The organism is Mycobacterium sp. (genome assembly GCF_035623875.1).
GTDB lineage: Bacteria > Actinomycetota > Actinomycetes > Mycobacteriales > Mycobacteriaceae > Mycobacterium.
Genome location: NZ_DASPSP010000018.1, coordinates 1 through 57,131 on the forward strand (window position 1 = coordinate 1; position 57,131 = coordinate 57,131).

Genomic DNA, 57,131 nt, shown 5'->3' on the forward strand with positions numbered 1-57,131 from the left:
CCGATCGCCCGCGTACATCCAGAAGCCCCGCCATTCTTGGTGATTCACGGCAGCAACGACACGGTGATACCGGTGGCGCAGGCGCGCAGCTTCGTTGAGCGGCTGAGGTCGGTTTCGCGTTCGGTGGTCAGCTATATGGAGCTGCCCGGCGCCGGGCACGGCTTTGATATGACCGATGGCGCGCGCACCGGTCCGATGGCGACTGCAGTCGGGCTGTTCCTCAACCAGGTCCATCGCAACCGGATGATCGCGGCCAAAGAAGTTATTTAACCGCCAGCCGACTGTATCGTCCACCCGTGAGGTAACGGCTGGGATGTGGTGCTGCTCTACAGCGAGACACCGAATGTGCATATGCATCCGCTCAAGGTCGCCGTGATCGAGTTGGATCTCGAGCATCGCGACTTCGGTATCGACGCGTTTCGCCGGGTCATTCACAGCCGGTTGTACAGGCTGGAACCGTTCTGCTTGCAGCTCATTGACATCCCGCTCAAGCTGCACCACTCGATGTGGCGGGAAAACTGCGACGTCGACTTGACCTAGCTCGGGCACGGTTGCGCCGACATCGCGAAACCGCTTGTGACGGAGAGACCTTCGCGACGTACAACCGCGGCGATGCGAAGATACTTGTCTGGTCTCAGGGGTGCGATGATTCCCGCGCGAACCATGGTGGCCAGCAGGCCGAGCGGTGCCATCGCCGCTACGCTACTAGCCGATTATCGGGAGGCGACGGCCTTTGGCCAACTTGTCGAGTGCCTTCTGCATGACGCGGCGGACGTGGGCGTCGACCGCGTCGATGTTGGGCTCGTGGCCGAACTCGGCCGTCACGTCGATCGGTTCCAGCACCTGCATCACAATCTTGGCCGGCAGCGGCACGTTAACCGGCAGCACCGCGGAAAGCCCGAACGGGAAGCCCACCGAGATCGGCAGGATCTTCGCCCGCATCAGCTTGTCCAGGCGCAGCGCCCGGGCCAATCCCATGCCGCGGGAGAGGTAGAGCTGGGTCTCCTGACCACCTATCGCGACGGCCGGCACGATCGGCACCCCCGCGTTCAAGGCCGCCCGCACATAGCCGGTCCGGCCGTCGAAGTCGATCTTGTTCTCCGACAGCGTGGGACGGTACACGTCGTAGTCGCCACCCGGGAAAACCACCACCACACCGCCGGATCGCAGTGCCTCGTCGGCGTTTTCATGATTGGCGCGAATGAACCCGGTGCGAATGAGGAACTCGCCCTGCGGGCCGTTGAACAGCATGTCGTGGCTCAGCGTGTAGACCGGCCGGTCATAGCCGAACTTCTCGTAGAAGCCGGTGGCGAACACCGGAACGTCCATCGGGAACAACCCGCCGGAGTGGTTGGACACCACCAACGCGCCGCCCTGCGGGAAGAAATCCAGCCCACGCACCTCCGCGCGGTGGTAACCCTTGACCAGCGGACGGAGCCACCCGATCACGCGCTCGGTCAGCCCGGGATCCCACTTGGAAGTCTCGGTAGGTGAAGTCTCGGTAGGTTCGGTATCGATTGCCATCAGCGCACTCCCCTGGGATCTCAGCGCGGATTTGGCTGTGATGTTAGCTGAGGGTCTCCGACCCTCCTCTCCTTGCCGACTGCTTAGGGCGGCTCGATACCATCACTTCGACATCTGCCAAGAATTTTAGGGAGGAGCGCGACAGCGCTGTGAACACCGTGGGCACTGCAACTGAAGAAGCCGGCAACGGCGAACCCGAAGTCCTCGTCGAGCAGCGCGACCGGATCCTGATCATCACCATCAACAGGCCGAAGGCCAAGAACGCGATCAACGCCGCGGTGGCCAGAGGGCTGGCCGATGCGGTGGATCGGCTTGATGACGACCCGGGCCTTTCGGTGGGAATCCTGACCGGCGCGGGCGGCTCGTTCTGCGCGGGCATGGATCTCAAAGCGTTCGCCCGCGGCGAGGCTCCCATCGTCGAGGGCCGCGGTATGGGTTTCACCGAGCGTCCGCCGACCAAGCCGCTGATCGCCGCGGTCGAAGGCTATGCGTTGGCCGGTGGCACCGAACTGGCGCTGGCCACCGATCTGATCGTGGCAGCCAACGACTCGGCGTTCGGCATTCCCGAGGTCAAACGTGGGTTGGTGGCCGGCGGTGGGGGATTGCTGCGGCTGCCCGCACGCATCCCGGCTGCCATCGCCATGGAGCTGGCGCTGACCGGGGAGAACTTGAGCGCTGAGCGGGCGCATGCGCTGGGGATGGTCAATGTGCTGGCTGAGCCCGGGGGCGCGTTGGAGGCGGCGATCGCGTTGGCCGAGAAGATCACCGCCAACGGGCCGCTCGCGGTGGCCGCCACCAAACAGATCATCGTCGAGTCCCGCGGCTGGAGCCCCGAGACCATGTTCGCCGAACAGAACAAGATCCTGGCGCCGGTGTTCTCGTCCAACGACGCCAAGGAAGGCGCGATCGCGTTCGCCGAAAAGCGTCCCGCCCGCTGGACCGGGACCTGACCGCGATCACGGGCAATAGCTGCATGATCTAAACTCGAGCCGAGCTGGCATTAACATTTCCGGCGGCTTTTGTAACGGGTGAAACCACAGAGAGTTCGAGGATGAGCATTTCGTTACTTCTCGAGATGGCTGTGTCGAGCAATCCCGATCGCACGGCCGTCGTCTCGGGGGACACCCGGTTGACGACTCAGCAACTCAGCGATCTCGCCGACGGTGGCGCCGGCCTCATCGCGCGATCGAACGCCAACCATGTCGTCTACATCGGCACCGGCGGCGCGATGCTTCCGCTGCTGATCTTCGCGTCGGCGCGGGCGGGGCGTGCGTTCACGCCGGTCAACTACCGCCTCTCCGCGGAGGGCATCCAGGCCCTTGTCCGTCGGCTGCCCGAACCGCTGGTGGTCGTCGACAGCCGGTACCGCGACATGCTGGGCTCGGAAAATACTGGGGCCGGTCAGCAGGTCATCGATTCGGATGAATTCTTGGCGGCCGCCCGTGACGCGGAACCGGCAGCGGAGTTCGCCGACCCGGACGCGGTGGCGATTGTGCTGTTCACGTCCGGCACCACGTCGCAGCCCAAGGCCGTCGAACTCACGCACAACAACCTGACCAGTTACATCACCGGATCAGTCGAGTTCGATTCCGCCGAGCCGACCGACGCAGCGCTGATCTGCGTGCCGCCGTATCACATCGCGGGAGTCAGTGCGGCGCTGTCGAACCTGTACGCCGGCCGCAAGATGGTCTATCTCCCCATTTTCGACGCGCAGGAATGGGTGCGGCTGATCAACGCCGAGCACGTCACCACCGCGACCGTGGTGCCCACCATGCTCGACCGCATCGTGACCGTGCTGGAGGGCGGCGATCATGAATTGCCGTCGCTGCGCAACCTCGCCTATGGCGGCTCGAAAGTCGGGTTGCCGCTGGTGCGCCGGGCCCTTGAGCTGCTGCCGGAGGTGGGGTTCGTCAATGCCTACGGATTGACCGAGACCAGTTCGACGATCGCTGTGCTGACCCCGGACGATCACCGGCAGGCACAGGCCGGGTCGGATACCGCGGTAGTCAAGCGGTTGGGTTCGGTCGGTCAACCGGTACCCGGCATCGAGGTCCAGATCCGTGACGAGAACGGCACGGTGCTCGGGCCGGGGGAGACCGGTGAGTTGTTCGTTCGCGGCGACCAGGTCTCCGGCCGCTACACCGGGATCGGCTCGGTGCTCGACGCCGAAGGGTGGTTTCCGACCAGGGACCTCGCGACCTTCGACGAGGATGGCTACCTGTTCATCGGCGGGCGCAGCGACGACACGATCATCCGGGGTGGTGAGAACATCGCGCCCGCCGAGCTGGAGGACGTGCTGATCGAACACGGCCATGTGCGTGACGTGGCCGTGGTCGGTGTCGAGGATCCGCAGTGGGGCCAGGCGATCGTGGCGGTGGTGGTGCCGGCCGCCGGCATCGACCCCGACCCTGAGGAGCTGCGCGAGCATGTCCGCAAGAGCTTGCGGGGTTCGCGTACCCCCGACCGGGTAGTCTTCCGCGACGAGCTGCCCACGAACGCGACCGGCAAAGTGCTCCGCCGCGAAATTGCCGAAGAGCTCCGCTCCGCTCCGGCCGAGCAGTAAGGAACGAAAGATCATGATTAAGAACGGAACCCGTCTGGCCAGTCAGGTGTGTGACACCCAGGTCATCGTCGTCCGGAGCGCAGAAAGCCTCGACGATCTGCGCTGCGGCGGCGCACCGATGGTGGGCTTGGATGCCGAGCGTTCCGGTAAACTGGATCCGGCGTTCGCCGACGGTAACGTGATGGGCAAGCGCTACGTGGACGAGACCGGCGCAGAGGTACTGGTCACCAAGGCGGGTGCTGGAACCCTGGCGGTCGGCGAGACCGCGCTGAGCCTCAAGGAAGCCAAACCGCTGCCCGCCAGCGACTAGCCCGCTAGCTCTCGCGGCGCTCCGGCAATCCATTGCGACGGACGAATTCCCTTGCTTTGACCAGGAATTCGAGCTGTTCGTAAACTTTTCGCAGCGGATCGCTGCTGCGTAGCGAGCGGCAAAGTAAGACGGCACCTTCCAGCGCGGCGATCGACATCACCGCGAGCGAATCGGCATCCGACTCGAGGAAGCCGTCGGCGACGAACGCCCGCGTCAGCGCCGTGCGCCAGTGCGCGAAGATCCGTCCGGCCTCGGCGGCCAACCGGACTTCGTCTTCGGCCGAGCCGATCGCCGCGGCCACCACGGGGCAGCCGGCGTTAAAGTCGCTGTCGGCCAGCACGCGTTCCCAGAACTCGACGAACTGCCGCAGCAGCACCTTCGCCCCCCGCCCGGCGGCCTCGTCGATGTCGGCGGTGATCGCATCCCCGGCATACCGAAGCGCCTCGGCGAGGATCTGATTGCGCCCGTCGGGAAAGTGGTAGTACACCGAGCCGCGGGGCGCACCGCTGCGGGTGAGCACCTCGTCGATGGTCACGCCCGCGGCGCCGCGTTCACGCATCACCTCGGCGGCGCTGATCAGCATGTTGGTGCGGGTGTCGCCGCGCTTGCTGCGCGCGCGCCTCGGTCGCGTTGCCAGCGACATGGTCGTGCTTCCCTTGTTTCGTTCGGCCGTCACGCAGCGTGCGACTGGCGCAGGTGCGGAATTCGCCAGTGGATGACCCGTTGGCCCAGCCCTGCGGATCTAAACGACTTGTGGCGTAGGTCAGGAATTTCCCGGCTAAAGCGGAAGCCGGCGATGTTGAGCTCGACATTCAACATAGTTCTCTCCTGGGCTATCTGATGCCCTCATGCGCCGGATCAACCAGCTCACAATTATGCAAAGGATCATATAACAGGCGTCCGACAGCTAGCAAGCGTCGGCCGCTGACGACTAAAAGTCCAGCTAGACCGGCACCATGCCAATCAGAGATCCGATCGGCTATATGTCCTATTGCATATCCTGGTGGTCTGCGGTTGACTCGGCGGATGACTACCGCACTACCGGCCCTGGAAACCGTGACTCTGGAGCGGGACGCACACGTCTTGCTGATCGGCCTGAACCGACCGCATAAGCGGAACGCCTTCACTCAGGCGATGCTCACCGACCTGGCCCGCGCCTACGGGTTGCTCGAGTCGGACCCATCAGTGCGGGTGGGTGTGCTGTTCGCGCACGGCGATCACTTCACCGGCGGACTGGACCTTGTCGACGTCGGCCCCAATATCGCGTCCGGCGATCTGCCGCTGCCGGACGACGGACGCGACCCGTGGCGTCTGGACGGTTCCTGGACCACGCCGCTTATCGCGGTGGCGCACGGCTGGTGTATGACGCTGGGTATCGAGCTGCTGCTGGCGGCCGACGTCCGCATCGCGGCGACGGGCACCCGGTTCGCCCAACTCGAGGTGCAGCGCGGCATCTATCCATTCGGGGGCGCGACCCTTCGACTGCCGCGCGAGGCCGGATGGGGCAATGCCATGCGGTGGCTGCTCACCGGCGACGAGTTCGACGCTGCCGAGGCGTACCGGATCGGTCTGGTTCAACAGGTGGCCGATGACGCCGCGGCCGCATTGACGATAGCCCGCGAGATCGCCCACACCATCGCCGAGCGCGCGGCGCCGCTGGGCGTGCGCGCGACGCTGGCGTCCGCGCACCTGGCCCGCGATCAGGGCGACGCGGCCGCCATCGAGCGGCTACGACCCGACGTGGCCGCCCTGTTCGCCAGCGCCGATGCCGCCGAGGGCGTGCAATCGTTCATTGAGCGTCGCCAAGCCCGATTCCAGGGCCGCTAACCGCGTTAGGCTCGGCCCAGCGGATCGGGAAGGCGTCAGCCATGGGCCACTACAAGAGCAACGTGCGCGACCTGGAGTTCAACCTCTTTGAGACGCTCGGCTTGGAACAGGTGCTGGCCGACGACGCGTTCGGCGACCTGGACGGTGAATCGGTGCGCGAGATGCTTTCCGAGGCCGCCCGGTTGGCTGAGGGCCCGGTGGCCGAGTCGTTCGCCGACGGCGACCGCCACCCGCCGACGTTCGACCCCGACACCCATGTTGTGAGCCTGCCGGAACCGTTCAAGAAGTCGCTGGGTGCGTGGCGCGACGGCGAGTGGTTCCGGGTCGGGCTCAACGAAGACGTCGGCGGTGTGCCAGCGCCGTCGATGGTGCAATGGGCAATCAACGAGTTGGTGCTCGGTGCCAACCCGCCGGTGTTCATGTTCATGGCCGGCCCGTTTATGGCGAACATCCTCTACGGCATCGGCAATGAGCAGCAACGGCATTGGGCATCGCTGGCGATCGACCGCAACTGGGGGGCCACCATGGTACTCACCGAACCCGACGCCGGTTCTGACGTCGGCGCCGGGCGCACCAAAGCGATCGACCAGGGCGATGGCACGTGGCACATCGACGGCGTCAAGCGGTTCATCACCAACGGCGACACCGACGACCTGTTCGAGAACATCCTGCACATGGTGCTGGCCCGACCCGAGGGCGCCGCGCCGGGTACCAAGGGACTCAGCCTATTTCTGGTGCCCAAATTCCTGCTCGACCCGAAAACCGGCGAACCGGGCGAGCGCAACGGGGTCTTCGTCACCGGGCTGGAACACAAGATGGGCCTGAAGGTTTCGGCCACCTGCGAACTGACGTTCGGCCAGCACGGCGTTCCGGCGAAAGGCTGGCTGGTCGGGGACACCCATAACGGGATCGCGCAAATGTTCAAAATCATCGAATATGCGCGAATGATGGTGGGTACCAAGGCTATTGGGACGTTGTCGACCGGTTACCTGAATGCGTTGGAGTACGCCAAGACTCGGGTCCAGGGAGCCGACCTGACCCAGATGACGGACAAGACCGCGCCGCGGGTCACCATCATTCACCACCCCGACGTACGGCGGGCGTTGATGACGCAGAAATCCTACGCCGAAGGCCTACGCGCGCTGTATCTCTACACCGCCGCCCACCAGGACGCGGCGGCGGCCGCCGTCGTGTCCGGCGCCGACGCTGAGTTGGCGGAGCGGGTCAACGATCTGCTGCTGCCGATCGTGAAGGGTGTGGGCTCTGAACGGGCCTATCAAACCTTGACCGAATCGCTCCAAACGTTCGGTGGGTCCGGTTTCCTGCAGGATTACCCCATCGAGCAGTACATCCGCGACGCCAAGATCGACAGCCTCTACGAGGGCACCACCGCGATCCAGGCGCAGGACTTCTTCTTCCGCAAGATCGTCCGCGACCACGGGGTGGCGCTGCAACATCTGGTCACGCAAATCGAAGCATTCATCGAAAGCGACGATGCCCGGCCCGAACTCACCGACGCCCGCTCGCGTCTTACCACCGCATTCGACGATCTGCAAGCCTGGGTCAACACCATGACCGGGTATCTGGTCGATTCGCAGGAGAGCGCGCGCGAGCTCTACCGAGTGGGCTTGGAGTCGGTGCCCTTCCTGCTCGCGGTCGGCGATCTGCTGATCGGATGGCTGCTGCTTCGGCAGGCCGAGATCGCGTTGGCAGCACTCGACCGCGACCCGACAGTCGCCGATCGGGCGTTCTACAGCGGAAAGGCCGCTGCGGCAAAGTTTTTCGTTAAGAACGTGCTACCGCGGCTGACTGCTGATCGCGGTATCGCAGCAAATGTGGATCTAGCGGTCATGGATTTGCGCGAAGAAGCGTTCTGATCGGTTGGTAGCTGAGGCGCTACCTTTTCGACGTTGGCATCCCGGCGTCCGGGTCGATTTCGACTGCGGCGGCGATTTGCCGCCAGAGGACCTCGACGATGCGGTCGGGCCGCGGGCGCGGTGTGCGGCCCAGCGCGGTAACCATAACCCGCTGCATCGCGCCGAACATCGCCGCGCCGGCCAGTTCGGGATCAATGGATGACGGTAGTTCGCCACGCTTCTGGCCGCGACGAATGTTGGCGGCAGCGTGTTTAACGACGCTGTCGATGTGCCGGTTCTCGGTCAACGCGACCTCGGGCTCGCGAGATAGATGGGTGTAGACGATGACAGCGACCGGATCGGTGTAGTGGAAGTGCACGCCCTTCTCGAGGCGGATGCGCTCGTGCTGCACCCAGGTGCCCAGATCGTCGAGATTGAGGTCAAGAACCTCGACGCGCAGACGGTCGAAGAAATCGTCCAGCAGTGCGCTAACGAGTCCTGCTCGTGACCCGAAGTAGCGGTTGACCAGGCTCGGCACGACGCCTGCCGCCTCTGCGACCCAAGCGATCTCGATGTGACCGTCGTTGGCGATTGCGATGTCGCGGGCACAAGCGAGTAGTCGTTCGCGTGTCGCACGTCCCTTTTGAGTCCTCGGTTCAGCGGTCGTGATCACGCGGAAAGCTTATCAAAAAACAAATTGACGTCACTTCAGTTTTGCCATACTCTTCCTGCTAAAGTGCAGACATCGAACCCCGTCAGGAGGCTTGATTATGACTGCGGTTGAACGAGCGCACTCGGGGAGGCCCGCCGTGAGTCCCTTGACAAGGCCGCTGGTTGCCGACGACTTGGAGATTGTGCGCCGCCTACTCGCTCATATCGATGCGGGGACGACCGATGAAGGCGAGGCGTGGCGCGAACCGGTGGAAAACTACCTCGACCCAGGACGATTCGCGGATGAACTGCGGGTGCTGCGCTCGTTTCCCAGCGTGTTCATTCCGTCGGCAGCCATCCCGAACCCAGGGGACCATGTCGAACGCGTCTGCTTCGGTACGCCGCTGTTCGCGGTCCGTGGCAGCGATGGGCGGGCACGGGTATTCCGTAACGCCTGCCGTCATCGCGGGATGGCTCTGGTCGAGGGCACCGGATGCTCTCACGCGCTAGTGTGCCGGTACCACGGCTGGACTTATCGTCTCGATGGCACGCTCGCCCATGTTCCGCACGCGGACGCCTTCCCGGATTTGAACATCTCGATGCGCGGCCTGGTCGAAGTCACCAGCAGTGAGGTCGATGGTCTCATCGTCATCGGTGCGCTGGACTCCGATGCGGCGCAGCCCTCGTTGCGGGCATTTGCTGACGACGCGATGGCGGCGCTGACCGAAGGCAGTCCGTGGCGCGACAAACTCGTGCCGGCCCAGCGCCTCGTCGTCACGGAGTCCGCGGTGCGAAACATAAATTGGAAGGTGCTCATCGAGCAATTCGGGGAGGGCTATCACATTCGCTCAACGCACCGTGAGACGTTCTTCCCGCTACAGTACGACGATCTCAACGTGGTGGAAACATTCGGCCCGAATAGTCGAATCACATTCCCATACCGCAACATTGAAAGACTCCGTCACCGCCCAGAGTCGACGTGGACCACCAAGCAGCGCATGACGTTCGTCTATCAGCTGTTCCCGAACGCGATGATCGCGACGTTTCCGGATCAGGTGACGGTGGTCGTGGTCGACCCGATCGATATCGACCACTCGATGATGACCACCTATACCGTCGTCACGCCCGAGTTTGCCGAAGTGGCTCTGATCGCGGCAGCGGAACAAGACGGCGCCGGCACTGTCCCCACCCTGCTCGAGCGGGGTGTGTTGGAGGACAACGAAATGTCGATGGGTGTGCAGCGCGGCTTGCGCTCCGGGGCGAATGCGTTTGTGGAGTTCGGACGACACGAAAGCGCGATCGGACACTTCCACGCCAACCTGGACCAACGTCTGGCGCTATTGGCCGAACGGCGCCCAGCGTCACGCTAGCGTGACGGTCGCCGGTCCTCAGCTCTCGATGGTGTAGCCCATCGGCATCAACACGCTCTTCTGTTGGGTGAAGTGCTCGACGCCCTCCGGCCCGTTCTCCCGGCCGATGCCGGAGTTCTTGTAGCCGCCAAACGGACAACACGGATCGAAGGCGTACCAGTTGATCGCGTATGTCCCGGTGCGGATCTTCTCCGAGATCTCGATACCTCGTGGCACATTGGTGGTCCACACGCTGCCGGCCAGGCCGTACACCGAATCGTTGGCGATCTTGATCGCATCTTCCTCGGTGTCGTAGGGGATGATGCTGAGCACCGGCCCGAAGATCTCCTCCTGGGCGATTGTCATCTTGTTGTCGACATCAGCGAACACGGTGGGCTGCACGAAGAAGCCGTTGTCCAGCCCTTCGGGACGGCCGCCGCCGCACACCAGCCGCGCGCCCTCCTCGACGCCCTTGGCGATGTAGCCCTCGACGCGGGCGCGCTGTTTCTCCGAAATCAGCGACCCGATCTGGGCGGCCGGGTCTGACGGCGTCCCGACTGGCAGCGCCTGCACGAAAGCGCTTACCGCGTCCACGATTTCGTCGTAGCGCGAGCGGGGTGCCAGTATTCGGGTCTGGGCCACGCAGGCCTGTCCGGTGTTCATGATTCCGGAGAACACCAGCATGGGGATCGAGCCGGCCAGGTCGACGTCGTCGAGGAGGATGGCCGCCGATTTGCCGCCGAGTTCCAGGGTGCACGGCTTGAGTATCTCCGCCGCGCGGCGGCCGATCTCCTTGCCGACGCCCGAGCTGCCGGTGAAGGAGAAGACGTCGATGTCTCGATTGGACGTCAGCGCCTGGCCGGTCTCGACCCCGCCGGGTACTACCGACAGCACACCCTCTGGCAGGCCGGCCTCAGCGAACACCTCCGCCAAAGCATTTGTGCTCAACGGGGTTTCGGCGGCTGGCTTGAGCACCACCGTGCAGCCGGCCAGTAGCGCCGGACCCAGCTTGTTGATCGCGAGGAATAGCGGCACGTTCCACGCCACGATCGCGCTGACCACGCCGAGCGGCTCGCGACGGACGATGGTCTGCCCGTAGCCGCCGTTGCGGATCTCCTGCCACTTGACCTGGTCGACGGCGGGGCCGGCGAAAAAGTTCATCGCCCCGATCCCGCTCATCCACTGCATCGTCTCGACAGAGGTCGGTGGCTGGCCGGTCTCGAGGCCGAGCAGCTTGGTGAAGCCATCCTTGCGCTCCTCCATCAGCTTGAGCGCGTTGGCGAGGACGGCCGCGCGGTCTTTCGGCGGCGTCGTGGGCCAGGGGCCGCTGTCGAATGCCGCGCGGGCCGCAGCGACTGCCGCGTCGACGTCGGCCGCGGCCGCCAGCGGTACCTTGCCGACGTACTCGCCGGTGGCCGGGCAGTGCACCTCGATGACTTCGGAGGTCGACGGCTCCGTCCACTTGCCGCCAATGAAAAGCTTGTCGTACTCCGTTTTAGCGCTGTCGCTCATATCGGCCACCCTACCCAAGCCGAAGCAAAACGAGAACATGTTTCAGTATTGTGGCTGAAGGACCAGCACGAGATTGCTCACCAGGAACTCCCGTAGCACCGGCACCGACGTCAGCCACCATGCCCATCGAGGGTGGTAGCGGGGGAAAGCGGCGACCAAGGCGCCAGTGCTGGCCGCCCAATTCAGGCCGTCGGCCGCCGATATCGCGAACAACGACGATCCGTAATCGTTTTTCGGACGATGACCGTGTTTGCGGGTGTAGCGCGCCGCGGCGCGCGCCCCGCCGAGATAGTGCGTCAGGCCCATCTCGTGGCCGCCGAACGGGCCGAGCCAGACCGTGTAGGACAGCACCGCGAGACCGCCTGGCTTGGTGACCCGCAGCATCTCGGCGCCGAGCCGCCAGGGCCGCGCTACGTGCTCGGCGACATTGGACGACAGGCAGATGTCCACCGAGTCATCGGCGAACGGCACCGCCATGCCCGAGGCGCGGACGAATGTGCCAGTTGCGGCTGCCAAAGACGGCCCGGCCGTGTGCATTTCGTTTGGATCGGGTTCCACGCCGATGTACCGAAGCCCGGCGTCGGTAAAGGCCGTCGCGAAGTATCCCGGCCCGCCACCGACGTCGAGCAGCGTGCGACCAGCCGGAGACTCGCCGTGGGCGGACCGCCAGAAGTCGCACACCATAACAGCGGTGTCGACCGCCAGCGCGTGGTAGAACCGGGCCGGATCAGGCTGCTCGTAGCGGAACTCTGACAGCAGTCGCACCGACCGGCGCAGGGTCGCTCGCTGGGCAAACACGTCGGTCACGGCCACCGGCCAACCCTACGGCCGAGCTGACTTCACGTTTGCGCCCGCCGGGCTGATTGCCGGACTCCTCAGCCCGCCGCTTTCGCGGCGCGCATCGTCGCCCGGCTAGGCTGACCCGTGATGTCTCGTCTGCGCTCGGTATTGCTGCTGTGCTGGCGCGATATCGGCCACCCGCAGGGCGGTGGCAGCGAAACCTATCTGCAGCGCATCGGCGCCCAGCTGGCCGCGTCCGGCGTCGCGGTCACGTTGCGCACCGCCCGTTACCCCGGCGCGGCACGTCGGGAAGTCATCGACGGTGTGCGGATCAACCGTGCGGGCGGGCGGTACTCGGTATACGTCTGGGCGCTGTTGGCGATGGCGGCGTCCAGGCTCGGGCTGGGGCCGCTGGGGCGGGTCCGACCCGATGTGGTAATCGACACCCAGAACGGCTTGCCGTTTCTGGCGCGGCTGATCTATGGCCGGCGGGTCGCGGTGCTGGTGCACCACTGCCATCGCGAGCAGTGGCCGGTGGCCGGCTGGTTTTTCGGTCGGCTCGGCTGGTTTGTGGAGTCGCGGTTGTCGCCGAGGGCGCACCGCCGCAACCAGTACGTGACGGTGTCGTTGCCGTCGGCCCGCGACTTGGTCGGCCTGGGTGTTGCCAGTGAGCGAATCGCGTTGGTGCGCAACGGTCTCGACGAGGCACCCGAGGCGTCTCTGCGTGGACCACGGGCGGGTAACCCGCGCGCGTTGGTGTTGTCTCGGTTAGTGCCGCACAAGCAGATCGAGGACGCGTTGGCTGCGGTGGCGCTGCTGCGGCCATCGATACCGGGGCTGCATCTCGACATCGTCGGCGGCGGGTGGTGGTGGCGGCGCTTGGTCGACCACGCCGCACGCTTGGGGATCAGCGACGCGGTGACGTTTCACGGCCATGTCGATGACGTCACCAAACACCATGTCATGCAACGGTCTTGGGTGCACGTGTTGCCGTCGCGCAAAGAAGGCTGGGGTCTGGCGGTCATCGAGGCGGCCCAACACGCGGTGCCCACAATCGGCTACCGATCCTCCGGCGGGTTGGCCGACTCGATCATCGACGGGGTGACCGGGGTGCTGGTCGACAGCTGCGCCGAGTTGGTGAATCGGCTGCAGCAATTGCTGACTGATCCGGTGCTGCGTGATCAACTCGGCGTCAAGGCGCAGGCGCGCAGCGCCGAATTCTCTTGGCGGCAAAGCGCTGACGCGATGCGTACGGTGTTGGAGTCGGTGATGGCCGGCGACCGTGTCAGCGGAGTAGTCTAACTTCGACCTTGTCTCAGTGCGCCCCGTTGTCGTGCTGCTCATCGCCGCCCTCGTCATCCCAGTGCGCCGATTCTGGAAGCGGTGTGTTGGGCATAGCCCCTCGGGCAGATGCCTCGTAGCCGGGTTGCGCTTTGTGCTCATTCCGGCGTGGATCCAATCTGTTCGCTCGGATTACGGCTTCGGCGGCATCAGGTATCTCTGTAGGGTCGCGGGCCCCGACGAACATGCTGCCGCCAGCCGGCTACCGCCGTCCCGATGGCCCCGCCGATGAGCATCTCCAACCACGCCAAGTGCGCGATCGCCGCGAGCAGTCGACGGTCGGCGGGCACGCCTGCTGCCTTGCCGCCGACTCGATACAGCATTAGATCACGCCCGCGATAGGTCACCGGTAGTCGCTCGAAAGTCCTTGCAGCCAAGCCCATATCGCCGGGGGTGCCCGTCTCGATCACCAGCCATCCCACGCCCGCCCGACGAAGTGCGACCGGATCGGCGCCCGCCAACAGCAGCCGCTGCACCCCGCGCGCCCGGTTTCCCTCACCGGGAACCGTCACACCCGAAATGATCAAGTCGCCGGTCATCAGCACGTCGGCGCGCACCCAGCGCGGCAGCGGATCCAGCACCGGCGCCGGCCCGGACCAGGCGAAGCGCCGCATGGTATCGGCCGGCAACACCGCGACCGCGTCGGGATCACGGTTGATCAAAGCCGCGACGGTTGCCCAGTCGGTCGGGTAATGCACCGGCTTAACCTTTCCCCCGACGCCCCACACTAAATCCGGAAGGGAGAGCAGCAGCGCGGCGCAGCACACGAGCGCGGGAACCACCGGCCCCAAACAACTTAGCCAGCGCCGCACCGTCAGGACTGTGCCTGCTCCCGCGAGTGCGTATCCGGGCAACGCCAGTGCCACCCACTTCTGCCCGTCGCGAAAGACGCCCAGGCCGGGCGCGGCTTCGACCATCGTGTGCAGCGTGGCCAGCCCCGGCCCGGTGGCCAGTGCGGCGGGTATCAGCACGGACACCGCTGCCAACACCACCAACGGCATCGCCGCCCGGCGGCGCACCACCGTCGGCAGCCCGGTGGCCACCACAACAAGCAGCACCGTTGCCGACACGACAGCGAAAAGTGTTGCCCGCGAGGCCGGTACGGCGTCGTCGTTCCAGATCCCGCCTAGGCTGGCCAAGCTGCCCAGCGTGCCCAGACCGGGCTCGGCACGGGCGGCGAACGCGGCAACGTCCGGGGTCTGCGTCCAGACGCCGTCCCCCGATGACAAGCCCAGTGCCGCGGCCGTCAACCACGGCAGTGCCGCCACCAGGGCCGCGCCCGACACGACGGCGGCACACATCCAGCGCGGCCTGGGCCCCCCCGGGCCCCCGACAGGCGCAGCGACGCAAACCAGTCCGACTACAGCCGCAAGGATCAACCCGGTCGGGGTCAGCCCGGCCAGCGCGATCCAGAACGCCAACCCGAAAAGCCGCGGCCAGACGGGCCGGTCCCGCGATCGTAGTGCCAACACATTCGTCGCCACCCAGGGCAGGCAACCGTAGCCGAGCAGCAGGCTCCAGTGCCCCTGGAGCAGCCGTTCACCGACATATGGATTCCAGATCGCCAGCGTGATCGCGACAAACTGGCCGCCGGCACCGGCTTCTGGCAACACCTGTATGGCCAACCGGGCGGCGCCCCAGCCCGCCAGCCACAGTCCCGCGACGAGCAACGTCTTGACCACGATGCCGCCATCGACGCAGTGCGACGCCAACGCGACGGCGAAATCCTGCGGCGTGGCCCGCGGGGCCGCGACCAGCCCGAGCGCGCTGTCGGATAGATACGACCGCGGCGTGGACACTGCATCGCGCAACAGCAAATACCCGGGGCTGATCAGCGGCGCAACCACCAGCAGCGCCAACGCCAGCGCATACCCCGGACGAGACCACTGCAGAACCCAGTGGGGTACCGGCCTCACGCCGGGTTAGGACCTGTCAGGCGGACCGGAAGTCGGTGGGCTTCCCGAGCTCGCCGGGCCCGCGCCGGGTGGCCCGGAGTCTCGATGTAGGTCCTTGGGCGGTGTTGGCAGCTTCTCGGTTTCGGCCTCGGCGCCGGGCACTCGTGCGGCCGGCGGCTCGCCGCGGCCGAAGAAGCCGTGGTCGGCAGTGTCCAGTCCGGGGTCGAGCAACGCCGACTCGGTCCGCAAGCTAAACGAGCCGAGCACCAGCCCGCCGATCAGCGCGATCACGCCGGACGCGGTGAAGCTGATCGGCAGCACCCGGGACCACAACGCCAACCGGTCACGCTCGTTACGGGCCGTATTCACCTGAGACTCGACGGTCTCTTCGTTGGAGGTGACCTTGTATTCGACCATCGTCATCTCGGGCTTCAACGGATCGCGGGCAAAGTAGTGATTGGCGTGGTCATCTTCTTTGACGATGGTCCCTGACTCCGGGTCTACCCAGAAGGTCCGCTGCGCCGCGTAGTAGCGGGTCATGGTGATCCTCTCGTCCGGATCGCCGGGCACGCCCCACATCGCCGCGGTCGCGGTCACCTTGCTGTCCTCGTCGTTGGGGTACAGCGACGGGTACTTGATCGGCTCGGCCAACTTGCCGTCGGCGTCGTAGCCGACGTCTTGGGTGAACTTGTAGGTGGTCAGGCCGTTGACGTCGTCTTCTCCGCTGTAGTTGGCATCGAACGCCTTCTGCGCGATCGGGTCGAAATACGGATACGTCCTCTTCTCGGTATGGAACGGGAATCGGTAGGACAGTCCGTCGTGCGGCAACGCGATGTTGGTGGGCGGATTTTCGTCGTTGAAGCCGCGCGGCTTCTGGACGGCGCCGCCGGGATGGGTGTCATCGGAAACCGCCATCGCAGTTTTGCGGTCGAGGGTGACGGTGTCGACGAGTGCGAGCAGCAGGCCGGTGTCCTTTTGTTTGTCGCTGCGCCGAACCGAGTTACCGACTTGGAGCGTGACGACATCGGCGTTGGCCGGGGATTCGACGTCGATCTGCTGCTGGGATACCAGCGGCACGTTCTTGTTGACCGCCAGGTTCTGACTGTTCATCGACGCCGGGTCGATCGCGGTGCCAGTGCCGTCACTGATCAACGTGGCATTCAGATCGAGCGGGATCTTGGTGATCCTGCTGCTGGTGTACGTCCACAGCAGCAACGCGGCGATGAGCAAAGCGGCTCCGAGTCCCATGATCCCGCACGCGGCCACCCGCAGCATGACTGCTCGGTTCACGTCGCCGTGACCTCCTTCTGGTCTCATTCGGTTCGGGACCACTAAACCCGTCCGTCGCGACCGCCCCGACCCGGGGGCCAGCGAAGCAAAACTCGTTCGACCCTAACAGCAAAATTTAAGGTTGCGATTTAGGTCCCTAAGGTGGGCAAACGGGGTGTACCCGAATTGCCGGACAAGCATCACAGGCAGACTGTCGTCATGACCGTCGCCCGGCAGGTTGGGGGAACTCGCAGCTTCCTGCCCGCCGTAGAAGGAATGCGGGCCTGCGCGGCTATCGGCGTCGTCATCACCCACGTTGCATTCCAGACCGGGCACTCGGCTGGGGTCGACGGCCGGTTGTTCGGTCGCTTCGATCTGGCGGTCGCGGTGTTCTTCGCGTTGTCGGGGTTCTTGTTGTGGCGCGGACATGCTGCGGCGGCGCGCGGCCTGGGCTCGCGACCGTCGACCGGTCACTACCTGCGATCGCGGGTGGTCCGCATCATGCCGGCGTACCTGGTCGCCGTCGTCGTGATCCTGACCCTGCTGCCGGAGGCTGATCACCCGAACCTGACGGTCTGGCTGGCGAACCTCTCGCTTACCCAGGTCTACGTGCCGTTGACATTGACACACGGGCTGACCCAGATGTGGAGCCTGTCGGTAGAGGTCACCTTCTATCTGGCGTTGCCGATCCTTGCGTTGTTGGCGGCCCGGCTGCCGGTCCGTGCCCGGGTGCCGGCGATCGCCGGTCTCGGTGTCGTCAGCTGGTTTTGGGGCTGGATTCCCTTCGCCGCTCCGGCCGGGCTCAATCCGTTGAACTGGCCGCCGGCATTCTTCTCCTGGTTCGTCGCGGGGATGCTGCTCGCGGAGTGGGTGCACAGTCCGCTCGGGTGGCCGCATCGGCTGGCCCGACGTCGGGTGCTTATGGCCGTCGTCGCGGCGGTGGCTTATCTGGTGGCCGCCTCACCGCTGGCCGGGCCCGCGGGGCTGGTCCCGAGCACCGCCGCGCAGTTCACGGTGAAGACCGCGATGGGTGCGTTGGTGGCGGCGGGTCTGGTGGCGCCGCTGGTGCTGGACCGGCCCGACACCGGCCATCGGCTCTTGGGTACCAGGCCGATGGTGACGCTGGGGCGCTGGTCGTACGGAATCTTCATCTGGCATCTTGCGGCGCTGACCATGGTGTTCCCGGTGATCGGTGAATTTTCGTTTAGGGGGCGCATGCCCGAGGTGCTGGTGCTGACGCTGATCTTCGCGATTGCCATCGCCGCGGTGAGCTATGCGCTTGTCGAGTCACCGTGCCGAGAAGCATTGCGGCGCTGGGAATCTCGCAGAAGACAGCGGCCAGCGCCGGTGTCCGACAGCGCCGTCAGCCCGCGCCAAGAGGACGCAATCGCGCCATGACCTCGGCGCGGACCGCCGAGCGCCGCGCCTTCCCGGCGTCGTCGCGCAACGGCCTGTCGACGAACTCGATACTGGCCGGCACCTTGTAGCCGGCGATCCGGTCGCGCAGAAACGCCTGCACCGCCTGCTCGTCCAGCACCGATCCTGCCTCAACCAGGGCATAGGGCACTTGGCCGAGATCGTCGTGAGGCACACCAACAACCAGGCAGGACAGCACATCCGGGTGCGCCGACAGTGCGTTCTCGATTTCAGCCGGGTAGACGTTGCGGCCGCCGACGGTGAACATGTCGACCCGGCGATCGGACAGGTACAAGAACCCGTCCTCGTCGAAATGGCCCAGGTCGCCCAACGAGTCCCAGCCGTCGCGGGATTTCGCCGTCGTGCCGATGTACCGGTACGACGGCACACTGCCCGGGCTGGGCCGCATGTAGATCTCGCCGACCACACCGGGCGGACACGGGTTACCGTCGTCGTCGAGCACCTTCATCTCGCCCATGACCACCACACCGACCGATCCGGGATGGGTCAGCCATTGGTCGCCGGAGATGAAGGTCATCGCCTGAAATTCGGTGCCGCCGTAAAGCTCCCAGACCCTTTCGGGACCCAGCAGATCGATCCACGCCTGCTTGATAGCCGGCGGACACGGCGCCGCGAGGTGCCAAAACCGCTGGATCGACGACAGGTCATAGGAATCCGGATCGGTGCGGTAGACCGGCAGCGCCCGCTGCATCATCGTCGGCACCGCGGTGACGAGCTGCGGGCGATGCTCGGTGATCACCCGCAGGAACCCGTGCGGGTCGAACCGGCCCATCAGCACGAGGTGGTTGCGCATGATCAACGCGATCGCCGCGGCGGTGAAGCCGGTGGTGTGCGTCAGCGGCACCGGCACCAGCGCGGTATCGCCCTGCTGGTTACCCACGGCGTACCCCAGTGCCGGCCCGAGCCGGCTGTCGCCGCCCGCCTCGATGAGCTTCGGCCGGCCGGTGCTGCCGCCGGAGGCGATCGACCTCCAGCACGGTGACACCGCTTCCGGCAACGGTCCATCCGACAACGCCTGGTCGGGAACGAAACCTTTAGGAACACTTGGTATTCCGGGGTGCGTTCGCCCCACGAGCAGCGCGCGTGGCCGCAGTTCCAGCAGGCCTTCGAACTCCGCGTCCGGCAGCCGAGCGGACAGCGGCTGCGGCACCGCGCCCAGCTTCCAGCACGCCACCATGGCCTGTACACACTCGACGGAGTTGGGCAGCACGATGGTCACGTAGTCGCCGACGCCGACGCCGCGCTCCGCGTAGGCGCGGGCCAGCCGGTTGGTCGAGCGCTCCAGTTCGCCGCGGGTCAGCGTACGCCCGTCACAGGTAACTGCCGGCTCGTCGGGAGCGAGCGCGGCCAGCGCGGAAATCTGAGTACCGATCGGTGGGACCGGCGCACTCTGCGTCATTGATAGCTGCCCTGTCGCTCGAAGATGCACCGCGGGTTGTCGACGAGCATGGTGTTCAGCTGCTCGTCAGTGACCCCGCGCTCCTTCAATGCGGGGATCACGTCGTTGTGGATGTGCAGGTAATTCCAATTGGGGGCGGCCACCGGCAGCAGGTCCTCGGGCAGTGCGTCGAAATAACAGTTGGCGTCGTGGGAGAGCACCATCTTGTCGGCGTGGCCGCGTTCGCACATCCGCGCCACGATGTTCACCCGCTCCTCGAACGGCAGGATCACGTCGATGCCGAACCGGTCCATCCCGAGGTAGGAGCCGGGCGCGATGAGCTCTTCGAGGTAGCCGATGTCGGTGGAGTCGCCGGAGTGGCCGATGATCACCCGGCTCAGGTCGACACCCTCTTCTTCGAAGATGCGCTGTTGCTCGAGCCCGCGCCGCAGCCCGGCGTGGGTGTGCGTGGAGATCGGCACCCCGGTGCGCTTGTGCGCTTGGGCGACGGCGCGAAGCACCCGCTCGACGCCGGGGGTAATGCCGGGCTCGTCGGTGGCGCATTTGAGGATGCCCGCCTTGATGCCGGTGTCGGCGATGCCCTGCTCGATGTCGCGGACGAACATTTCGGTCATGATCTCGGGCCCGCCGAGTTGAGCGCCGGGACCCAGGTAGTGGAAACAGAATGGAACATCGTTGTAGGTGTACAGGCCGGTCGCGACGACGATGTTCAATTCGGTCTCCGCGGCGACGCGGGCGATTCGCGGAATGTAGCGGCCCAGCCCGATCACGGTGAGGTCGACGATGGTGTCCACACCGCGCGACTTGAGCTCGTTAAGCCGGGTGATGGCGTCAGCCACCCGCGCGTCTTCATCGCCCCAGGCTTCCGGATAGTTCTGCGCGACCTCGGTTGTCATGATGAATACGTGCTCGTGCATGAGCGTGACGCCGAGATCAGCAGTATTGATTGGTCCCCGAGCGGTATTCAGTAGCGACATGGGGCCGATGTTAAGTCCTCTACTGCGCGCGCATGTTGGGCTTCGGCGGACCGGTGGGCTCGATCATCATCCCGCCTGCTCGGGCCCGAGGTCACTAGCCGCAATCTGGTGCACGACCTGACCGCTGCGGGCACTCAAGGCGGCCAGTGCGGCGTCCGCGACGGCGTTGGTGGCGTACCCGTCGTAGGTCGACGGCCCGTCGATCGAGTGGTTGGCCACCGCTGTCAGCCAGGAGATGTTCTGGGCGCGATAGGCGTCCTCGAACCGTTCGAGCCAGCTGTGCGGCAGCCGCTGGGCTGCCATGCCGTCGCTGACGGCATGCGTCGTCACCGCCGGCGATCCAAGGGTCACGCTGCCGCGGCTGCCAACGAGGTCGAGCCCGATGTCGTATCGCATTCCCGGTCCGCGACCGAGTTCGACAACTCCGAGGATGCCGGATTCCGACGTCAGCGTGACAAGAACAGTCACCGTCGATCCGTCGTCGCTGCTTTTGGCGGCACAGGTGACCTCGCTGATCTCCTCACCGGTGAGCCAGCGGAACAGGTCGATATCGTGTGCAGCCGAACTGACAATGAGCATCTGGGCATCAAAGTTGATGATAGCCAACGGGTTGTGATGCCGTTGAGTGATCAGGATGGGCTGGCCGACTCGACCGGACCGCGCTGTGTCATGGATATGCCGATAGTCGGCGTCGTATCGGCGCATGTAGCCGACTTGGACGAGCGGGTGGCCGCTGGCTCGTTCGGCTTGCACCAGTTGCAAGGATTCTTCAGCCGAGCGGGTCAGCGGCTTTTCGCACAGCACGTAGAGGCGCCGCGCGATGCACGCGTCGACGATCCGGTGGCGGGTGTCGTCAGTGGTGGCCACGACGGCAGCGTCGATATCGACGTTGCTCAGGCAGTCCAGCGGGTCGTGAAAGACCTTGGCAGCCGGGACAAGTGCGGCGGCGCGTTCGGCAAACGGCGGGTGGCTATCCGCCACGGCGGCGATCTGCGCCCACGGAGCCAGGCTTTGAAAGATCCTCAGGTGATGCAGCCCCATGTTTCCCAGCCCGATCAGGGCCAGCCGAACCGGAGCGGCGCTCACTCCCGACCTCCGAACACTACGGACGTTTCTTTTTTCGTGCCGCTATCAGCACTCGTGAGGTGCGGGTGACGACGGCACCCTCGGGTTCAATCTGCGCCATCGGGTGTCGGCGTCAGAACGCGTCGTCGTCTGGGCCCAAGCTCCAGCGCTTCGAAAAGGTTGAACTCGATGTCACGCAAGTCCATGCATCCCTCCTCGGGGCAGTATGTAGTGTCGTGCCGTTTCCCGGGAGGAATTTCCAAGGTTCCGAACATCGCGAAACGCACGGGTTCAGGTGGGTGACCCGATCACGTCGGGCGCGAGGCCTAAGAACTGTGCCTCAGGCGGCCCGGAAAGCGCGGTAGACGGCGGATCCGATGAACTCGCCCAGCGTGCCGGGTGACCAGTCGTGGCCACTGTCGCGTAGCAGCGTCCGCACCGCTCCCTCGCAAGCGGACATGAACTGTTCCGCCAGGACGGGCAGCTTCCTCTCGAAATCGGTTGTGCCCCAGTGTTTTAATCTCGGGCGCAATAGCTTGGCGAATTGGTTGGCGATTGCCGCCCGGCCGTTCTGGAATTGCTCAGCGGTGGCGGGATCGGGGTCGGCGCTCATCATCAACCGCCATGAGTCCGGCCTTCGATCGACTGCCGCCAGCAGCGCCTGGAAGCCTGCGACGAACAACGCCTCGTCGCCTTCGGGGCGGTCGTGCGGCAAGGCCGACGTCGCCTCCCCGAGCAGGATGTCGTTTTCGCGGTCGAGCAGCGCATGGAGCAGCTCGACCCGGTCGGCGAAGCACGAGTAGACGACCGGGCGGGTGACGTCCAGCCGCTCGGCAACGGCGCCGATGGTCACCGCCGCCACGCCGCGCTCGATGGCTATCGCCAGCGCGGCGTCAAGCACCTGTGGGCGGCGTCGTTCGGGTCCCAGATGTGCGGCGCGGGATCTGCTCTGCACAGTTCCTGCAGCCATGGAGGAAAATGCTACACAGTTGGATATTCATCCGCGAGTGCCCGGTGTGCGGGCCGCCTGCCAAACCTTGAGGAGTGAGCTGGCTCACAGTAGAGTGACCAGTGGTCATCAACGCTAGGAGGACCGAATGCCGACGGTGACTTGGGCTCGCGTCGACCCGGCGCGCCGTGCGGCCATCGTCGACGCCGCAGAGGCGGAGTTCGGAGCGCACGGCTTCTCGAGGGGCAGCCTGAACGTGATCGCGCGGCGTGCCGGAGTCGCCAAGGGCAGCCTGTTCCAGTACTTCGCGGACAAGCGCGACCTGTATGCGTTCATCGCCGACATCGCCAGCCAGCGGGTGCGTGTCTACATGGAGGACCGCATCCGCGAGCTCGACCCCAGCCGGCCGTTCTTCGAGTTTCTGACCGACTGGCTCGACGCGTGGGTGGCCTACTTCGCAGACCATCCGCATGAACGCGCGCTGCACGCCGCGGCGACTCTTGAAGTCGACACCGAAGCCCGCGTCAGCGTACAGAACGTCATTCACCGTCACTACCTGGAAGTGCTGCGGCCGCTCGTCCGCGACGCGCGCGCCCGCGGTGACCTGCGCGCGGATTCCGATACCGACGCGTTGCTGTCCCTGCTGCTGATGATCTTTCCGCACCTTGCGCTGGCTCCATACCTGCGCGGGCTGGATCCGATCCTCGGACTCGACGAGCCCACACCGGAGCAGCCGGCGCTGGCGGTGCGCCGGCTCGTCGCTGTACTGGCGGCGGCATTTGCCGCGCTGCCGCAAGCCCACCGGAATGAGATACAGGAGGTCACCAGATGACACGGACACGTTCAGGCTCGCTCGTTGCGGGCGGACTCAATTGGAACAGCCTGCCGTTGAAGCTATTTGCCGGGGGCAATGCGAAGTTCTGGGATCCGGCCGACATCGATTTCTCTCGCGACCGGGCGGACTGGGAGAAGCTGTCGGATGTCGAACGCGACTTCGCCACCCGGCTGTGCGCAGAGTTCATTGCCGGCGAGGAAGCGGTCACCGAGGATATTCAGCCCTTCATGGCCGCGATGCGGGCCGAAGGGCGGCTCGGCGACGAAATGTATTTGACGCAGTTCGCGTTCGAGGAAGCCAAACACGTCCAGGTGTTCCGCTTGTGGCTGGACGCTGTTGGGATCACCGACGACCTGCACAGCTACCTGGAACCTCTGACGGCATACCGGCAGATGTTCTACGAGGAGCTCCCGGATTGCCTCAACGCTTTATCGATCGATCCGTCGCCGGCTGCCCAGATCCGGGCGTCCGTGACATACAACCACATCGTCGAGGGCATGTTGGCGCTGACGGGTTACTACGCCTGGCACAAGATGTGCGTGGAGCATGGCATTCTTCCCGGCATGCAGGAGCTGATTCGGCGCATCGGTGACGACGAGCGACGCCACATGGCGTGGGGCACCTTCACCTGTCGTCGCCACGTCGCCGCCGAAGACGCCAACTGGACGGTGTTCGAAACGCGTATGAACGAGCTCCTCCCGTTGGCATTGGAAGCCACCGAGCAGGGCTTTGCCTTGTACGACCCGATGCCGTTCGGCATGCAACTGGACGAGTTCATGCAGTACAGCGCCGACAAAGGGATGCGGCGGTTCGGCACGATCAGCAGCGCCCGCGGGCGGCCGGTGGGTGAGATCGACCTCGACTACTCGCCGGTGCAGCTCGAAGACACGTTCGCCGACGAGGACGAGAAAGCGCTGGCCGCTTCGGCCTAACGGGCGAGCAGACACAAAAGCCCCAAATCCCCCGGGCGTGTCGGGCGCTTTTGCGTCTGCTCGCGAGGGGAACCTATCCGACCCAGACGGTCTTGGCGTTGCAGAACGCGCGGATGCCGAGGCCCGCGAGTTCACGGCCATAGCCGGATCGTTTGACGCCGCCGAACCCTAATTCGGGGTACGACACCGTCATTCCGTTGATGAACACCTGCCCGGCCTCGATGTCATCGATGAACCGCTCCTGCTCGGCTTCGTCGTTGGTCCAGGCGTTGGATCCCAGACCGAACGTGGTCGCGTTGGCGATCTCGATGGCTTCGTCGATGCCCGAGGCGCGGTACATCGAGGCGACCGGTCCGAAGACCTCCTCGGTGTAAAGCGCCATGTCCCTGGTGATGTCGGTGACCACCGTCGGCGGGTAGAACCATCCTGGTTGGTCGGGCGTCTTGCCGCCGAGGCGGACCTTCGCACCCGCGGTGACGGCGTCGTCGACCTGCTTGGCGATCTCGTCGCGGCCCGACTCGGTGGCCAGCGGACCCACGTCGGTGTCCGGGTCAGTCGGGTCGCCGACCTTGAGCGCCTCCATCCGCTCGACGAACTTGTCGACGAACGCGTCGTAAATGTCGGTGTGCACGATGAACCGCTTGGCGGCGATACAGGATTGGCCGTTGTTCTGGACACGGGCGGTGACCGCGGTCTTGACGGCTTCGTCGAGGTCCACCGACGGCATCACGATGAACGGGTCGCTGCCGCCGAGCTCCATCACGGTGGGTTTGATCTCGTCACCGCAGATGGCGGCGACTGATTGGCCGGCCGGTTCGCTACCGGTGAGGGTGGCCGCCGCAACCCGGGGATCGCGCAGGATGGCCTCGACAGCGCTGGACGAAACGAGCAGCGTCTGGAAACAGCCTTCCGGAAATCCACCGCGGGTGATGACGTCGGAGAGATACATCGCCGACTGCGGGACATTGGAGGCGTGCTTGAGCAGACCGACGTTGCCCGCCATCAGCGCAGGTGCGGCGAACCGAACGGCCTGCCAGAGCGGAAAGTTCCACGGCATCACGGCCAGCACGACCCCGAGCGGCTGCCACCGGGTGTAGGCCCTTTTCGCTCCGACCTTCGACGCTTCCGCCGGTTCGTCGGCCAACAGCTTCTCGGCGTTGTCGGCGTAGTAGCGAAAACCCTTGGCGCACTTCAGCGCTTCACCCTTGGCCGATTTCAGCGTCTTGCCCATCTCCAGGGTCATCATCGCTGCGGTTTCGTCGGCCTCCTTTTCCAGGAGGTCAGCCGTGGCATTCGCCCACTTGGCGCGCTGGGCGAAGCTGGTGTGGCGGTAGTCGACGAACCGCTCGTGGGCGCGGGCTATTACCGCCTCGACTTCGTCGTCGGTTGCCGGGGTGAAGGTCTGGACTGTCTCGCCGGTGGCCGGGTTGATCGTGGCGATGGGCACGTTGACATCCTTCGGTTGCGATGGTTTGTGAAGCGTCCGGTATCCAGCCTGCCACTATCGTGGCCAAAGGGAGGTGCCGGATGAGTAAAGCTGCTCAGCTGATGGTCAAGTGCCTGGAGAACGAGGGTGTTTCCGTGGTCTTCGGGCTACCCGGCGAGGAGAACATCCGCTTCGTGCAGGCGTTGGCCTTCTCGAACATCCGTTATGTGCTCACCCGCCATGAGCAAGCGGCTTCGTTTATGGCGGAGATGTATGGACGCGTCACCGGCCGCGCGGCGGTGGTATCGGCCACCTTGGGCCCCGGCGCGATCAACATGCAGCTCGGCGTCGCCGACGCCACCACCAACAGCACACCGATGGTTGCCATCTCCGCGCAGGTGGGTCAGGATCGCCAGTTCAAAGAGTCGCACCAGTACGTCGACCTTGTTTCGATGTTCGCCCCGATCACCCGTTGGGCCGCCGGGGTCCCGACCGCGCACGCCATACCGGAGATGTTCCGCAAAGCGTTCAAGCTCGCTGAGGCCGAACGCCCCGCCGCGGTCTACCTCGCCGTCCCGGAACACATAGATGCAGATGCCGCCGATTACGACTTGACGCCGTTGCCGCGCAACGTCGTCCGCGCCGAAGCGCCGGCCGCCCGCCAAGTGGCACGCGCGGTCGACATTCTGCGCGAGGCCAAGCGGCCGGTGGTGCTGGCCGGGCACGGCGCGGCCCGTGCCGACGCGACCGCGGCCCTAGTGCGGTTCTCCGAGGAATTCGGCCTCCCGGTGGCTAACACCTTCCACGGTAAGGGCGTCATGCCCGACGACCACCCGAACAGCATCGGGACCATCGGGTTCATGCGCCACGACTACGTCAACTTCGGGTTCGACAACGCCGACGTCGTCGTCGCCGTTGGCTACGAGTTGCAGGAATTCGATCCGGTCCGAATCAACCCCAAGGCCGACAAGAAGATCATCCACATCCATCGCTTTCCGGCCGAGGTCGACATGCACTATTCCGTCGACGTCGGGATCATCGGCGATATCAGTGCCTCACTCGACGCGGTCACCGAGGCGCTCGCCGGGCATACCTTCGACGCCGATCCAGAGATACCCGGCTCCGGTCTGCTCGACGAGGAAATTGCTCGGGGGCAACAGGATTCGCGATACCCGCTGGCTCCTGCCCGGGTAGTCGCCGACACCCGCGCCGCACTGGACCGCCGCGACATCGTCCTGGTCGACACGGGTGCCACCAAGATGTGGATGGCCCGGCTCTACCCTACCTACGAACACAACACCTGCTTGATATCAAATGGCTTGTCCACCATGAGTTTTGCGCTGCCCGGAGCCCTTGGTGTCAAGTTGGCGATGCCAAAGTCGAAGGTGCTGGCCGTGGTCGGGGACGGCGCGTTCTTGATGAACTCCCAGGAGATCGAAACCGCCGTCCGGGAGCGGATACCACTCGTTGTATTGATTTGGGAGGATGGCGGTTACGGACTCATCGAGTGGAAAATGGACCTCGAACTGGGTGACCACTACTATGTTAAGTTCGGCAACCCCGACATCGTTGCCTATGCAGAGAGCTTCGGCGCCAAGGGTTATCGAATAAACAGCGCCGAGGAACTGTTGCCCACGTTGAAGGCTGCGCTCCACGATGATGGCGTTTCGCTGATCTGCTGTCCCGTCGATTACTCCGAAAATCTGCGGTTGACCGACCGGCTCGGTGAGCTCGACGAGACGCTTTAGTCGGCCGACATTAATCGGTCGCCGCTTTCGCCAGTGAAGTGGGCCGCAGGTAGTTGCCTTCCAGCGTGCGATGCCACCACGCGTGATCATGTCGCAATTCGGCCGCAGTGGTGAAGCGGTATCGGTAGAGCTGAGCGCGTACGTATCGTGGCGGGGACCCCGGGAAGGGATTGTGGCGGAGCAAGCGCAGCGTCGCCACATCATTCTGCAAGAGCCGCAACACAAATGGTCGAAGCCAGGGGTAGGCGTAGTGCGGCGAGATGGCGGCAAACCACATCAGCCAGTCCAGTCGCAGGTGATACGGCGCCCATTGCGCCGGCACGCGGCGCACCGCCCCGGGCTTGCCTTTGAACTCGTATTCCTTCCACACCGTCTGATTGGTGACCTCCGGCTCGTCGGTGCCTTCGATCACTACCTCCCGGCGGGTTCGGCCTATGGTGCCGAACGCGCCATACGTGTTGATCAGGTGGTACGCGTTGAACGACATGTTCATCCGCTGCCGCCGGGAGATCATGTTGCGCACCGGATACCAGGTCAGCATCACGGTCAGCACCGTGAACCCGATCACCAGGCCGGCGAACCACGGTGGAGCTGCGACCAGCGCCGGCTGTTTGGGAATGGGCAGCACTGCCGCCGCCGATGACGCGTCGATCACGCTGCAGCCCAGGAGAATCGTCAACCAGTTCAACCAGGCGAAGTTACCCGAGATCACCAGCCACAGCTGGGTGATGACGACGATCGCTCCGGCGATGCTGGCCACCGGCTGCGGGGCGAACAATCCAAACGGGACAATCAGCTGCGCGAAATGGTTCCCAACGACTTCTACCCGATGCAGGGGCTTGGGTAGGTGATGGAAGAACCAGCTCAGCGGCCCTGGCATCGGTTGAGTTTCGTGGTGGTAGTAAAGGCAGGTCAGATCGCGCCAGCACGAGTCACCGCGGAGCTTGATCAGTCCCGCACCGAACTCGAGCCGGAATAGCAGCAAGCGCGCCAGCCACATGGCCAGCAGCGGCGGCGCGACCCGGTCATTGCCGAGGAAGATCGCCAGGAAACCGGTCTCGAGCAGTAGCGACTCCCAGCCGAACGAGTACCACGTCTGGCCGACATTGACGATCGACAGGTAAAGCAACCAAAGCAGCAGCCACACCAATACCGCAGCCCACAGCGGCAATGCGCCGGCCAAGCCCAACGCCATAGCTGCCGATAGCAGCGCACCCAACCAGGCGACAGCCGCAAAGAACCGATCGGAATAGTGGACGTGGAAGATGCTCGGCGTTTGGCGGAAGGATTGTCGGGCCAGATAGCGCGGCACCGGCAGCAGCCCGTGTTCCCCGATCAGCGCCCGAAACTGTCGCGCGGCCGCAACGAACGCGAAGACATAAACGACCGCGATGCCACGCTCCAGTATCAGCCGGCCCAACCAATACTCGGGTGCGCTAAACCATCCCATGTCCGTAACTCCTCGGACGGTGGACGTCGGTACTCATCCTCCCGCGTGCACAGCCGGCCCGGGTGAAAACCGCGCTTCAGGAGTCGGCTTTGAGGATCACCGGAACTTCGATGTCGTTTCGGACAAGCTCACCTGGAAAGCACGGGGACACGCCGGTAATCGTCGGTGGATATCCGTTGTGGTTAGCCGCGACGATTTGGAGACTGTACCCATCCGGCGCATAACCGAATCGGTTCGGTTTCCGGAACCCGTCGCGTTCACGCACGTACCAGCCCCAGCCCTGCCAGATATCACCGGCCTTGGCGATCATCGCGTCCAGATCGGTTTCGGGAGGAAAGACCGCGTCACGGATGTCGGAGAATTCGTTCGGCGGGACACCGGTCGGCTCGTCATTGCACGGTGTATTTCCCGAGCCCGCGTAGCGGGAGCGATCGAAGACCGTTCCCGTCGGTAAGGCTTGGAGGGTCTTCTTCAGATACCCGATCACGGTGTCTTGGGCTTGTTGCTGGCTGGTTGGGACGACGGGTTGCACCTTCCAACCCGGCGGCGGTGGCGGGCCAGATGCCATGGGAAGTTCTCCAATGGTCGTTGCTCCCGACGGTGTCGGAGGTCCCGGCGGGTTGCGTTGGCCGCAAGCGACGAGCGCGATGACCAGGATGGTGCCGGTCAAAACAGTTCGCGCTAGGGCTTGGGAGGTGGTGGCATTCATCTGGTCCTCGCTCAGCTCGGCCCGACGATCTGCGGAGGCGCAACCCCGGCGATGACGGCGCCCATGTTGGCCAGCGCGATGTTGTGTTGATCCCAGTAGCTGCTGTGGGCGTCGACGCTCGGCAGTCCCACCGGGCCGGTGGGTATCGGGCCGGCCGCCAAGCCACGGGCGCCGAACTTCGGTGCTGTCGGATCGGGTCCCAGTGTCCATTCGGCGACCACGCCGCTGATGCCGATGATGTCGTCAGCCGCCCGCATCGCATACACATCGGCGCCCGGCTCCAGGCTGAGCCCGTCGACGCGGTCCACCAACATTCCGGGGCTGCCAACCGCGATGACGTTGTCAGCATCGAGGTGATGCCCACCTGAAGCGGCCGCGCCGACCAGTGTCGAGCCGTAGCTGTGGCCGATTACGGTGTCGATCGACGGTGGCCCGACATGTGAGGCGCGCAGCCCGCTCTCGAATGCGTCCAACCCGTCGGCGCCCGCGCGAGCGGGATCAGGGAAGGCCGCGCGGCTCAAGTTCATTGGACGGTCATAACCCATCCACGTCGTAATCGACACATCCTTGGGGCCAAGAGTCTTGTCTGCGGCACGCGCCGTGTTGTACATCGCCACTGCTCTTGCGTCGCTGAACGACAGACGGGCCAGGTCCTGACCGGTGCCGGGAACGAAAATGCCATTGCGTTTGGCGAAGTCCGGGTTCCCGATAGCCACGGCGCCATGGCCCGTGTCATCGAGGTAGCCCAAGTAGCGATCCACCCCATCCGCGCGGTTCAAGTCGGCTCGTACCGCCTGATAGCCCGCCAATTTGCGTCGGGCCGCCGCCAGCTGTGATTGCAACGCATACAGCGCGCCGTCGTCGACGTTGTGGCCGGCCGCCATCTCGTCAATGCTGTGCTGCATCCGGTCGACGGCGGCTTCGGTCTGCCCCTCGAGCTCGTGTAGGTGCAGCCGGTTGTAGTGGTCCTTCCCCAGGTGATCCGTTGGGTCCCACGGCATTCCGGCGTGGTTGCCGACGTTGTGGTTTTGACCGTATAGCCAGTCCTTTTCCTCCGGGGTGAGCTGATTCCACAACTCGTTGAACTTCTTCGGGTCATCGGGCAGCGGCTCGGACAGCGCGTCCTGGATGTGTGGCCGATTGTCATGCGGTTCCGTCGGAATGGGCACGTCTCCGTCGGCCATATCGATCGCTGTCGCCAGCTCCGCGTCGACGGCGTTGGCCTCGGCCAGAATCGCGTCTAGCCATGGCTGCAGCTGCATTTCGGCGATGAGGGCTGCTGACGGCGGACCGTTGAACGTCGCACTCGGCACCACCTTGTCGGTCAGCGGATCGATCGTCATGTGCAGCTCGGCGGCATCGTGCCGCAGCGAGCGCAATTCGGACTGCACGTGCTCGATGCCGTCGGCGGCTTTGCCGGCCGCGCGGGCGACCGCCAGTGACTCGTTACCGTGCGCGTCGAGGTCTTCGCGGATCGCGGCATTGGTGTGCCATCTGGCCTCGGCAGTTGCGCCCTCCCAGGTGTCGAACACCGCCAACGAGCTCAGCTGACGCGACGCTTCCAAGGTGGCCTGCCCGCGCGCCCCGGCCGCGTGGAACACCTCGCGCACCGCCTCGGCGCTCCATCGATCAATATCGACCACCGGCAGCGTCACAAGTTATGCCGTAACAGCATTGAAGATTGGCCACAAGTCACCGGTTGTCCGAGTTGCTTATCGGACGGATTTGTGCCACGACGTCGCCGAGGCCACCAGCGCCGCAAGTGAAATCAGCGCCAACAGTTGCAGGCCGGCGGAATGCCCGGCGTAGCCGTCGACCGATCGCCACGGATGCCGGGACAGTGCCGCGCCGGCCAGAATCAGTCCGCCGGCGCTGCACCCCACGGTGATCACGTCCCGCCGTCGGAGACGGTTAGGCAAAGCCCATTGCAGGCCGAGCGCGGCGCCGAACACCAGAACGCCTACCACTCCGGCGATCACCGCCCCGGCCGTCAGCACAGCGACAGCCGCCCACGGTCCAGGTGCCCACGGGCGCGCCGCCGGGCCATCGCGGGGCGGACGTCGCTGCGGCCACCACGCCATCAGTGCCAACAGCGGCAGCAGCGCCAGCCCGCCGGCCAGGCCGGCGCGATAAAGCGAGTTGGGCGCAAAGGTGAGCGTGACGGTGCCCGAGGTTCCCGCCGGCACCACCCAGCCCTGCTGCCAGCCGTTGACGGCAACCGGTGTGAGCCGAGTCCCGGCTCTGGTGTGTGCGACCCAACCAGGGTTGATGCTCTCCGGAACGACCAACACCCGCGACACCGCCGCCTGCGGTATGCGGACCTCGCGGCGGGCCGGACCCCATGCCCCAGTGGGAGCGGACATCGCGGATGTGGCTGTGGCAGTGGGCGATTCAGCTGCCAGCGGCCCGGACAACTGCGCGCCGTCGACGATGAATTGTGGCCCGGGACTTATCAATAGCTCCTGCTGACCGGTCGGCAACTCGATCGGCTGACGGTCGCATGCTCGGGCGGTCACCGGCGCGCCGTCCAGCAGCGCACCGACCGTGGTCTGGATCGCGGTGTGCACAAACCGGCCGGCGATGGCGATTACCGGCCCGTGAGCGCAGTCGACGCTGACCTCGCGAGCCCGGTTGCGCGCGGCATCGGCGGGGGCAACCGGTTTGCCGTCGGCGCCGAGCACCGCGATCTCGGCCAGTCCCGGCGGTTTCAGCTGATCGAAGCCCAGCGCGGTGCGGTCGATAACGTCATCCCAGTCCAGCAGGCTGACCGTGACAGTATCGGTGACTCGGGGTTGCAGCTGCAGGCTTTGTGGGCCGTTCAATCGGCGGACCTGCGGACCGTCCCCGAGGTCGATGGCGGCCATGGTCGGGTGTGCGGGCACTGACGACCGGGCGGGAACCAGCCGTAGCCCGGTCACCTCGGTCGGCTGAGGCAGGGTGAGGGTCAGCGTCGGGGGCGTCTTGTGCTGCACCACCCGTTGTGGTGCTGTCCACGCGGTGGCCGGGTCACCATCGGTGGCGGCATAAGCGGAGGCGAGGACGTCAACCAGATCGGAGTCACCGCGGGCCCGGGTGGTGTCCGGTTCGGCAATCAGATCGGCCAGTTTGGGTCCCGGCCGCGCACGCACCCACACCGTTGGTAGCACCGAAACCGGTTGGGGCACAGTCAGTGTCCGGCTGAACGTCGCCGGTGTTTCCGGTGTCAGCGCCATCGAGGCCGCACACTGCATGGTCGCCGGGCCCCCTGGCCCCTCAGCGCAGCCCGGCCTGCCGAGCAATTCCGAGCCGAGGTCCCACCGCGCGACGGCCTCAGTCGGCGGGGGACCGGGAACCAGCACGGTGTGCCGCAGTTCGACCGGGTGCGCAAACCCGGACGCGTCGTACTGGGTGATCGCCAAGTCGGTGATCGCAAACTGCACCCCGGCCGAACCGTCGTCGGTGCCGACCGCGGTGATCCGCACCCACGGGGTTTCGCCGTACGGCAGTGCCGCGGTAACCGGTTTGCCCGCCTCGTCGAACCTCAGCGTCGTGGTGCCGGTGGCGGTGGCCACCTCGATCCTGCGGACCTGGGCGCCGACGGCGGTCGCGCTCGGTGTGATCGTGATGACGCTGTTGGTCACCGGACGGTCGAAGTCCACCTGAAGCCATTGACCGACGGCGGACTGCAGCGCGTTGGACACCCACGCGGTCGCCGAGTCGCCGTCAATCGCGGCGGCGGGCGAGGTCGCCGGGGCGACGTCGGGCAGCGCAGTGGCGTCCGACGACGAACTGGACACCGCGAGCCGGCCGCCGGTCCAGGCGCCGTACACGGTGTCGGCCCCCGGGGTCGGGTAGTCGGGCACCCGGTTGAAGGTGCGTCGGGCGTCGCCGACCGCCCGGATCGCCGACGAGTGGTCATCAACCCGGCCGTAATCGGTTTCCCGGGCCAGCGGGGTATCGGTGACGGTGACCCCTGCCCCAGCGGGCACCGGCAGACCGGCGCGTCGGGCGTCGGCGGTCATCAGCACCGGACCCAGCGGAGGCTGACCCGCCAGGCGACGGCGTTCGTCGAGGCGCAACAGCACTTCCGGCCCGCCGTCGACGCGGGCCAGTCGGTCGGTGTCGGTCAGGTAGGGGGCGCCGTGTTCGCCGTTGGCGGTGGCGTCTGTGGCGACGCGGTAGATCTCCACGGCGGGGTATCGGGGTCGCAATCCGCTGTCGGTGACGAACCCCGACACCGGGCCGGGCCCGACCGGCGCGCCAAACTGGGCGATTTTCGCCAGGCGCGGCGACCCCGCGATCGCCCGGTGCACGAGAATCGGGCGCGCCGAACGCGACGTGTCGGGGTCCAGGTCATTGCGCACGACGAGATACGAAATACCTTGGCGGGCAAGCGTATCAGCCAAGCCCCCGGAAGGTCTGCCGGCGGCGAAGAGGCGTTGCACCGAATCCAGCGCTCGGATGGTTTGCGGCGGGGTCAAGGGGATCGAGTCGCGCACACCCCACGGGCTGTCGCCGAGAACCTGTAGCGGTTCGTCGTGGCTGGTCCCCCACTGCTGGGTGGCAAACGGCGCGCCGGGAACCACCAGCACTCGGCCGCCAGTCGGTGAACCGGTGTTGTGTTCGGAGAGCCAGTCCGCGGTCTCATGCCAATACCGGGGTATCGCGCTGAACGTGCCGGGCGGGGCGATCCGACCGGTCCACGCCAGCGAAGTGGCGGCCAACAGGGCGGTCAAGATCACGATCGCGGCCGCGACCCGCTTGTCGCGCTCAGGATGAGCAAACGCGTGGATCCAGTCCGCTTTCGGCGCGGTCCCCGGTAGCGGGATCCGGCCCAGCACCTGAGCCAGGCCCAGGACTATCGGGATCCGGATCACCGACTCCAGCTTGTGCACGTTGCGCAGCGGCGCTCCGCCGGCGTCCAGGAAAGCCTGCGCGTGATGCGCCAGCGGCGAGCCGAGCCCGCCGCTGTAGCCGGCGGCCAGCAGTACCACCCCGACGAGCAGCATCGTCACCAGCCGACCGCGCGCCGGCGAATCCCGCATGCTCAAACCGGCCAACCCGGCCGCCGCCACCAGGCAGGTGGCCAGGATAGCGACCGATCCGGTGACCAAAGGGGCACCCGCGGTCGCGTCGGGCGCCACGAACGGGGTCCAGCTGTCGGTGCCGCGCAGCACTTCGACCAGCGACGACCATTGCGTGGTCACGCCGGACGACTCGATGAAGTCCAGAAACGGCGGGCTGATCCGGGCCATCAAGATCAGCGCCGCCAGCCACCACGTCATCGCCAATGCCAGGGCCAGCAACCACCACCCGGTGTAACGCCACCACCGGCGGTTGGGTCGGTGGCAGGCCCACCAGATCACGGCGGGCAGGCAGCCGGCCAACGTCGCGATCGCGTTGACCGCTCCCATCAGCGCCACGGCCACCCCGGCCTGCCCGGCGAGCCGGCGCAGCGACCGCTCGGCGTCGCCGCGCAGCGCCACAATGGTGGGCAGCAGCACCCACGGCGCGAGCATGATCGGCAAGGTTTCCGACGAGATCGACCCCAAGGTGGTCAATACCCGAGGCGAAAGCGCGAACGCCGCCGCCGCGACCACCCGCGATGTCGGGCTGCCGATACGCAGCGCCTCAGCGACCCGCAGCAACCCCCAGAAGCCGACGGTCAGCAGCAGTGCCCACCACAGCCGCTGGGTCACCCAGCCGGGTAGTCCCAACAGGTGACCGGCCAGGAAGAACGCCCCGTGCGGAAACAAGTAGCCGTAGGCCTGGTTCTGGGCTTGCCCGAAGGGCAGTTCGCTGTTCCACAAATTGGTCGCCCGGGCCAGGAAACGCAGCGGGTTGGCGGTGAGGTCGAGCTTGGTGTCGGGGGAGATCTGCCCGGGCGACGCAGCGAAGCTCAACATCAGCGCGACCGTCGCGACCAACCACAACCAGCGTCGCGACAGTGGCGCTACGGCAGACATGGCCTTCGCGCCGGCGACCGTAGTCGCCGCGCGGCTAACTGCGGTTGCCGTACTCGACCCGGTTGAGCACCGACGACTGCGGGTCGCCGCCGGGAAGCGGTGGCTTGGTGTCCTGCTGGATCATCAACGTGATCCCGAAGATCGCGGCTGCGCCCAGCAACAGACCGACCACGACGCTGGCGGCGGCGGGCGCAACGAAGCGGTTCATCGGGCAGCTCCTAGGAAGTGCGGGCGTGCTTAGGGGCCAAACCTAGCAGAAGACGCAGAAGACAAGGTCGCAGCCGGTCGGCGCGGACAAGGTGGGGTGCGGGCGCGGCGAATCGACCCCGTGACAGCATGGGCGCATGGCTTTCCCGCGTGTTTTCGCTGTGCTTGCCGCGGTTATGGCTCTGGTGGTGGGGTGCGGCCACAGCTCCGAACGACCTAAGTCGGCACCGGCCACGTCCGCGGCCCAGCCGATCCCCCCAGCCCGACCTGCGTGCGGGGATCCGGCAGCGATGGTGGCGGCAATGTCCACCCGCGACAAGCTGGCCCAGCTGCTGATGGTCGGAGTGCGCGACGGCGACGACGCCAAAGCCGTCGTGGCGGACCACCACGTCGGCGGCATCTTTATCGGCAGCTGGACCGACCTGTCGATGCTGACAAACGGCTCGGTGAAGAACCTCGCCGCAAGCACAGCGCTGCCGGTGGCGATCAGCGTCGACGAGGAGGGCGGCCGGGTAGCGCGGCTGTCGTCGCTGATCGGGCCGGCGCCGTCGCCCCGCGTGCTGGCCCAGACTCACACCGCCGACGAGGTTTACGGCATCGCGCTGGATCGGGGCCACCGGATGCGTGGCCTGGGCATCACCATCGATTTCGCTCCGGTGGTCGATGTCACCAACGCTCCCGACAACACCGTGATCGGCGACCGGTCGTTCAGCTCGGATCCCGCCGTGGTCACCGCGTACGCCGGCGCATATGCGCGAGGTCTGCGTGACGCGGGGCTGCTGCCGGTGCTCAAGCATTTTCCCGGCCACGGGCACGGGTCCGGCGACTCGCACACCGGTGGGGTCACCACGCCGCCGCTGGACCAGTTGCAGAACGACGATTTGGTGCCATACCGGTCGCTGGTGTCCGCCGCGCCGGTCGGCGTCATGGTGGGCCACCTGCAGGTACCCGGCCTGACGGGTGACCAACCGGCCAGCCTCAGCAAGGCCGCTGTGCAGTTGTTACGCACCGGCACCGGGTACAAAGGCCCGGCCTTCGACGGCCCGGTGTTCAGCGACGACCTATCCAGTATGGCCGCGATCAACCAGCACTACAGCGTGCCTGAAGCGGTCTTGCGTACCCTGCAGGCCGGCACCGACATCGCGCTGTGGGTTACCACCGACGAGGTGCCCGCTGTGCTGGATCGCATGGAGAAGGCGTTGGCCGCAGGGGAGTTGACGATGTCTGCGGTCGATGCCTCGGTACTGCGGGTGGCGAAGGTCAAGGGCCCGAAGCCGGACTGCGGGCCGTAAACGCGGCGGCCCGCATATGCATTGCTTACCCTGAAGTCAGGCAATCTCGATGGTGCCGTGGCTAGAAGGGGAAAGCATGGCAGGTGGTACCAAGCGGCTACCCCGTGCTGTGCGCGAACAGCAGATGCTGGATGCCGCTGTGCAGATGTTCTCCGTCAACGGCTACCACGAGACGTCGATGGACGCGATCGCGGCCAAGGCCGAGATCTCCAAGCCGATGCTGTACCTGTATTACGGCTCTAAGGAAGAACTGTTCGGCGCTTGCCTGGACCGCGAGTTGGCGCGATTCATCGACGGTGTGCGTGACGACATCGATCTCGAGCAGAGCCCAAAGGACCTGTTGCGCAACGCCATCCTGTCGTTCATGCGTTACATCGACGCCAACCGCGCGTCGTGGATCGTCATGTATACCCAGGCCACTAGCTCGCAGGCATTCGCCCACACCGTGCGCGAGGGCCGCGAGCGCATCATCGCGCTGGTCGCCCGGCTGCTGGAAACCGGTACCCGCAATCCCGAACCCGATACCGACTTCGAGATGGTGGCGGTGGCGTTGGTGGGCGCCGGCGAGGCCATCGCCACCCGGCTCAGTACCGGTGACACCGACGTCGACGAGGCGGCGGAACTGATGATCAACTTGTTCTGGCGCGGCCTCAAAGGCGTGCCGTCCGATCGAGACGCGGCCGAAGCCGCCGCCGGGTCCGGTTAGCCGCGGATACGCCGACCCACGCCGTGAGCCGCCGCAACGTCGACTTCCTGTGCGGGGTTGTGATCGTCGGGCTGCTCGCCGGGGTTGCCGGATTGTCGACAACATTGGTGTTGCGTTTCGTTGAGCATCTCACCTATCACTACACTTTCGGATCGCTGCTGCAGGGGGTCACCGGAAGCAGTCCGGTCCGTCGGGCTCTGGGGCCGATGGTTGGCGGGGCGCTGGCGGGGGTGGGCTGGTGGCTGCTGCGATCCAGAACCGAGATCCCGCCACTATCGGACGCCATCGCCCGGCGTGAGCGAATACGCCTGCTGCCCTTCGGTGTTGACGCGGCGCTGCAGGTACTACTGGTCGGTTCAGGTGCATCGTTGGGTCGGGAAGGTGCCCCCCGCCAGTTCGCTGCGGCCTTAGGCGATTTCGGTATGCGGTGGCTGAAACGGCTGTCGCCACAGGACCGTGAGATCCTGCTGGGCTGTGCGGCCGGCGCCGGCCTCGGCGCGGTGTACGCCGTGCCCCTCGGTGGTGCGTTGTTCGCGCTGCGCATCATGTTGAAAACCTGGCATCCCCGAGCGGTGGGTGCCGCGTTGATCACCTCGAGCCTGGCCGTCGCCGTCGCTTCGTTGGTCACACACAATCAGCCGATCCTGAACTGGCCCCACCCGCACCTGTCTTACCTGCTGATCGTCTATGCACTGCTATTGGCCCCGCTGACCCTCGTGGTGGGACTTGCGTTCAATCGCCTCGTGGCAGCGGCAGATCGGGCCGCGCTGACGCGATCCTGGTTGCTGATCCCGGCGATCGCCGGCGCGGGATTGCTGATCGGTGTCTGCTCGCACTGGTGGCCCGAACTGCCCGGCAACGGCAAATCGATCCTGACCGCGACCATCGCCGGCGGGATGACCCTGACGACGGCGACGGCAGTTCTTGTTCTGAAACCCCTTCTGACGGCGGTGTTTCTGCGCGCCGGCGCGACGGGCGGGATGCTGACCCCGGCGCTGGCCACCGGCGCGGCGGCCGGGACGCTGTTCGTGCTGATCATCAACGCGGCGGCAGGAACCCACTTTCATGTTCAGGCAATCTCTTTGGCTGGTGCCGCCGGCGTGCTCGCAGTCACTCAACGCACACCGGTGTGGGCCGCGATCTTCGTCTGGGAACTCGCCCGGCCGCCGCTTTGGTTGTTCCTGGTTTTCCTAATTGCCGCCAGCGGCGCGTACGGACTCCAGTCGCTCTCTGAGCGCGGGTCGCGGCTAGTGCGCCCGTAGCGTCCCGGTCAGATGCGGGTATCCCTTGGCGATGTTGCGCAAGCTGATATCCCAGCCGTCCTGGACCTGATCGACGTAGAGTCCCACCCTGGCGGGCAGCACCATCGGTTTGCCGAACCGCACCGAATATGTCACAGCGTCGGGGAGTCCAGCCTCCAGATTCGCCAATACTGCTGCGGCGCTGAACATTCCGTGCGCGATGACGGTGGGAAAGCCGAACAACTTGGCCCCGATGGGATTGGTGTGGATCGGGTTGTGATCACCGCCGATCGCGGCGTAGCGGCGAATCTGGCCCGGCGTTATCCGTAGGATTGCTTTTGGCGCGGGCAGCTTGGGCTGCTTCTGCGGCGGTGGCTTGGGTTCGTCGGACAAGCTGGTGCGTTGCTGATGCAGGAAGGTCGTCACCTGGTGCCACGCCACGTCGTTGCCGACGCTGACATCGGTCACCAGGTCGACCAGCAGGCCCTTGCGGTGTTCACGCAAGTTTTCGGCGTGTACGGCGATATTGACAGCATCGGTCACCTTGATCGGCCGGTATCGGGTGATGTGGTTTTCGGTATGGACGGATCCCATTGCGGGGAAGGGGAAGTCGAATCCGGTTACCAGCGACATCATGGTCGGGAAGGTCAACGCGAACGGATAGGTCAAGGGCACGGTGTCGCCGTAGCGGAGTCCGGTGACCGCAGCGTAGTCGGCCACGTTACCCCGGTCGATGGGCACGTCGTTGACTGTCAGCGTCCTGCTGGGCAGGTGGTCACTGCGTGGCACAAACGGCAACGCGCCAGCCGCCGCGCGCAGCAGGTTTTTCAAGCCGCTTGGTTGCGTCACTGCGATCCCTCTCAGCTAGGCGCCCAGCATAGCCTGGCCGCAGACCCGAATAACGTTGCCCGTCACAGCGTTTGATGCAGGGCTGGCGAAGTAGGCAATGGTCTCGGCGACGTCCACCGGTTGCCCGCCTTGAAACAGCGAGTTCATCCGGCGGCCCACCTCGCGGGTGGCCAGCGGGATAGCCGCGGTCATCTGAGTTTCGATGAAGCCCGGCGCGACGGCGTTGATCGTGATGCCCTTGTCGGCGAGCTCCGGTGCCAGCGCCTGGGTCAACCCGATCATGCCCGCCTTGGTGGTGGCGTAGTTGGTCTGCCCGCGGTTGCCCGCGATGCCGGCCATTGACGACAGCCCGATTACCCGACCACCGTCCCCGATGGTGCCGTTGCCGACCAATCCTTCGGTAAGTCGTTGCGGCGCAAGCAGGTTGACTGCAAGAACGGCGTTCCAGCGGGCATCGTCCATGTTAGCCAACAGCTTGTCGCGAGTGATGCCGGCGTTGTTCACCAGAATGTCGGCCCGGCCGTTGTAATGCTCACGCAGATGTTCGGTGATCCGGTCGACGGCATCGCCTGCGGTGACGTCGAGAGTCAGCGCCGTCCCGCCGATGCGGGCGGCGGTGTCGGCGAGGGCCTCGGCGGCCGCCTCCACGTCGACCGCGATGACTCGGGCCCCGTCACGGGCGAATACGTCTGCGATCGTTGCGCCGATACCCCGTGCGGCACCGGTCACGATGCCCACCTTGCCGTCCAGCGGCCGGTCCCAGTCGGCCGGCGGAGTGGAGTCGGCCGCGCCGACGTAGAACACCTGCCCGTCCACGTAGGCCGATTTGGCCGACAGGATGAAGCGCAGGGTCGATTCTGCGCCGGTAGCGGCTGGTTTGGCGTCGGGCGACAGGTAGACCAGCGCGACGGTGGCGCCCCGGAGCAGTTCCTTGCCCAGCGAGCGGGTGAAGCCCTCCAGCGCCCGCTGCGCGATCCGCTCGTCGGTGCTCCCGGCTTGGTCCGGGGTGGTTCCGACGACGACGATGCGGCCGGAGGGCCCGACGTTGCGCAGCAGCGGAGTGAAGAACTCATGCAGCCCCTTCAACCGGGCCGGCGTAGTGATACCGGTGGCGTCGAAAACCAGCCCACCGAACGAATCGGCCCACCGACCGCCGAGATTGGCGCCCACCACGTCGTAATCCTTGTCCAGCGCTGCTCGCAGCGGCTCGACAACCCGGCCCTCACCGCCGATCAGCAGGGATCCGGCCAGCGGCGGATCACCGGCCCGATAACGCCGCAGTTTCTCGGGCCGCGGAACGCCGAGTTGCTTGGCAAGGAACGAGCCGGGCCCGGAGTTGACGACTTGGGACAATAGATCGGGTGAAACCTTCGGGGCCACTGAGTTGCCTTCCATATCGCGCGTGTTATCTGTCGACTACCGTATCGAAGAGCGAACTTACTCCAGAGTAAGAACAGTAGGTAGTATGACCCCCAGCCGTGGATAACCCCAACCGACGGAGATAACCGTGACTTCTGAAAGTTCCATGCGCCGCGTCGCGGTGCTCGGTGGCAATCGAATCCCGTTCGCGCGCTCGGACCGCGCCTACGCCGAGGCGTCCAACCAGGACATGTTCACTGCCACCCTGGGTGGGCTGGTCGACCGGTTCGGTCTTGCCGGCGAGCGTTTGGGCGCGGTGATCGGTGGCGCGGTGCTCAAGCACAGCCGTGACTTCAACCTCATGCGCGAATGCGTGCTCGGCTCAGCGCTGTCGTCCTACACGCCGGCGTTCGACCTGCAGCAGGCCTGTGGCACCGGGTTGCAGGCGGCGATCGCCGCGGCCGACGGCATCGCCTCCGGCCGCTACGAGGTCGCCGTCGCCGGCGGGGTGGACACCACCTCGGATGCGCCGATTGGCTTGGGCGACAACCTGCGTCGCACCCTGCTGGGACTACGCCGGTCAAAGTCGAACGTCGAGCGGCTGAAGCTGGTCGGCAAGCTTCCGGCCAGTCTCGGGGTGGAGATTCCGGTGAACAGCGAGCCACGCACCGGACTGTCGATGGGCGAGCACCAGGCCATCACCGCCAAGCAGATGGGCATCAAGCGGGTCGACCAGGATGAGTTGGCCGTCGCCAGCCACCGCAACATGGCGGCCGCTTACGACCGCGGCTTCTTCGACGACCTGGTCACTCCGTTCTTGGGCTTGTACCGCGACGACAACCTGCGGCCTGACGCGTCTCTGGACAAGTTGGCCAATCTCAAGCCGGTATTCGGGGTGAAGTCCGGCGACGCCACCATGACGGCCGGCAACTCGACACCGCTGACTGACGGCGCTTCGGTGGCGTTACTGGCAAGCGAAGACTGGGCCGCCGAGCACTCGCTGACGCCGCTGGCCTACTTCGTCGACGCCGAGACGGCATCGGTGGATTACGTCACCGGCGCCGATGGCCTGTTGATGGCGCCGACGTACGCGGTGCCACGACTGCTGGCGCGCAACGGACTCAGCCTGCAGGACTTCGACTTCTATGAAATCCACGAGGCGTTCGCCTCGGTGGTGCTGGCGCACTTGCAGGCCTGGGAGTCCGAGGAGTACTGCAAGGAGCGGCTGGGCTTAGACGCCGCGCTGGGGCCCATCGACCGGTCCAAGCTCAACGTCAACGGGTCCTCGCTGGCCGCCGGTCACCCGTTTGCCGCCACCGGCGGGCGCATCCTGGCGCAGCTGGCGAAGCAACTTACCGAGGCCGCAAAAGCCAGGGCCAAGCAGACGGGGGCGGTAGGCAAGCCGGTGCGCGGGCTGATCTCCATTTGCGCCGCCGGTGGCCAAGGCGTCGCCGCCATCCTGGAGGCCTGACCGGCGTCATCGCGCTGTTTAGCGTCGGCGCCTTCCGGGTACCCCACCATCGGATAGCTCCGTGTTGTCGTCAGACCCCCGACCCGATGGCAGCGCGGGGCGTCCTTGAATCGGCCGTAGGCCTGTTCACAGGCGTCGGCCGAGGGGGGCCGCCGACGGAATGAGGGGATCCCGCGGCGGCCCCTTCCCTAGCCTCAAGGCAAAATCCCCCGTCTTCGACGAGAACGGGGGATTTTGCTATTCAGTTTGGCGTCAGAAGGCCGATTAGCCGACTCACCCCTCGCTAGCGGGACGTGCCCCCCTCAGCCGCTGTTGCGGCTGCATCGTCTTCGCCTAGAAGGCGGCTTCGTCGAGCTCCATGACGTCATTGTCGATCGTGTCCAACACCTGGCGGGTGCTGGTCAACAGCGGCAGGAAGTTCTTCGCGAAGAACGACGCGACCGCGATCTTGCCCTCGTAGAAGGCCCGGTCAGCGTCGCTGACACCGGCGTCGAGCGCCTCCAGGGCCACCACGGCCTGACGCTGCAGCAGCCAGCCGATGACCAGGTCGCCGACGCTCATCAGGAAGCGCACCGAACCCAGCCCCACCTTGTAGATGCTGGAAATGTCGTCCTGCGCGGCCATCAGGTAGCCGGTCAGCGTCGCAGCCATCGCCTGCACGTCGGCCAGGGCGGTGGCCAGCAGCGCACGCTCGGCCTTCAGCCGGCCGTTGCCGGACTCGTTCTTGACGAACTCCTCGATCTGCCCCGACACGTGGGCCAGCGCCACACCCTTGTCGCGGACGATCTTCCGGAAGAAGAAGTCCTGCGCCTGGATGGCCGTGGTGCCCTCGTAGAGCGAGTCGATCTTGGCGTCGCGGATGTACTGCTCGATGGGGTAATCCTGCAGGAAGCCGGACCCACCGAAGGTCTGCAGGCTCTCGGTGAGCTTGGCGTAGGCCTGCTCGGAGCCGACACCCTTGACGACCGGCAGCATCAAGTCGTTGACCTTGACCGCCAAATCGGCGTCCACACCGTGCACTGCCTTGGCCACCGCCGCGTCCTGGTAGGTCGCGGTGTAGGTGTACAGCGCACGCAGACCCTCGGCGTAGGCCTTCTGGGTCATCAGGCTGCGACGCACGTCCGGGTGGTGGGTGATGGTCACCCGCGGAGCGCTCTTGTCGGTCATCTGGGTCAGGTCGGCGCCCTGCACACGCTCCTTGGCATACGCCAGGGCGTTGAGGTAGCCGGTGGACAGCGTCGCGATGGCCTTGGTGCCGACCATCATGCGGGCCTGCTCGATGACCTCGAACATCTGCGCGATGCCGTTGTGCACCTCGCCGACCAGCCAGCCCTTGGCCGGGACGCCGTGCTGACCGAAGGTCAGTTCACAGGTCGCGGAGACCTTCAGGCCCATCTTGTGCTCGACGTTGGTCACGAAGACGCCGTTGCGCTCGCCCAGCTCGCCGGTCTCGAAGTCGAACAGCACCTTGGGCACGAAGAACAGGGACAGGCCCTTGGTACCGGGCCCGGCGCCCTCGGGGCGAGCGAGCACCAGGTGGAAGATGTTCTCGAACAGGTCATCGGAGTCGGCGGACGTGATGAAGCGCTTCACGCCGTCGATGTGCCACGAGCCGTCGGCCTGCGGGATCGCCTTGGTCCGGCCGGCGCCGACGTCCGAACCAGCGTCCGGCTCGGTGAGCACCATGGTCGAACCCCAACCGCGCTCGGCGGCCAGCACGGCCCATTTCTTCTGCTCTTCGGTGCCCAGGTGGTGCAAGATCTGGGCGAATCCGGCGCCGCCGGCGTACATCCAAACTGCCGGGTTGGCGCCGAGCAGGTGTTCGTGCAGCGCCCACAACAGCGCCTTGGGCATCGGCATGCCGCCCAGCGCCTCGTCGAGGCCGACCTTGTCCCAACCGGCCTCGATGACTGCGCGCACCGACTCCTTGAAGCTCTCGGGCAGCGTCACGGAATGAGTTTCTGGGTCAAAGACCGGGGGATTGCGGTCACCCTCGACAAAGGACTCGGCGACCGGACCTTCGGCCAGCCGGCTGATTTCCATCAGCATTTCGCGGGCAGTGTTGGCGTCCAGATCGCTGAACGCACCGTCGCCGAATGACTTGTCAACGCCGAGGACCTCAAAGAGGTTGAATACCTGGTCGCGGACGTTGCTCTTGTAGTGGCTCACTGGTTCCTCCTCGATGAGAACGCCACTCTTGGTTGAGTACCCAAAGCTAAGTTACCCACCAGTAACACCGTTAAAGTATACCCATCAGTAACCGGATGCAACCGACTGTGAGCTAAATTTCATTGTCTAATTAACCAACCAGTTGGGTTCGCGCTGATCGAGATCGTGGCATACCGCTTCACCTGCGGCGATGATGGATAGGTGGCAACTGTGTCGACCGTCACGGCGCTGCCCGAGGTGGACCTGCGCCGCCCTCCTGGCCAACTGAGGGAACGTCTGCGCGAAGTGGCCCACGAGGTGGGCTTCTTTTACCTGATCGGCCATGATGTGCCCGCGGCACTGACTCGCCGGGTGCTGGCGGCGGCGCGGCGATTGTTCGCGCTCCCGCAGGCCGAAAAGGACGCTGTTGCGATGGTGCGCAGTCCGCATTTTCGCGGCTATACCCGGCTGGGTGGCGAGCTGACCGGCGGCGAGGTGGACTGGCGCGAGCAGATCGACATCGGACCGGAGCGCAACCCGGTGGGCGGCCCGGGCAAGCCTGACTACCTGTGGCTGCAGGGCCCCAACCAGTGGCCGGCGGCGCTGCCGGAGCTGCCAGGAATCGTCGCCGAGTGGGACGCAGCGCTTGGCGCGGTGGCCCGCAGCTTGTTGCGGCATTGGGCGGCATCGCTGGGCAGTCCGTCGGACGTGTTCGACGCCGCCTTCGCTGAGACACCGGCCACCCTGATCAAGGTCGTGCGTTATCCGGCGACGGCGGCCGGATCGCAGGGCGTGGGTGCGCATCGCGACTCGGGAGTGCTCACGCTGCTGCTCGCGGAGCCGGGCAGCCAGGGATTGCAGGTGCGGCCGGGGCGGAACGGCGGCGGCTGGATCGACGTCCCAGCCCGCGACGGGGCATTCATCGTCAACATCGGTGAGCTGCTGGAGCTGGCCACCGGCGGCTACCTGCGGGCGACCGAACACCGGGTGAAACTGCGTCACGCGGCTGATCGGATCTCGGTGCCCTACTTCTTCAACCCGCGATTGGACGCGCAGATCCCGACGCTGTCGCTGCCTCCGGAACTGGCAGCGCGGGCAAGCCTGCGGGCGGACCCGTCCGACCCCATCTTCTCGGTGTACGGCCGCAACGCGTGGAAAAGCCGGTTGCGGGCCCACCCCGACGTCGCTGCCGCGCATGGCTACTCGTCGGGCGAGTAGGGTCAGGAAATACCAAAATCCTCCTCGATGCGAATGAAGTCCCGGTGAACCCACCTGACAAGCTGACGCCGTCGTCACTGCGCGAGGCCTTCGGCCATTTCCCATCCGGCGTGATCGCCATCGCGGCCGAAGTCGACGGGATCCGAGAAGGGCTGGCGGCCAGCACGTTTGTCCCGGTGTCGCTGGATCCGCCGTTGGTGTCGTTCTGCGTACAGAACACCTCGACCACCTGGCCGAAACTAAAGCACGTGCGCGCGCTGGGCATCAGCGTTCTGGGCGAGGCGCACGACGAAGCCGTGCGCACACTAGCCGCCAAGACGGGCGATCGGTTCGCCGGCTTGGAAACGGTGTCCAACACCAGTGGCGCGGTCTTCATCAAGGGCACCAGCGTCTGGTTGGAGAGCGCGATCGAGCAACTCATTCCCGCCGGGGACCACACGATCGTGGTGCTGCGGGTCAGCGACGTTCAAGTCGACGCCGACGTTGCGCCCATTGTCTTTCACCGCAGCATTTTCCGCCGCCTGGGCGCCTAGCTCTTCGGTCAGGGGCGCTTGCCGAGTTCGTCTCGGTAGCCCTGGATGCGACGCTCGAGTTCCGCCACGTCCTGCTCACGTCTCTCCTTGTGCGCCAGTGCGGCGCGCACCGAAAGTTCGCGGATCGCCGTTCGAATGTCGTTGATGCTGGCGGGTTGTCGGATAGCCATGCCGACCGCCTTTCCGGTTGCAGCGGGGCAGCCGCCCCGCTCGCGTCGAATACCCGGATCAGCGGTGGCCTAACACCTACTGCTCGTCAGCGGCGGAACAGCTTGTTACCCAGCCACACAACCGGATCGTATCTGCGGTCAGCGACTCGTTCCTTCATCGGAATCAGGGCGTTGTCGGTGATCTTGATGCTCTCGGGGCAGACCTCCGTGCAGCACTTGGTGATGTTGCAGTATCCGAGGCCGTGCTCCTCCTGCGCCTGGTTTCGCCGGTCCAGTGTGTCCAGCGGATGCATCTCCAACTCCGCGATCCGCATCAAAAAGCGCGGGCCGGCAAACGCCTTCTTGTTCTCGTCGTGGTCGCGGATCACGTGGCAGACGTTGTTGCACAGGAAGCATTCGATGCACTTGCGGAACTCCTGAGAACGCTGCACATCCTCCTGCGCCATCCGGTACTCGCCAGGCTGAAGATCCTTCGGTGGCGCGAATGACGGGATTTCCCTGGCCTTTTCGTAGTTGAACGAGACGTCGGTGACCAGATCGCGGATCACCGGGAACGTCCGGATCGGCGTCACGGTAACGACTTCGTCTTCGGCGAAGGTCGACATCCGCGTCATACACATCAATCGGGGCTTGCCGTTGACCTCCGCTGAGCACGACCCACACTTGCCGGCCTTGCAATTCCACCGCACCGCCAGGTCCGGCGTCTGGGTCTGCTGCAGGCGGTGGATGATGTCGAGCACCACCTCGCCCTCGTTGACCTCCACGGTGAAGTCCTGCAATCCACCACCGGACTCGTCGCCGCGCCATACCCGCATGGTTGCGTTGTAGCTCATCAGCCTCTCCGTCCTGGGTGGTCGGCCAGCTCTTCGGCGGTGTAGTACTTCTCCAATTCGGAGATCTCGAACACCTCCAGCAGATCGGGTCGCATCGGCACCTGGTCTTTGTGAGTGACCGAGATGTCCGGGATGACGTCGTCGCCGCCTGCCGCCCTGCAGACCAGCAATACCTTGCGCCACGACGAGTCCATCGACGGATGGTCGTCGCGGGTGTGGCCGCCGCGGCTTTCGGTGCGCTCCAACGCAGCCTTGGCGACGCATTCGCTGACCAGCAGCAGGTTTCGCAGGTCGATGGCCAGGTTCCAGCCGGGGTTGTATTGCCGGTGGCCCTCGACGTGGATGTTCTTGAACCGTTCGCGAAGCTGGTCGAGCCGGCTGAGGGCCTCGGTGATCTCGTCCGCCTTGCGGATGATGCCCACCAGATCGTTCATCGACTGCTGCAGCTCCAACTGCAACGTGTAGGGGTTCTCCGCGGTGGCGCCGTTGGTCGGGGTCTCGAAGGGGGCCAGCGCCCGTTTGGCCGCCGCGTCGATGTCGTCGTCGGAGACTTTCGGACGGCTGCTGAGCGCCCGCACATAGTCGGCGGCGCCCAGGCCGGCCCGACGGCCGAAGACCAGCAGGTCGGACAGCGAGTTGCCGCCTAGCCGGTTGGACCCGTGCATGCCGCCGGAGCACTCGCCGGCGGCGAACAACCCGGGGACCGTGGCGGCACCGGTGTCGGCGTCCACCTCGATACCGCCCATCACGTAATGGCAGGTCGGCCCGACTTCCATGGCCTCTTCGGTGATGTCGACCCCGGCCAGCTCCTTGAACTGGTGATACATCGACGGCAGTCGCCGCTTGATCTCCTCGGGTGTCAGCCGCGACGCGATGTCGAGGTAGACGCCGCCGTGCGGGGTGCCGCGACCGGCCTTGACTTCGGAGTTGATCGCGCGTGCGACCTCGTCGCGGGGTAGCAGGTCCGGAGTGCGACGGGCCGAGTCATTGTCTTTGAGCCACTGGTCGGCCTCTTGCTCGGTCTCGGCGTATTGACCTTTGAACACCGGCGGGATGTAGTCGAACATGAACCGGGTTTGGTCGGAGTTCTTGAGCACCCCGCCGTCGCCGCGCACGCCCTCGGTGACCAGGATGCCCTTCACGCTGGGCGGCCACACCATGCCGGTCGGGTGGAACTGGACGAACTCCATGTTGATCAATGTCGCGCCGGCGCGCAGCGCCAGAGCGTGGCCGTCACCGGTGTACTCCCAGGAGTTCGAGGTGACCTTGAACGACTTGCCGATTCCGCCGGTGGCCATGACCACCGCCGGGGCCTCGAACAAGACGAAGCGGCCGCTTTCGCGCCAATAGCCGAATGCACCGGAGATCCGCCCCCCGTCTTTGACGAGTTCGGTGATCGTGCACTCGGCGAAGACCTTGATCCGGGCCTCGTAGTCACCGACTTCGGCAAAATCCTCCTGCTGAAGCGAGACGATCTTCTGCTGCAACGTGCGGATCAACTCCAGGCCGGTGCGGTCACCGACGTGCGCCAGTCGCGGGTAGGTGTGCCCGCCGAAGTTGCGCTGACTGATTTTTCCGTCTTTGGTGCGGTCGAACAGCGCGCCGTAAGTCTCCAGTTCCCAAACCCGGTCGGGTGCCTCCTGGGCGTGCAGCTCGGCCATCCGCCAGTTGTTCAGGAACTTCCCGCCGCGCATGGTGTCGCCGAAGTGGACCCGCCAGTTGTCCTTCGGGTTGGCGTTCCCCATCGCGGCCGCGGCGCCGCCCTCGGCCATCACCGTGTGGGCCTTGCCGAACAGCGACTTACACACCACCGCAACCTTGAGGCCGCGTTCCCGCGCCTCGATGACTGCGCGCAAACCTGCGCCGCCGGCACCGATCACGACCACGTCGTAGGAGTGCCGTTCGACCTCAGTCATGGAACCTCACTCAACTTTCTGATATCCGTAAACGGCTTCTCAGCCAACAAATCTCAGGTCCGGAATGGCGCCGCCGGCCACCAGCGCGAGGTAGAAGTCGGTGAGCATCAGCGTGCCGAGTGTGATCCACGCGTACAACTTGTGCCGAGTGTTGAGTTTGCTGACCTGGGTCCAGATCCAGTACCGCACAGGGTGTTTGGAGAAGTGCTTGAGCCGTCCACCGGTGATGTGCCGGCATGAATGGCAGGACAGCGTGTACACCCACAGCATGATGACGTTGCCGACCATGATCACGTTGCCCAGGCCGAAGCCGAATCCACCCGGTCCGTCCTCGGAATGGAACGCGACGATCGCGTCGTAGCTGTTGATCACCGAGATGATGCCGGCGACATAGAAGAAGTACCGGTGGGTGTTCTGGACGATCAACGGGAATTTGGTCTCGCCGGTGTAGTGCACGCGGGGCTCGGCCACCGCGCAGGCGGTGGGCGACTGCCACACCGTGCGGTAGTAGGCGCCGCGGTAGTAGTAGCAGGTCAGCCGGAACAGCAGCAGGAACGGCAGCGACAGCGCTGCAAACGGCAGCCACCACACGTTCGGCAGGATCTGCGGCCAGAAGTCGCCGGCCTCACCGCAAGCCTTGCTGAGGCACGGCGAATAGAACGGCGTCAGGTAGTGATACTTCGGGACGAAGAAGTAGTCCCGCTGGAACGCGCGCGCCGTCGCGTAGATGACAAATGCGGCGAAGCCCAGGTCGATCCACAGCGGCGATACCCACCACCGGTCGGTGCGTAGCGTCGGTTGCTGGATGTGGGCGCGGGTGGGTGAAAAGACACCGGACGCAGGACGGTCCGCTGTGGGTGCGCTCATCTATTGTGATCCTCTTCGCGTGGCCTCGTCGGAGAGTACCCACAGCGAAGAGCGCCCGGTCTGGCGGGGGGTGCATCAATAACGACTGTGGCCGCCGACACCTTCGTCGTCGACATCGCGCCAGAACTCGCTGTCATATTGAGTGTCGGGAATGGCGATTTTTTCAGCCGGCTGCTCCAGCGCATGGCGGGCCAGATCCAGCTCGCCGGCGTCGATGTCGAGCAACTCGACGTCATTGAGGATCCGCTGGACGTCGTTGACCACCCGACGCATCGCCGGAGTGTCGCGGTATCGCGACCTCAACGACGTCACGCACCGCCGCAGGCCGCCGATGAGCTCGTGAAGTTCGGCGAGTTCAGTAGTGCTGGACAACGGATCTCCCTACCGATAATGGTGTCATGGATCACATTACGGCACCCGATACTATCCAGCACACAGCGATGGCGTGAGTCAGGTCACGCCCGCCAAGCGGGAGGCAGCCATGCCGGCACCCAGCGGATTGCCCGACCGGGCAACGACACTGCTGACGCTGCATCAGCCGGGCAATCCGGTGATCCTGCCGACGGTGTGGGACGCCTGGTCGGCGCGGCTGGCCACTGACGCCGGTTTCGCCGCACTGACCGTCGGCAGTCATCCCGTCGCCGACTCGATCGGCAAACCCGACAACGAGGGCATGTCATTCGACGACCTGCTGAACCGGGTCGCGCAGATCACCGCCGCGGTGGACGTCCCGGTCTCGGTCGACGTCGAATCCGGTTACGGACTGCCGGCATCGCGGCTGATCGACGGGCTGCTCGAGGCAGGCGCGGTGGGGCTGAATATCGAAGACACCGTGCACAGCGAGGGCAAGCGACTGCGTTCAGCCGATGAACATGCCGAACTGGTCGGTGCGTTGCGCGCCGCTGCCGACCAGGCGGGAGTCCATCTCGTGATCAACGCCCGCACCGACCTTTTCCTGCGCCAGGACGGTGACGATTCGGACCGCGTCGAGCGGGCGGTGGCTCGGTTGAAGAAGGCCGCGGCCGCGGGTGCCGACGTCCTCTATCCTGTCGGCCGCCATGATCCGGAGACGTTGCGGCGCTTGACAACTGAGTTACCGCTGCCGGTCAACGCGATCGCCTTACCCGATCAGGACGATCCCGCTTCATTCGGTCTACTGGGTGTCGGGCGGATCAGCTTCGGGCCGTTCCTGCAGGCGGCCTTGGGGATCCGGGCCAAAGAGATCCTGGCCCGCTGGGGCTAGCCGGCCGGAATGAATTGGCTTCCGCAGCCGTTGCGTTGAGCCATGACCGGCTTTCACCATGAGCAGCACGCCATGACCCGCGTCGACATCGTCACCGGCGTCGCGTATGACGAGTTCACTGCCGCGTTCGAAAAGGCCGCACCGCCGTTTGACCGGGCGACGGCGCAGCGGATCGTCGCTGCCGGCGGCACCTGGGATGACGTTCGCGCCGCGGTGGCGAAAAACGCGCCTAACGAGTTGATGATGTACAGCAAGATCGACGCGAGCGAGCTGCTGGGTGTGGCCGGACATCGCACTCAGGCGATCGAGTACCTGGTCGGCAACCATGTCATTGCCGAGACCATGTTTCGCCATGACCCGAAGGCGCTGTTGTATGCGCCGCTCCGGATGTTGGTCTACAGCGATTCCGACGGCAACGCGATCTTCACGATGGACCGTCCCAGCGCCGCCTTCGGCAGTTTCGGCATCGCCGAAGTGACCGAAGTCGGTGAGGGCCTTGACCGCAAGGTGGCGAACCTGCTCCGAGTCATCGGGGTAGACGCCGAGCAGGCGTTCGCTTGATACGCCGCGAATCCGGTGGAGCCGTTGGGCCCCACCGGATTCGAGCTGGTTGCGGAAGCTCCGCGGGTTACTTGGTGATCTCGATGCGCTGGGCCTGAGTCCCGGCGTAGGCACCGGTGACCCGCACGGTCAGCACACCGGCGTCGTAGGACGCCGAGATGGCGTCGCCGGTGATGTGCGCCGGCAGCCGGAACGACCGACGGAACGAGCCGTACCGGACCTCGCGGAGCGTGCGCCCGTCCTTTTCCTCAGCGTGCTGGTCGCGGCGCTCACCGTGGATGACCAGGCGGCCATGCTCAACCTCGACGTTGACGTCCTTCTCGACGTCCACGCCCGGCAGTTCCAGGCGGACGACCGCGTCCTCGCCGTCCTTGACGATCTCGGCGGCGGGGCTGAACCCGTCGGCTACTGGCTTCAACCAGTCGGTCGCGGGGGCCGGTCCAAAGAAATCGCGCATCCAGCGGTCGACATCCCACGTGGGTCGTGACCACAAGGTCAGGTTGCTCATTCGTATCTCCTCGTGCTTGGTGGTTGCCGACGCTTGCCGGCCTACAGGTACAAACATGAGTCGACCACGCTTAAGTTCCACCTGGGCGTTCGCCCTGAGCGAACGCTTGTCGCGTCCGCTACCAGGATCAGATCAGTGCCGCGTCGAGGGTTTCATCGATCGCCAACCGATAACCGCGTTTGACGACAGTCGCAACAATCTTCCTGTCGCCCAGTGCTCTTCGCAGCCGCAGCACGGCGGTGTCCACGGCGTGCGGATCGTTGGCGCTGCCCGGCAAAGTCCGCAGCAGTTCCCTGCGGGCGACCACGACGCCCGGACGATGCGCCAATGCACGCAGGATCGCCATCGCCGCCGGTGACACCGACTGGACGGTGCCGTCAACCAGCACTGCGGAACCGCGGATATCGATTCGATGGCCGGCCGCCTGCACCGTACGCGAGCGGAGCGTGGGCAGCTCCTTGGCGATATGTCTGGCCAGCTCGGCCAAGCGCATGCGATGTGGTAACGACGTCGGAACGCCCAAGCGTGCCAGCGGGTGTGCGGTCACCGGGCCCACACACATTGCTCGCACATCGGCGCGCAGCGCGTCGAGCAGCTGGTCGTGGATGCCGAGATCGCCGGCCCGCATCAGCGTCGCTGCCACCGCCGGTGCCGAGGTGAAGCTCACCGCGTCGAATTGTCGGTGGGCGACCTGTGTGATCAGCTGGTCGAACTCGCCGCCCGCCGGTACCGGTTTCCACCGGTATACCCGGATCGGGACCACCTCGGCGCCCGCGCTGCGCAGCTCGTCGAGAAACTCCGGAAACGGATCCCACTGCTCGGTAGCACCGTGCAGCTGCACTGCGATGCGACAGCCGGTGATGCCGGATTGCCGCAGATATTGCACGAGCTCGCGCGACGATTCGGTTTTCGGGGACCACTCCTCCGACAGGCCCGCAGCGCGTAATGCGCCGGTGGCCTTCGCCCCACGCGCCACTATCCGGGCGCAGGACAACGCCGCGGTGAGCTGACTGCGCAGCCGCCATCCCTGGGCGGCGGCGATCCAGCCGCGAAATCCGATGCCGGTCGTCGCGATCAGAATATCCGGCGGCCTGGTTATCAAAGCTTCTGTGTTGCAGCGCAATTTGTCGTCATCAGGCAATGCGACCATGGTGATCGCCGCCGCACTGCCAACGGTGGCGCCGTGGCGGCGCAGCAGCGCGCAGAGCTCGTCGGAGCGCCGTGCAGAGGTGACCGCCACCCGGTAGCCGGCGAGCGACGGCGCGGCTGGGTGACCCATATGAATTATGTATGCCCGACAGATTTCGGCTGCATTACCGAGCAATTGCTGACGCGTTGCCCCTGTACCGCCCGCGCGGATGCTAGCCGGAACTGTTACCAGACGTCGCCATCGCGCCAATCACACGCCAGGGCCGCGGTGGCGTCCAGGCTGATCCCGACCGGCAGGACGAACACCGAGCCGTCGTCGTCGGGAGTCCGTGTTGTCCCAGCGGGCGCCAATACCGACGTCGGCCCGCGCCATGGCAGCCAACCGCGCAAGGTGTAGAGGCGTCGTCCCCGGTCCGAGGAGCTGAGCGCACCGAGCTGATAGCCGCCGCGAATCACTTGCTCGCACGCATCCAGTATCGCGATTGCCAGCCCTTGACCGCGCCAATCTTCGCGCACGGCCACGGCTTCGACGTAGCCGCACCGCAACGCGGCACCGCGGTAGAGCAGGCGTCGTTGCACGACCGCCCCGTGCGCGATGATCGCACCGCGATGCCAGATGAGAGCATGCATCCCGCCCAGCGCGTGGTCCCAGTCGGTGTCGGTGAACTCACCGGCGAACGCGTCGTTGACCATCTCATAGGCGCGCTGCCGGGCCTCGCTCTCGAGGTCGGCGGTGTGAACCAGGCGGGCGGTGTGTACCTGGGTGTGCACACTGCTGGTTTACCAGGTGGATTAACTCGCCGCCATCGAACTTGAAGCAGAAGCCGGCGCAGCCCTGGATCGCGACCAGTGCAGCCGCACATACTGCCCGGGCCGCACCTGGGCGACCTTGTCGATGTCTTGGTCGGCGATCACGCCGACCACCGGGTAGCCGCCGGTGACGGGGTGATCCGGACCAAGGATCACCGGTAAGCCGTTGGGCGGCACCTGGATCGCACCGCGGGTGGCTCCCTCACTGGGCAAGACCCGATCGGGCGAGCGGTACTGCAGTGGGCGTCCCTCCAGCCGCATACCCACCCGGTCGCTGCGGTCGGAGGCCATCCAGATGGTGTGCACGAGAGCGTCCGGATCGACGAGCCAATCGTCGCGCGGGCCGGGCACCACCAGTAACTCCACCAGATGCTCGGAGATCGGCGCTACCGGAGCCTGGTCGAGTTCGGGATACTCGTCGGTGTGTTCGCCGACCGGCAGCACATCACCGGGCTGTAGCGGCAACGGCCCGATCGCCGACATGACGTCGTAGCTGCGGGAACCCAGCACCGGTGTCACGTCGATACCGCCACGCACCGCTAGATAGCTTCGCAACCCGAAGTATGGGACGCCCAACGAGATCACCTCGCCGTCGCGGACGTGCTGAATGCTGTTGGTGCCGAACATGATCCCGTCGACGCGCGGGTCCGTGTCAGCGCCGGTCACTGCGATGTCTACCTCGCCGCCGCGGACTCGTGCCCAGAACCCGCCGAAAGTCACCTCGATCGTCGCGCGGTCGTCGGGGTTGGCCACCAGCCGGTTGGCCAGCCTGTGCGATCGCCGGTCGGCTGCTCCTGATCGGGTGACGCCGAGATGGGCCAGCCCCACCCGGCCCAAGTCCTGGACGAGGGCCAGCGGTCCGGTGCGCAAGATCTCCAGGGTTGTCATGGACCTCTCCTTTCGGGCTCCTCGCGCGCCTCCCGCTATGCGGCTCGGAACTGGACCCACATGCCCGGCATCAGCAGCGCCGGATTCGGCCGGTCGATATCCCACAAGACCGCGTCGGTGTGGCCGATCAGCTGCCACCCACCCGGAAATCGACGCGGGTTGATCACGCTGAATTCGCCGGCCAACCCTACGGCACCGGCCGGCACGGACGGCCGCGACTCCGGTCGCCGTGGTACGGCCAGCCGCGGATCGCCGACCAGATACGCGAAACCGGGTGTGAAGCCGCTGAATCCGACTCGCCAGGGGGCAGCGGTGTGGGCGTTGATGACCTGCGCGGTGGTCAGCCCGGTTCGGTCGGCGACCTCGGCGAGGTCGGCGCCGTCGTAGACGACGTCGATCACCACATCGACGCGACCGTCTGGCGAAGTGGCCTGCACTGCGTCGGGGGCAACCTGCAACGTGCGCAGTCGATGGCGGATGACGCTCTGGTAGCGGGGGCCGTCGAGTTTCACCAGCACGGTGCGGGAGGCCGGGACGATGTCGAGCACACCGGGCAGCGCGGCCTCGCGCAGCGCGGCCGTCCACGCCAATACCTCAGCGGTGCTGTCGAACTGCAGTAGCAGCGCCTGATCGCCGTAGTCGAGAACGGTGTAGGCCACACCGAGATCCATTGCCACGCTCATTACTCGACAGTAACCCCGCAGCGGGGCCGGCGGCGAGGAATTTTCGAGCACTGCCAGAGGTGCCTTAGCAAATGTTCAAACGATCACCACGACTGCGGTGACCGGTGGGTTCTAGCGCAGGATATCGGCGATCAGCGGGGGCAACTGATCGGCCACCATCGGGTAGCTGAGCGGCGAGGCGGACGCGATCGCCTCGGCCTGGTCAGCCGCCTGCATGAAGCGATTCTGTTCTGTCGCATGCGCTGTCGGGCGTAAGCCCGACGGACCTGAAGGAATTCGCGGTGAGTTCAGGGGCGCCCGTATCCGCCGCCGCCGGGAGTGTGGATCTCCAGGATGTCGCCGGCGTTCAGCTCGACCGAGTCGCAGCCAGCGAGTTCGACGACGCTGCCGTCCACGCGGCGGACCAGGTTGCGACCGAGCGCACCTGGCGCTCCCCCGGCCATCCCGTACGGGGGGACGCGTCGGTGCTGCGACAGCATGCTGACCGTCATGAGTTCCCGAAATCGGAGCCGCCGCACCGCGCCGTCCCCGCCGCGCCACCGCCCGTCCCCGCCGCTGCCGCGGCGGATCGCGAAGCTGTCGACCAACACCGGGAACCGCCACTCCAACACCTCGGGGTCGGTCAACCGGGAGTTGGTCATGTGGGTCTGGACCACCGAAGCCCCGTTATAACCCGGCCCCGCACCGGATCCGGAGGCGACGGTCTCGTAGTACTGGTGCCTGGCATTGC

Annotated in this window: 52 protein-coding genes and 3 pseudogenes (1 of these 55 running past the window's edge); 21 read left to right on the plus strand and 34 right to left on the minus strand. The window is 65.6% G+C overall.

Annotated features, from left to right (window positions below; all coding sequences use genetic code 11):
* Together VEI45_RS01755 and VEI45_RS01760 are read left to right on the plus strand one after the other, a co-directional pair.
* On the plus strand, positions 1-270 hold a 270-nt coding region (locus VEI45_RS01755; protein ID WP_324849532.1), incomplete at its 5' end, for an alpha/beta hydrolase family protein.
* A 45-nt stretch (positions 271-315) separates the two neighbouring features.
* Positions 316-534 (plus strand): annotated as a pseudogene (locus VEI45_RS01760) (wax ester/triacylglycerol synthase domain-containing protein); the annotation flags it as partial.
* Between the two features lie 8 nt (positions 535-542).
* Here the strand turns inward: VEI45_RS01760 and VEI45_RS26385 are convergent.
* Both VEI45_RS26385 and VEI45_RS01765 read right to left on the minus strand, forming a co-directional pair.
* Positions 543-692 (minus strand): annotated as a pseudogene (locus VEI45_RS26385) (hypothetical protein); the annotation flags it as partial.
* A 13-nt stretch (positions 693-705) separates the two neighbouring features.
* Positions 706-1,524 (minus strand): 1-acyl-sn-glycerol-3-phosphate acyltransferase, encoded by an 819-nt coding sequence (locus tag VEI45_RS01765; protein ID WP_324849534.1) that lies wholly within the window; start codon positions 1,522-1,524, stop codon positions 706-708.
* Between the two features lie 158 nt (positions 1,525-1,682).
* Between VEI45_RS01765 and VEI45_RS01770 the strand changes: the two genes are divergently transcribed.
* The 3 genes from VEI45_RS01770 (at position 1,683) to VEI45_RS01780 (ending at position 4,397) form a co-directional block, all read left to right on the plus strand.
* Positions 1,683-2,474: a crotonase/enoyl-CoA hydratase family protein gene (locus tag VEI45_RS01770; RefSeq protein WP_324849535.1), complete on the plus strand. Its 792-nt coding sequence runs from the start codon at positions 1,683-1,685 to the stop codon at positions 2,472-2,474.
* A 101-nt stretch (positions 2,475-2,575) separates the two neighbouring features.
* A complete protein-coding gene (locus VEI45_RS01775) occupies positions 2,576-4,087 on the plus strand; it encodes a fatty acid--CoA ligase family protein (RefSeq protein ID WP_324849537.1) in 1,512 nt (503 codons plus the stop codon).
* Between the two features lie 13 nt (positions 4,088-4,100).
* Positions 4,101-4,397 carry a hypothetical protein gene (locus VEI45_RS01780; protein ID WP_324849539.1) on the plus strand — a complete coding sequence of 99 codons (297 nt, stop codon included), beginning with the start codon at positions 4,101-4,103 and terminating at the stop codon, positions 4,395-4,397.
* Between the two features lie 4 nt (positions 4,398-4,401).
* Here the strand turns inward: VEI45_RS01780 and VEI45_RS01785 are convergent, their stop codons facing one another.
* Together VEI45_RS01785 and VEI45_RS01790 are read right to left on the minus strand one after the other, a co-directional pair.
* Entirely contained in the window at positions 4,402-5,040 is a 639-nt protein-coding gene (locus VEI45_RS01785) for a TetR/AcrR family transcriptional regulator (protein ID WP_324849541.1), read from the minus strand.
* A gap of 29 nt (positions 5,041-5,069) precedes the next feature.
* Positions 5,070-5,216, minus strand: a complete 147-nt coding sequence (locus VEI45_RS01790; protein WP_324849543.1) for a hypothetical protein — start codon at positions 5,214-5,216, stop codon at positions 5,070-5,072.
* A 207-nt stretch (positions 5,217-5,423) separates the two neighbouring features.
* Between VEI45_RS01790 and VEI45_RS01795 the strand changes: the two genes are divergently transcribed.
* Both VEI45_RS01795 and VEI45_RS01800 read left to right on the plus strand, forming a co-directional pair.
* Positions 5,424-6,224 carry a crotonase/enoyl-CoA hydratase family protein gene (locus VEI45_RS01795; RefSeq protein ID WP_324849545.1) on the plus strand — a complete coding sequence of 267 codons (801 nt, stop codon included), beginning with the start codon at positions 5,424-5,426 and terminating at the stop codon, positions 6,222-6,224.
* A 41-nt stretch (positions 6,225-6,265) separates the two neighbouring features.
* Positions 6,266-8,101: an acyl-CoA dehydrogenase gene (locus VEI45_RS01800; protein WP_324849547.1), complete on the plus strand. Its 1,836-nt coding sequence runs from the start codon at positions 6,266-6,268 to the stop codon at positions 8,099-8,101.
* A 19-nt stretch (positions 8,102-8,120) separates the two neighbouring features.
* On the opposite strand, the gene VEI45_RS01805 is transcribed toward VEI45_RS01800, so the two are convergent.
* The gene (locus VEI45_RS01805; RefSeq protein ID WP_324849549.1) at positions 8,121-8,753 is read right to left on the minus strand and encodes a TetR/AcrR family transcriptional regulator; all 633 of its coding nucleotides are present in this window, start codon (positions 8,751-8,753) and stop codon (positions 8,121-8,123) included.
* A gap of 136 nt (positions 8,754-8,889) precedes the next feature.
* Here VEI45_RS01805 and VEI45_RS01810 point away from each other — a divergent pair, with 136 nt between their 5' ends.
* Positions 8,890-10,101, plus strand: coding sequence for an aromatic ring-hydroxylating oxygenase subunit alpha (locus VEI45_RS01810; RefSeq protein ID WP_324849551.1), 1,212 nt, complete (start codon positions 8,890-8,892; stop codon positions 10,099-10,101).
* A gap of 18 nt (positions 10,102-10,119) precedes the next feature.
* Here the strand turns inward: VEI45_RS01810 and VEI45_RS01815 are convergent, their stop codons facing one another.
* Entirely contained in the window at positions 10,120-11,592 is a 1,473-nt protein-coding gene (locus VEI45_RS01815; RefSeq protein WP_324849553.1) for an aldehyde dehydrogenase, read from the minus strand.
* Positions 11,593-11,634: 42 nt separating this feature from the next.
* Positions 11,635-12,405 (minus strand): class I SAM-dependent methyltransferase, encoded by a 771-nt coding sequence (locus VEI45_RS01820; protein WP_324849555.1) that lies wholly within the window; start codon positions 12,403-12,405, stop codon positions 11,635-11,637.
* 114 nt (positions 12,406-12,519) lie between these two features.
* Between VEI45_RS01820 and VEI45_RS01825 the strand changes: the two genes are divergently transcribed.
* Positions 12,520-13,674: a glycosyltransferase family 4 protein gene (locus VEI45_RS01825; RefSeq protein ID WP_324849557.1), complete on the plus strand. Its 1,155-nt coding sequence runs from the start codon at positions 12,520-12,522 to the stop codon at positions 13,672-13,674.
* 188 nt (positions 13,675-13,862) lie between these two features.
* Here VEI45_RS01825 and VEI45_RS01830 read toward each other — a convergent pair whose 3' ends face one another.
* The gene (locus tag VEI45_RS01830) at positions 13,863-15,605 is read right to left on the minus strand and encodes a hypothetical protein (protein WP_324849642.1); all 1,743 of its coding nucleotides are present in this window, start codon (positions 15,603-15,605) and stop codon (positions 13,863-13,865) included.
* A gap of 30 nt (positions 15,606-15,635) precedes the next feature.
* Positions 15,636-16,898, minus strand: a complete 1,263-nt coding sequence (locus VEI45_RS01835; RefSeq protein WP_324849559.1) for a DUF3068 domain-containing protein — start codon at positions 16,896-16,898, stop codon at positions 15,636-15,638.
* Between the two features lie 198 nt (positions 16,899-17,096).
* Between VEI45_RS01835 and VEI45_RS01840 the strand changes: the two genes are divergently transcribed.
* A complete protein-coding gene (locus VEI45_RS01840; protein WP_324849561.1) occupies positions 17,097-18,275 on the plus strand; it encodes an acyltransferase in 1,179 nt (392 codons plus the stop codon).
* Here VEI45_RS01840 and VEI45_RS01845 read toward each other — a convergent pair.
* The 4 genes from VEI45_RS01845 to VEI45_RS01860 form a co-directional block, all read right to left on the minus strand.
* The gene (locus VEI45_RS01845; protein WP_324849563.1) at positions 18,241-19,713 is read right to left on the minus strand and encodes an AMP-binding protein; all 1,473 of its coding nucleotides are present in this window, start codon (positions 19,711-19,713) and stop codon (positions 18,241-18,243) included. The genes VEI45_RS01840 and VEI45_RS01845 overlap by 35 nt on opposite strands.
* Positions 19,710-20,690, minus strand: a complete 981-nt coding sequence (locus VEI45_RS01850; protein WP_324849565.1) for a phosphotriesterase-related protein — start codon at positions 20,688-20,690, stop codon at positions 19,710-19,712. The genes VEI45_RS01845 and VEI45_RS01850 overlap by 4 nt, the downstream gene beginning before the upstream one ends.
* A gap of 66 nt (positions 20,691-20,756) precedes the next feature.
* Positions 20,757-21,776, minus strand: a complete 1,020-nt coding sequence (locus VEI45_RS01855) for a Gfo/Idh/MocA family oxidoreductase (protein ID WP_324849567.1) — start codon at positions 21,774-21,776, stop codon at positions 20,757-20,759.
* Positions 21,777-22,095: 319 nt separating this feature from the next.
* A complete protein-coding gene (locus tag VEI45_RS01860; protein ID WP_324849569.1) occupies positions 22,096-22,725 on the minus strand; it encodes a TetR/AcrR family transcriptional regulator in 630 nt (209 codons plus the stop codon).
* A 127-nt stretch (positions 22,726-22,852) separates the two neighbouring features.
* Here VEI45_RS01860 and VEI45_RS01865 point away from each other — a divergent pair, with 127 nt between their 5' ends.
* Both VEI45_RS01865 and VEI45_RS01870 read left to right on the plus strand, forming a co-directional pair.
* Positions 22,853-23,536 (plus strand): TetR/AcrR family transcriptional regulator, encoded by a 684-nt coding sequence (locus tag VEI45_RS01865; protein WP_324849571.1) that lies wholly within the window; start codon positions 22,853-22,855, stop codon positions 23,534-23,536.
* On the plus strand, positions 23,533-24,471 hold the full coding sequence (locus VEI45_RS01870) for a R2-like ligand-binding oxidase (RefSeq protein WP_324849573.1): 939 nt from the start codon (positions 23,533-23,535) through the stop codon (positions 24,469-24,471). The genes VEI45_RS01865 and VEI45_RS01870 overlap by 4 nt, the downstream gene beginning before the upstream one ends.
* A 73-nt stretch (positions 24,472-24,544) precedes the next feature.
* Here the strand turns inward: VEI45_RS01870 and VEI45_RS01875 are convergent, their stop codons facing one another.
* Positions 24,545-25,918, minus strand: coding sequence for an NADP-dependent succinic semialdehyde dehydrogenase (locus VEI45_RS01875; RefSeq protein ID WP_324849574.1), 1,374 nt, complete (start codon positions 25,916-25,918; stop codon positions 24,545-24,547).
* An 80-nt stretch (positions 25,919-25,998) separates the two neighbouring features.
* Between VEI45_RS01875 and VEI45_RS01880 the strand changes: the two genes are divergently transcribed.
* Positions 25,999-27,645, plus strand: a complete 1,647-nt coding sequence (locus tag VEI45_RS01880) for an acetolactate synthase large subunit (RefSeq protein ID WP_324849576.1) — start codon at positions 25,999-26,001, stop codon at positions 27,643-27,645.
* 10 nt (positions 27,646-27,655) lie between these two features.
* Here VEI45_RS01880 and VEI45_RS01885 read toward each other — a convergent pair whose 3' ends face one another.
* The 5 genes from VEI45_RS01885 to VEI45_RS01905 all read right to left on the minus strand — a co-directional run bounded on the left by VEI45_RS01885 (position 27,656) and on the right by VEI45_RS01905 (position 35,957).
* A complete protein-coding gene (locus VEI45_RS01885) occupies positions 27,656-29,095 on the minus strand; it encodes a lipase maturation factor family protein (protein ID WP_324849578.1) in 1,440 nt (479 codons plus the stop codon).
* Positions 29,096-29,171: 76 nt separating this feature from the next.
* The gene (locus VEI45_RS01890; protein WP_324849580.1) at positions 29,172-29,663 is read right to left on the minus strand and encodes a hypothetical protein; all 492 of its coding nucleotides are present in this window, start codon (positions 29,661-29,663) and stop codon (positions 29,172-29,174) included.
* A gap of 152 nt (positions 29,664-29,815) precedes the next feature.
* On the minus strand, positions 29,816-31,459 hold the full coding sequence (locus tag VEI45_RS01895) for an alpha/beta hydrolase (RefSeq protein WP_324849582.1): 1,644 nt from the start codon (positions 31,457-31,459) through the stop codon (positions 29,816-29,818).
* A gap of 57 nt (positions 31,460-31,516) precedes the next feature.
* Positions 31,517-35,749: an alpha-(1->3)-arabinofuranosyltransferase gene (locus VEI45_RS01900; RefSeq protein WP_324849584.1), complete on the minus strand. Its 4,233-nt coding sequence runs from the start codon at positions 35,747-35,749 to the stop codon at positions 31,517-31,519.
* Between the two features lie 34 nt (positions 35,750-35,783).
* The gene (locus VEI45_RS01905; protein WP_324849586.1) at positions 35,784-35,957 is read right to left on the minus strand and encodes a DUF2613 domain-containing protein; all 174 of its coding nucleotides are present in this window, start codon (positions 35,955-35,957) and stop codon (positions 35,784-35,786) included.
* Positions 35,958-36,093: 136 nt separating this feature from the next.
* Between VEI45_RS01905 and VEI45_RS01910 the strand changes: the two genes are divergently transcribed.
* The 3 genes from VEI45_RS01910 (at position 36,094) to VEI45_RS01920 (ending at position 39,216) form a co-directional block, all read left to right on the plus strand.
* Positions 36,094-37,248 (plus strand): glycoside hydrolase family 3 N-terminal domain-containing protein, encoded by a 1,155-nt coding sequence (locus tag VEI45_RS01910; protein WP_324849588.1) that lies wholly within the window; start codon positions 36,094-36,096, stop codon positions 37,246-37,248.
* 76 nt (positions 37,249-37,324) lie between these two features.
* Positions 37,325-37,954: a TetR/AcrR family transcriptional regulator gene (locus VEI45_RS01915; RefSeq protein WP_324849590.1), complete on the plus strand. Its 630-nt coding sequence runs from the start codon at positions 37,325-37,327 to the stop codon at positions 37,952-37,954.
* Positions 37,955-37,977: 23 nt separating this feature from the next.
* Positions 37,978-39,216 carry a chloride channel protein gene (locus VEI45_RS01920; RefSeq protein ID WP_324849592.1) on the plus strand — a complete coding sequence of 413 codons (1,239 nt, stop codon included), beginning with the start codon at positions 37,978-37,980 and terminating at the stop codon, positions 39,214-39,216.
* Here the strand turns inward: VEI45_RS01920 and VEI45_RS01925 are convergent.
* Together VEI45_RS01925 and VEI45_RS01930 are read right to left on the minus strand one after the other, a co-directional pair.
* Positions 39,202-40,044, minus strand: a complete 843-nt coding sequence (locus VEI45_RS01925) for a MaoC/PaaZ C-terminal domain-containing protein (protein ID WP_324849594.1) — start codon at positions 40,042-40,044, stop codon at positions 39,202-39,204. The genes VEI45_RS01920 and VEI45_RS01925 overlap by 15 nt on opposite strands.
* A gap of 15 nt (positions 40,045-40,059) precedes the next feature.
* The gene (locus VEI45_RS01930) at positions 40,060-41,424 is read right to left on the minus strand and encodes a 3-oxoacyl-ACP reductase (protein WP_324849644.1); all 1,365 of its coding nucleotides are present in this window, start codon (positions 41,422-41,424) and stop codon (positions 40,060-40,062) included.
* 127 nt (positions 41,425-41,551) lie between these two features.
* Here VEI45_RS01930 and VEI45_RS01935 point away from each other — a divergent pair, with 127 nt between their 5' ends.
* Positions 41,552-42,874, plus strand: coding sequence for an acetyl-CoA C-acetyltransferase (locus VEI45_RS01935; RefSeq protein ID WP_324849596.1), 1,323 nt, complete (start codon positions 41,552-41,554; stop codon positions 42,872-42,874).
* A 333-nt stretch (positions 42,875-43,207) separates the two neighbouring features.
* On the opposite strand, the gene VEI45_RS01940 is transcribed toward VEI45_RS01935, so the two are convergent.
* Positions 43,208-45,043 (minus strand): acyl-CoA dehydrogenase, encoded by a 1,836-nt coding sequence (locus tag VEI45_RS01940; protein ID WP_324849599.1) that lies wholly within the window; start codon positions 45,041-45,043, stop codon positions 43,208-43,210.
* A gap of 210 nt (positions 45,044-45,253) precedes the next feature.
* On the opposite strand from VEI45_RS01940, the gene VEI45_RS01945 reads away from it, so the two are divergent.
* Positions 45,254-46,240 carry an isopenicillin N synthase family dioxygenase gene (locus VEI45_RS01945; RefSeq protein ID WP_324849600.1) on the plus strand — a complete coding sequence of 329 codons (987 nt, stop codon included), beginning with the start codon at positions 45,254-45,256 and terminating at the stop codon, positions 46,238-46,240.
* Positions 46,241-46,284: 44 nt separating this feature from the next.
* Positions 46,285-46,773, plus strand: coding sequence for a flavin reductase family protein (locus VEI45_RS01950; protein WP_324849602.1), 489 nt, complete (start codon positions 46,285-46,287; stop codon positions 46,771-46,773).
* Between the two features lie 8 nt (positions 46,774-46,781).
* Here the strand turns inward: VEI45_RS01950 and VEI45_RS01955 are convergent, their stop codons facing one another.
* The 5 genes from VEI45_RS01955 to VEI45_RS01975 all read right to left on the minus strand — a co-directional run bounded on the left by VEI45_RS01955 (position 46,782) and on the right by VEI45_RS01975 (position 50,931).
* On the minus strand, positions 46,782-46,943 hold the full coding sequence (locus VEI45_RS01955; protein ID WP_324849604.1) for a hypothetical protein: 162 nt from the start codon (positions 46,941-46,943) through the stop codon (positions 46,782-46,784).
* 86 nt (positions 46,944-47,029) lie between these two features.
* Entirely contained in the window at positions 47,030-47,776 is a 747-nt protein-coding gene (locus VEI45_RS01960) for a succinate dehydrogenase/fumarate reductase iron-sulfur subunit (protein WP_324849606.1), read from the minus strand.
* A complete protein-coding gene (locus VEI45_RS01965; RefSeq protein ID WP_324849608.1) occupies positions 47,776-49,692 on the minus strand; it encodes a fumarate reductase/succinate dehydrogenase flavoprotein subunit in 1,917 nt (638 codons plus the stop codon). The genes VEI45_RS01960 and VEI45_RS01965 overlap by 1 nt, the downstream gene beginning before the upstream one ends.
* 39 nt (positions 49,693-49,731) lie before the next feature.
* Entirely contained in the window at positions 49,732-50,559 is an 828-nt protein-coding gene (locus tag VEI45_RS01970; RefSeq protein ID WP_324849610.1) for a hypothetical protein, read from the minus strand.
* A gap of 75 nt (positions 50,560-50,634) precedes the next feature.
* On the minus strand, positions 50,635-50,931 hold the full coding sequence (locus tag VEI45_RS01975; protein ID WP_324849611.1) for a hypothetical protein: 297 nt from the start codon (positions 50,929-50,931) through the stop codon (positions 50,635-50,637).
* A 109-nt stretch (positions 50,932-51,040) separates the two neighbouring features.
* On the opposite strand from VEI45_RS01975, the gene VEI45_RS01980 reads away from it, so the two are divergent.
* Both VEI45_RS01980 and VEI45_RS01985 read left to right on the plus strand, forming a co-directional pair.
* A complete protein-coding gene (locus VEI45_RS01980; protein ID WP_324849646.1) occupies positions 51,041-51,802 on the plus strand; it encodes an isocitrate lyase/phosphoenolpyruvate mutase family protein in 762 nt (253 codons plus the stop codon).
* Positions 51,803-51,844: 42 nt separating this feature from the next.
* Positions 51,845-52,363 (plus strand): DUF302 domain-containing protein, encoded by a 519-nt coding sequence (locus VEI45_RS01985; protein ID WP_324849613.1) that lies wholly within the window; start codon positions 51,845-51,847, stop codon positions 52,361-52,363.
* A 67-nt stretch (positions 52,364-52,430) separates the two neighbouring features.
* Here VEI45_RS01985 and VEI45_RS01990 read toward each other — a convergent pair whose 3' ends face one another.
* From VEI45_RS01990 to VEI45_RS02015, 7 genes and pseudogenes are all read right to left on the minus strand, one after another.
* Positions 52,431-52,871: an Hsp20/alpha crystallin family protein gene (locus VEI45_RS01990; protein WP_324849615.1), complete on the minus strand. Its 441-nt coding sequence runs from the start codon at positions 52,869-52,871 to the stop codon at positions 52,431-52,433.
* 127 nt (positions 52,872-52,998) lie between these two features.
* A complete protein-coding gene (locus VEI45_RS01995) occupies positions 52,999-54,150 on the minus strand; it encodes a uroporphyrinogen-III synthase (protein ID WP_324849617.1) in 1,152 nt (383 codons plus the stop codon).
* Between the two features lie 95 nt (positions 54,151-54,245).
* Positions 54,246-54,791 (minus strand): GNAT family N-acetyltransferase, encoded by a 546-nt coding sequence (locus tag VEI45_RS02000; RefSeq protein WP_324849619.1) that lies wholly within the window; start codon positions 54,789-54,791, stop codon positions 54,246-54,248.
* A gap of 21 nt (positions 54,792-54,812) precedes the next feature.
* Complete coding sequence (locus VEI45_RS02005; protein ID WP_324849621.1) at positions 54,813-55,718, minus strand: 5-oxoprolinase/urea amidolyase family protein; 906 nt, start codon at positions 55,716-55,718, stop codon at positions 54,813-54,815.
* 35 nt (positions 55,719-55,753) lie between these two features.
* Complete coding sequence (locus VEI45_RS02010) at positions 55,754-56,389, minus strand: 5-oxoprolinase subunit B family protein (RefSeq protein WP_324849648.1); 636 nt, start codon at positions 56,387-56,389, stop codon at positions 55,754-55,756.
* Positions 56,390-56,512: 123 nt separating this feature from the next.
* Positions 56,513-56,638, minus strand: a pseudogene (locus tag VEI45_RS26390) (ABC transporter substrate-binding protein); the annotation flags it as partial.
* Between the two features lie 50 nt (positions 56,639-56,688).
* Positions 56,689-57,131 carry the final stretch of a hydantoinase B/oxoprolinase family protein gene (locus VEI45_RS02015; protein ID WP_324849650.1) on the minus strand. The gene runs 3,157 nt beyond the window's last position, so the window shows 443 of its 3,600 coding nt (coding positions 3,158-3,600); the start codon falls outside the window, past its right edge; it ends in the stop codon at positions 56,689-56,691.

Excerpts from the sequence above, each read along its gene's own strand:
- VEI45_RS01765 (WP_324849534.1), bottom strand. The coding sequence starts at position 1,524 with ATGGCAATCGATACCGAACCTACCGAGACTTCACCTACCGAGACTTCC.
- VEI45_RS01775 (WP_324849537.1), top strand. The coding sequence starts at position 2,576 with ATGAGCATTTCGTTACTTCTCGAGATGGCTGTGTCGAGCAATCCCGAT.
- VEI45_RS01780 (WP_324849539.1), top strand. The coding sequence starts at position 4,101 with ATGATTAAGAACGGAACCCGTCTGGCCAGTCAGGTGTGTGACACCCAG.
- VEI45_RS01785 (WP_324849541.1), bottom strand. The coding sequence starts at position 5,040 with ATGTCGCTGGCAACGCGACCGAGGCGCGCGCGCAGCAAGCGCGGCGAC.
- VEI45_RS01790 (WP_324849543.1), bottom strand. The coding sequence starts at position 5,216 with ATGTTGAATGTCGAGCTCAACATCGCCGGCTTCCGCTTTAGCCGGGAA.
- VEI45_RS01795 (WP_324849545.1), top strand. The coding sequence starts at position 5,424 with ATGACTACCGCACTACCGGCCCTGGAAACCGTGACTCTGGAGCGGGAC.
- VEI45_RS01800 (WP_324849547.1), top strand. The coding sequence starts at position 6,266 with ATGGGCCACTACAAGAGCAACGTGCGCGACCTGGAGTTCAACCTCTTT.
- VEI45_RS01815 (WP_324849553.1), bottom strand. The coding sequence starts at position 11,592 with ATGAGCGACAGCGCTAAAACGGAGTACGACAAGCTTTTCATTGGCGGC.
- VEI45_RS01825 (WP_324849557.1), top strand. The coding sequence starts at position 12,520 with ATGTCTCGTCTGCGCTCGGTATTGCTGCTGTGCTGGCGCGATATCGGC.
- VEI45_RS01840 (WP_324849561.1), top strand. The coding sequence starts at position 17,097 with ATGACCGTCGCCCGGCAGGTTGGGGGAACTCGCAGCTTCCTGCCCGCC.
- VEI45_RS01845 (WP_324849563.1), bottom strand. The coding sequence starts at position 19,713 with ATGACGCAGAGTGCGCCGGTCCCACCGATCGGTACTCAGATTTCCGCG.
- VEI45_RS01850 (WP_324849565.1), bottom strand. The coding sequence starts at position 20,690 with ATGTCGCTACTGAATACCGCTCGGGGACCAATCAATACTGCTGATCTC.
- VEI45_RS01860 (WP_324849569.1), bottom strand. The coding sequence starts at position 22,725 with ATGGCTGCAGGAACTGTGCAGAGCAGATCCCGCGCCGCACATCTGGGA.
- VEI45_RS01865 (WP_324849571.1), top strand. The coding sequence starts at position 22,853 with ATGCCGACGGTGACTTGGGCTCGCGTCGACCCGGCGCGCCGTGCGGCC.
- VEI45_RS01870 (WP_324849573.1), top strand. The coding sequence starts at position 23,533 with ATGACACGGACACGTTCAGGCTCGCTCGTTGCGGGCGGACTCAATTGG.
- VEI45_RS01880 (WP_324849576.1), top strand. The coding sequence starts at position 25,999 with ATGAGTAAAGCTGCTCAGCTGATGGTCAAGTGCCTGGAGAACGAGGGT.
- VEI45_RS01885 (WP_324849578.1), bottom strand. The coding sequence starts at position 29,095 with ATGGGATGGTTTAGCGCACCCGAGTATTGGTTGGGCCGGCTGATACTG.
- VEI45_RS01890 (WP_324849580.1), bottom strand. The coding sequence starts at position 29,663 with ATGGCATCTGGCCCGCCACCGCCGCCGGGTTGGAAGGTGCAACCCGTC.
- VEI45_RS01900 (WP_324849584.1), bottom strand. The coding sequence starts at position 35,749 with ATGTCTGCCGTAGCGCCACTGTCGCGACGCTGGTTGTGGTTGGTCGCG.
- VEI45_RS01905 (WP_324849586.1), bottom strand. The coding sequence starts at position 35,957 with ATGAACCGCTTCGTTGCGCCCGCCGCCGCCAGCGTCGTGGTCGGTCTG.
- VEI45_RS01910 (WP_324849588.1), top strand. The coding sequence starts at position 36,094 with ATGGCTTTCCCGCGTGTTTTCGCTGTGCTTGCCGCGGTTATGGCTCTG.
- VEI45_RS01915 (WP_324849590.1), top strand. The coding sequence starts at position 37,325 with ATGGCAGGTGGTACCAAGCGGCTACCCCGTGCTGTGCGCGAACAGCAG.
- VEI45_RS01955 (WP_324849604.1), bottom strand. The coding sequence starts at position 46,943 with ATGGCTATCCGACAACCCGCCAGCATCAACGACATTCGAACGGCGATC.
- VEI45_RS01960 (WP_324849606.1), bottom strand. The coding sequence starts at position 47,776 with ATGAGCTACAACGCAACCATGCGGGTATGGCGCGGCGACGAGTCCGGT.
- VEI45_RS01965 (WP_324849608.1), bottom strand. The coding sequence starts at position 49,692 with ATGACTGAGGTCGAACGGCACTCCTACGACGTGGTCGTGATCGGTGCC.
- VEI45_RS01970 (WP_324849610.1), bottom strand. The coding sequence starts at position 50,559 with ATGAGCGCACCCACAGCGGACCGTCCTGCGTCCGGTGTCTTTTCACCC.
- VEI45_RS01980 (WP_324849646.1), top strand. The coding sequence starts at position 51,041 with ATGCCGGCACCCAGCGGATTGCCCGACCGGGCAACGACACTGCTGACG.
- VEI45_RS01985 (WP_324849613.1), top strand. The coding sequence starts at position 51,845 with ATGACCGGCTTTCACCATGAGCAGCACGCCATGACCCGCGTCGACATC.
- VEI45_RS01990 (WP_324849615.1), bottom strand. The coding sequence starts at position 52,871 with ATGAGCAACCTGACCTTGTGGTCACGACCCACGTGGGATGTCGACCGC.
- VEI45_RS01995 (WP_324849617.1), bottom strand. The coding sequence starts at position 54,150 with ATGGGTCACCCAGCCGCGCCGTCGCTCGCCGGCTACCGGGTGGCGGTC.
- VEI45_RS02005 (WP_324849621.1), bottom strand. The coding sequence starts at position 55,718 with ATGACAACCCTGGAGATCTTGCGCACCGGACCGCTGGCCCTCGTCCAG.
- VEI45_RS02010 (WP_324849648.1), bottom strand. The coding sequence starts at position 56,389 with ATGGATCTCGGTGTGGCCTACACCGTTCTCGACTACGGCGATCAGGCG.